We start from the raw sequence: 56,378 nt of genomic DNA on the forward strand, positions 1-56,378 counted from the left end.
GTGACGTCATGACCTGCGAATCTCAAGACCGTGTCACATCCGACTCTGATCCGACATCGGTCGTGAGATTCCGACATGAAATCTGAGACCCTACACTGGGCCTTGGCGAGGAGCTTGCCGCGGTACGTGATGAAGTCGCCGACGTGCCTGACGGTGTGGTGGACGCCGATGGTGCGGTGTGGGTTCTTCGCCTCGATCACCCAGAGCCGTCTGCGGGCGGGGTCGGCGACGAGGAGGTCGATCTCGCCGGTCAGGCCGGGTATGCCGGCAGCGGCGGCCGGTTTGGTGTCGAGGTTGGCGCGGTGGGCCAAGCCTGCGCCGGAGACGGCCTGCGCAAGGTCGGTCTCCAGTCGGTTGTTGTGCTGCTGGCGGTGGCGGTCCAGCAGGTTGGTGGCCTTCTTCGGAGTGTCGGGGCGGGGCAGGCGTCCGTCGGCGAGGGAGGTGGCGTAGAGCTGCCGGGCGGTGTGGATGAGCCAGGGCGCGATCAGGAGGTGGTCGCCGTGGCCTATGAGGGGGTGGGTGGTGGGCCGGGTGCGGCGTTCGACCTCTGTGTAGGGGTAGGGGTGGGTGCTGGTGGCGTTGCCGGGGTGGAGGACGAGGCGGTCGATGGCGGCGCGGATGTGGGGTTCGGGCAGTGCGGACCAGGTGGCGGCTTCGCGGGTGAGGTCGTCGTGGGAAGCCATGGCGACGCCGTCGGTGGGGGTGGGCCAGTCGGCGGCGGTGGCGAGGACGGCGGCCAGAGCGTCGAGCCCGCAGCCCCACGCCGTGTGGAGTTCGCGGTCGGCCTGGGCGAGGGTACTGCCCGTGGGCGGGTTGAGCGGGGTGAAGTCGAGGGCGACACGGCCCTGCGCGCGGGCGGTGAACAGTTCCTCCGGTTCCAGGGGCTGCGGCTCCAGGGTGCGGGCGTGGTCGAGCCACGCCCCGTCCCGGGCGCGATGGTAGGCCGCGGTGTCGAACCCGGCGGGCACCGGCCCGTTCCCGCCCGTGGGGGTGGGTGGTGGGGTGGTGTCGCGGAGAGTGAACAGGCCGATGGGCTCGACGGTGAGGGTCGCGCCGTGCAGGCGTCGGCTCGCGGGGACGGCGACCAGGGCGGTGCGCAAGACGAGTTCGGCCAGGGCGGTGAGGTCGGCGACGGCGATCTGGTCGGCGGGGCGGGTGCCGGTGGGCGTCGTGATGAGGGCTTGCTGGATCAGCAGTTGCAGCGGACCGGTGAGGTGGGCGCCGTCGTGCTCGCGGTTCAGGGCTTCGTTGGCCCAGTCGTCGGTGCCGGTGCGGGCGAGGCCGGTCGTCGTCTCCTGTCGGCCGTGGTGGCGGGTGGCGAGGGCGGCGTTCAGGTAGCGGACCAGGACGGGCAGCAGATCGGGGTGGTGGGCGCGGAGTTGGTCGGCGAGCGCCGCTTCCAGTGCGTGGAGGAGTTGCTGGGCAGGGCCGTGCCGGTGCAGGGCGTCTTGGTTGGTGAAGGTTCCGGTGGGGACGGCGGCGGTCCGTACGGCGTCGGCGGCCACGCGCAGGGCGCGGGCGCGGATGTGCGGTGTGCCGCTGAGAAAGAACGGTGCGGTGCCGACGGGGGGAGGGGTGTGGGGGTCGGTGGCGTACCAGGCCAGGACGGGGATGGCGGCGTTCCAGGCGGTGTCGAAATCCTCGGCGGTCGTACCGGGGGTGGTGCGGATGCGGTGGAGGGTGTGGTGGAGGACCAGGCCGAGGGCGCGGTGCAGCTCCTGCGGCGGCGCGGTCAGCAGGTCGGGGCCGAGGGCAAGGTCGACGCGGGCCCGCTCCTCGTCCACGGCGATCATCACCGGCAAGGCGCCGGACGGAGCGTCGGTCGGTGGCTGATGGGCGGTGATGGTCTCGGTGAGACGCAGCACGAGAGGCCGGCCGGCGGGCAGGGTCGCGTGATCGGCGGGATGCGGGTGTCCGGCGAGAGTTCCGCGGATACCGTCGGCCAAGCCGGCGAACGCCGCCTCGTCCAGCAGCGCCTTCTGGTCGGGGTTGACCTGGGCGACGATGACGAGCGAAGGCCAGGTCGCGGCGCACACGCGGATCCGCTGTCCGTCCTGGGTGCCGGCGAGGTCGGCCCACTGCCCGGAGCCGACGGGCGCCTCGGTGAGCCGGCCGTAGGGCCAGTCGATCGCCGGGGCGAGGCCGGCCGCGTCCAGCAGGTCATCCACCGGCGCCCACCATGCTGCCCGTTCCCAGGAGACGTCCCATCCACACGGCCCGACGACGACCACTCCCTCCTCTGGCGGCCCGGGCGGCAGCAGGAACGCCCGCCGGTGCCAGACGGTCCAGGCGTCCAGTACGTCCGTGTACGCGACAGCGTCGGCCCCGGGGTGGCCGGTGAGTTCCAGGGCCCACAGCGCCAGCAACGTCAGGTCGCCACCCGCGGCGCCGAGCATCTCGGCAAGCTCCTCCACGTGGACCATGAGGGTGTCGGTGACCACTTCGGGGCCGAGGAAGGCGGGCCCGCCGTAGACGACGAGCCGTGCCGTCCCGGGCGGGCTGTCCGCCAGCTCGGCGCGCGCCTTCTCCACCAAGGCGGGCAAGTCGCCGCCGAGGGTGGCGACGACCGCGATCTCCAACCGGAGCTGCGGTGAGCCGATCCGGCACACCTCCCCCACGGCATCGGGCGCGTGAGGGAGGCCAAGGAGGCGAGCGACACGGGCGATGGTGCTGCGGTGCAGCCGTTCACGGACCACGGGCGGCGGCGGGTGGGCCGCGAGGAGTCCGGCGGCCGCGACGCACGCCGCCTCCAGCGCGGTCGACCCGGGGACCGGGACACAGTGACCGTCGACGGTGACAAGCAGCACCGGCCCGAGCAGCGCGCGGCCAGGCTCGTAGACGAGGGGCAGGTCGGCGAGGTCGCGGGTGAGATGGGCGAGCGCGAGGGCCGACCGGTCCGGCTTGTGGGCCGGGCTGGTGGTGAGGTGGCCGGTCCCCAGCGAGGCGGCGGCCGTGACCTGGTCGTCGGTCACGGTGACCTCGGCCGGGTCCAGCGGAGGTGCGGGCTCTCCGTGCCAGGTGGGGGCGAGGCTCGTGACGGCGTGATCGGTGTGCCGGAGCGCCAGGTCGAGGACGTCCGCGATACCGAACCCGCGCACCGCCGTGAGGTACTCGTCGACGGCGGCCGCGGTCTCCCGCAGGCTGCGCAGGACGACGAGCGGGTGGTCGAGGTCACCAGGGTGCACCAGGAGCCGGTGCCCGTCGACAGTGAACCGCACCCGGGCAGCGGGGCTGTTCGGCTCCCGGCCCGTAGTGACCCCCCGCTCCGCGAAGCGCACGGCCGCGGACAGCACGGCGGGCAGGTCACCGGCGCCCGCGGTCCGGCCCTCCCGTCCGACGGCGGACAGGGCGCGCGTCCAGGCCAGGAGGAGGTGGTCATGGAAGCGGGCACCGACCGGGGAGTCGAGGGCGGCGCGCAGCAGGGTCAGCAGCGAGGTCCCGGAGAAGGGCTCCAAGACCCGGTCCAGCATGGTCAGGTCGTCGGGGGGCGAGGAGGGTTGGGGGGTCATGCAGGGGTGCCTCACTCTCGCGCTGCCGGTCGCGGACCAGCCTGCCAGGACCACGGTGCCAGCGCCCGGCGGTTCGGCGAACCCGAAGACGCCAGGGCGCCGCGGGCTTGGCGAGGGCGCGCTCCTGCGCCCGGCACCGGGGTTCCTTGGCCGCGCACTGTGCCGGGGTTCTTCACGTACTGGCCTCGTCGGCGACGGCCATCGAGGAGGTGTGGCCAGCCAGCCCTCCAGCAGGATTTTGCTGATACACCCAAAGCCCCACGCAACCACGCATAGGGTGGGAGGCACTTGCGAACTTCGGCCCACAGCAGGGGTGTTGACCATATGGATGAGCAATGCCCAAACCTCGATGACCAACACGACTCCGCCGGGTCACCTCCACAGCCGGCATCCACCCCTCCCCCAGTACCGCCTCGGCCCGCAGGACACCCGCCCGCCCCCACGCTCCCACCCCTCCCGGTGGGACCGCCCCTCCCGGTGGGCCACCCGCAGGCGACAGTTCTTCGTCGCAGAGCCGTCGGCCTGACCACCGGAATCCCACATGCCGTGGGCCTGACATTCATGCTGCTTGTCGAGCGCGCCGAGAACACGGACTCCGACAAGGAGATGGAAGGCATCGTGGACGTGCATCTCCGCCTCGGGGAGCACCGCTGGATGGATTTCGTCTCCGACCTCACCACCACCCTGACCTTCGGCCACCACTGGCCCTTCCTCTGGGTATCCGTCCTGATCGCCATCCTCATTCGCCTCAACCCGGCAGGCCCTCCCAAGCTTCAGCTCGCGCTGTCCGCGGCAGCCGCGTCCTACTGCGTACTGATCTCCATCGCCGGGCTGGCCTACCTGCTGCACCTGGAATGGTGGATCCTCCTCGCCGTAGGCGCGGCGGGCGCCTTCATCCGACTGGTCACCAGACACTGAGACGAAACCTCTCGGGGCCGGCTACCCGACTACGCAGACGGTAGCCGGCCTAGTACTGCAACGGTGCTTACCGTGACGGTTGTTGGGTTCGCTCGTTGGGTTGTTCATGGGTGGGGACGTATCTGAGGTCGATGTTCGTTGCTGGTCGGACGGGCTGGCTGGGCTGCATGAGCGGTTTGCTCACAGGTTCGCGCGGAGCGAGTCGCGGGAGTCGGCGCTGGCCTACATGCGTGGCCTGCTGGCGGTCTTGGAGCGCAAGAACGGCTGGACGGTGGCGGAGGAGGCCGGTCACGGTGGTCCGGACCGGATCCAGCGGCTGCTGAACCGCATCGATTGGGACGCGGACGGGGTGCTCGACGACATGCGCGAGTACGTCGTCGAGCGCTTGGGCGATCCGGGTGCGGTGCTGATCGTGGACGACACCGGGTTCCTGAAGAAGGGTGTGCGGTCGGCAGGCGTCCAGCGGCAATACTCTGGAACCGCTGGCCGGACCGAGAACTGCCAGGTCGGAGTCTTCCTCGCCTACTCCGGCGAGCGGGGTCGGACCTTGATCGACCGGGCCCTCTACCTGCCGAAGTCCTGGACGGATGATCGTGAGCGCTGTCGGGAGGCGGGGATCGGTGACGAGGTCGAGTTCGCCACCAAAGTCCAGCTCGCGAGGGCGATGGTCCGCCGCGCGATCGACGACCGGGTCCCGTTTCGCTGGGTGACCGCGGACGCGGGCTACGGCTACAGCAAGGGCTGGCGCTACGAGTTAGAGCAGGCCGACGTCTTCCACGTCGTGGCCACCACCCGACACGACACCGTCGTCAGGCAGCCACCGGCATACCGTCAACCAGCCGAACCCCCACCCCGCGTCCGTACCGGCCTCACCAACCTCGACGCCCTCCTCGGCGACGGACTGCGCCCCGGACAGCTCACGGTGATCGCCGCGCGCACCGCCATGGGGAAATCCACGCTGGCGCTCTCCATCGCCCGTGACTGCGCCCTTCGCCAGGGGCGCCCGGCCCGAGTCGTTTCTCTGGAGATGTCGAACGCGCATCTGCTGCACCGGGTGATCTCCGCAGAGACCGGGGTCCTCACCGAGAAGGTCCGGCAGCGCGAACTGGACGAGACCGAGCAGGAACTGGTCCGCAGCTTCGCAGCCCGTGATCGCGAACACGGCCGCCTGCTCTTCCTGTGCGGCGACAGTGACACGCCGACCGTCGCCGACATCGAGCGCTCCTGTGCCGCCGCGCTCCAACAGCACGGCCGCCTCGACCTCCTCGTGGTCGACTCCCTCGGGCTGATGGACGGGCCGCTGAAAGTTCCTCCCGTCCACCGGGAAGCGGAGGTGGCCAGCATCGTCGCAGACCTCCACCAGTTGGCCGACCGCCTGAAGGCGGCCGTCGTCGTCGTGGAACAGCTCAGCCACGCTCCCCTCGCGGGAGCGACGGGGCGACGCTGCGGCGCCGTGCGGATGAGCTCGAACGGTGGATGATCGGCTCCCGTTCGGCACTGGGGTACCGCATTCTCCCGTCCCCGGCCCGGGAGCTCGGTCGGCAGGTGGTCCGGGAGGCCGAGAGCACCGGCCTGACGCCCACGCCCCTGAATCAGGTCACGGCTCTCGTGCGCGCCGTCGCCCCCACCGTCCCGTAGCCCGGTGGCTTCATCGAAGGGCCGAGGCGGGCGGAGCTGTGGTTCAGTCCACGCCGCTTCGTTCGGCGAGGCCGCGTAGTTCCGTCGAGGTGGGTCCAGAAGCCAGCAGGTTGACGATCAGGGACTTGGTGGCTGGCCGGGCGTGCGTCTCCTGCGGAGCAAGGCGTTCTGCCCCGAGAAGGGCGTTCAGACAGTCAGTGCGACGGCCGAGGCTGTCGTAGGTGAGGGCGATGTCGCCGAGCGCGCGGGAGCGGCGTTCGAGGCTGGGCAGCGCGTCCAGGGGGATCGCGGAGGCTGCGGCGAGCGCGGTCAGGGGGTCTCCGGCATGAACTTCGGCGCTGACGCGGTGAAGTTGAACGGTGAGGGGGGTGAAGCCGCCGCCGTGGTCGCGCAGCAGGGCGGTGTCGCCGAGTTCGTGGGCGATGGCGGCGGCTTCGTCGGTCAGTGCTCGCATTCCGTCCCGGTCGCCCCGGCGCGCGAGCGTGTACGACGCATTCTGGATCAGGCGTCCCTTTGCGGCGGTCCCGGCGCGTCCTGCTGTGCGGAGGCCGGGGTGGTCCGCGGCCGTCAAGGCGATCGACAGGGCCTCGCGGTGCCAGCCGCTTTTCCTGGCGAGCACAGATGTCTGCCCGGCCGCCTCCGCGATAGTGAGGACGTTGCCGCCGGCCTCCGCGAACTGGCGGGCACGGTCTGCGGCCAGCCAACCCAGCTGGATCGAGTCCTGCTTCACCAGCGTACGGGTGACCAGCAGGTATGCCTCGGCGAGGAGGGTGCAGTGATCCGGGGTGGTGAGGGTGCTGAGTGCGCGGATGGTGTGGATGAGGCGGGGCAGCCGGACGGCGAGAGCGGCGTAGCGGCAGGAGTCGAAGTCGGCCCGTGCGCGGGTGAGGTCCGCGGCGAGTGCCGGTGCGGGCGGGCTCGTGGGGGCTGGGGCGGGTCCGAGGAGGGCGTCGCGGACGCGGGTGACGATCAGTTCCCCGAGCTGGGCCTCGCCGGCGTGGGCCGTTCCGGTACCGGTGAGAGGGGTACTCGTGGCTGTGGCGGCTAGGCCCGCGAGCAGCTTCCGTCGCCGCAAGGAATCTTCACCGTCCTCCCGTCCGATGCGGTCCAGCCTAGGGGTTGGTGTCCAGGTATGGGCGGGAACCGTTGTGGCCGATTGGAGCTGTGGTCTGCCCGGGGCGGATGTGGTGGGGGTGCGGGAGGCGCGGGCTCGTCGTGGGCTGAGGCCGAGGGCTGTGTCCGTGTTGGTGTCGAAGACGGCGCGCAGGGCTGCGCGGATGTCGGAGCGGGGCCAGCGGATGACGCCGCGTTCGAGGCGGGAGACGGTCTGGGCGTCGAAGCCGGGGGCGGCCGGACGGTCGTGGTCGGTGAGCCAGGTGCGGACCTTCCGGGCGGTCTGGTCCTGCGTCCAGCCTCGGATGGTCCGGGCGTGTCGTAAGGCGTCGTTGGCGTTCAACTCGTTCCTCTGATCAGTCATCGGATGGGGTTGCTCCGGCGGATCTCGGGGCGCGGGGGCGGGGGGCGGGGTGCGTAATCTGCCTACCCAATCTGCCGTTCCCACCGGGTTCGATCGGGTGGACTCTGGAAGCCGCGGCACTCGCCGCGACCAGCTCCCGAGGAGGACCACCATGTTCGCGCTCAGGCGCTCTGGGCCCTATCCGTTCGAGGACGGGCCGCTGCTCAGCGGCGTCACCTTCAACCCGGTGACGCAGCTGTCCGAGTTGGGCGGCGTGCCGCTGCTGGACACCAACGCGGAGGCCCTGGCGGCCACCGCGCACACCACGACCGCGATCAACACGGAAGACACCGACTAGATGATCCTGCTCCTCACCCGTGACCTGGACCCGACCGCCGACCTGGTGGTCCGGGCTCTGGGTGAGGCGGGAACCCCCGTGGTCCGCATGGACCCGGGGGACCTCCCGCATGGCGTCGAGATGAGCGGACGGTTCGAGCAGGGGAGATGGCGCGGCAGGTTGAGAGCCGCGCATCGGGAGGTGGATCTGGCCGAGGTGACGGCCGTCTACAACCGGCGCCCGAACCCGCCGCAGGCCGGCGCGCCGGGGATGCGGCCCGAGGATGCCGAGTGGGCGTCCAACGAATGCTACGAGGGCCTCTACGGCGTGCTGTACTCGCTGGACGCGCTGTGGCTCAACCGACCCGACCTCAATCGGACCGCGAGCCTCAAACCCCTCCAACTCTCCACCGCCCACTCCAGCGGCCTGCGCGTCCCCACCACCCTCATCACCAACTCCCCGGCCGAAGCGCGCGGGTTCGTCGCGGAGGAGAGGTCGGTGGTCAAGACCCTGCGGGGCGTGCCGCAGCGGGACGCGGACAATGCTCCGGGGCACCCCCTGATCGTCTATACCTGGGAGGTCCCACCGGACGAGGTGGACGACACCGTGGCGCAGGCCCTGTGCCAGTTCCAGCGGCTGATCGTGCCGCAGTACGAAGTGCGGCTGATCGTGGTTGGCACGCAGCTGTTCGGCGCTCGGATCGACTCCCCCTCGGGCCGCGACGGCGAGGTCGCGGACTGGCGGGCCTACCAGCGCACCAGCCGGATCGCCTACACCCCGATCGACGTGCCCGACGAAATCCGCGACGGTGTTCTCCGCTATCTCGCCGCCTTCGGCCTGCTCTATGGCGCCTTCGACTTCATGGTCGACGCGGACGGCGAGTGGCAGTTCTTGGAAGCGAATCCCAACGGTCAGTTCTCGTTCATCCAGTACGGGACTGGCTACCCGATCGCGCAGGCGGTCGCTGACCTGCTCACCAAGGGCACCGCCGAGCAGCACGTCACGACCCGTTCCCGGTGACCGGCAGCGGCCGGGGCAGCGACGCCCCGGCCGCCGCCGGCCGGTCCGTACGCAACATCAACATTTCTCGAAATACCCCCTCGGTTTCGGCGAGTTCGTCCCAGGTGCCGTGCTGGATCACCCGGCCGTGTTCCATGACGTAGATCCGGTCCGCGACCCGGGTGTTCTCCAGGTTGTGGGTCACCAGCACCACGGCGGCGCCGTCGGCGGCATCCCGCAGTCGCTGGAATGTGGTGTGTTCGCCGCGCGGGTCCATGTCGGACGTCGGCTCGTCCAGGACCAGCAGACCGCGGCCGCGGTGCAGGGCCCGCGCGAGTGCGATCCGCTGCCACTGCCCCGACGACAGAGCCTGGCCGCCCCACATCTCCTTCGCCAGCAGTGTGTCCAGACCGGACCGCAGTCGGGTGATGACCTCGTCCGCGCCGCTCGCCTTCGCTGCCCGCCACACCGCCGCGTCCCCATCCCCGTCCGGCTGGCCCAGGGTGATGTTCTCCCGGGCGGGCATCGGCCACCGCGCGAACTCCTGCGGGACCACCCCGCACAGCCGCCACAGCGCCTCCGCGTCGTACTCGTCCACCGGCACACCGTCCCAGCACACCGCGCCGCCGGTCGGCAGGTTCAGCCCGCACAGCAGCTTCATCAGCGTGGACTTCCCCGACCCGTTCTCACCGACCACCGCGACCACCTCCCCGGCGCGCACCTCGAAGTCGACCCCGCGCAAGGTGTCCTCCTCCGCCCCCGGATACCGGTACACCACCTCCTCCAGGCTGATCCTTCCGGGCCGCTGCGGCTCGCGCCGGCCCCGGGTACGATCCACCCGCTGCTCGTCCGCAGCCTTCACGAACCGGTCCCAGTCGTCCATGAAGAAGCCGGACAGCATCAGCGCGCTGCCCTGCGTCACCAGGCTCTGCACCGCAAAGCCCGCCTCCCGCAGGGCCAGGACCGCCGTCCCGGCCACCGCCGTACTGACCCGGCCGGTGACCACCAGGCCCAGCAGCGCCGCCCACAGCACCCCGGTCCCCACCCCCGACACCAGCGCCCCCACCACGCCGACCCGCAGCCGCGCCGCCACCGCCCGGTCCGTCGTCGCCCGCACCCGCAGCCCAGCCCGCCGGTACTGCTCCAGCAGCACAGGCGCCACCGTGTCCGTCCGCACCTGATCCGCCCGCTCCTGCCCCACCAGCCACCACCGCAGCACGTACAGCACCCGCCGGTCCCTCGACATGTCCGCCATCGACGTATACGTGATTCGCTCCGCACGCAGCGCCGCCCACACCCTCGGCACCGCCCCCGCCGCCAGCAGCACCAGCAACAACGGATACAGCGCCCCCACCACGACCGCCGCCGCCACCAGCCCCGCCACCGCCGACACGACATGCTGCGCCTGCCCGAGCGCGGCCTGCGCCTCTTCCACCCCCCGCTCAGCCTGCTCGTACCGGTCTGCGAAGCCCGGATCGTCGTAGACGGCCATCTCCGTCCGCGAACCGGCACGCATCAGCCTCAGTCCGGCCTCCTGGTAGACCCTCGGCTCCAGACGCTGCACAAGCCCCGCAATCACCAGGGACAGCAGCGCCCGCGCTCCGGCCGCCACGGCGAGTACCAGGACCGCCGGCACCGCGCGGGACATCCGGGAGGGGTCCGACGCCGCCGCCATCACCGCGGTGAGCGCGGATGCGGTCGCCAGCAGCCCCAGCGCCGCCAGCAGCCCGGACGTCACCTGGCACACCAGCAGCGCTAGAGTCCCGCGCCGGTCGACCTTCCATGCCAGGACGAACACCCGCACCACCAGAAGCGGCAGTCGGCGCCGCATCCGCCGCGGCGTCATCGCCCCGACTGCGTCGGCCCTGTCAGCCGTTGGATGAACGAAGTGCATCTCCTCCGAGCTATCCGCGTCCGCTCCGGCCCGCGCGCTCTGTCCTGCGTCCACAACGACTCCTCCTCCAGCACGGCCCTGAAGGCCGGTTCCGAACCTTGGAAGGCTACGACCCAGCGCACCAGTTGGTGCACGGAACGTGATGTTCGTGGTGCCCGTCCCTGGTCGGATGCCGGTCCAGCACCACGGCGCCGCCGGCGGTCCAGAACCAGCAGACCGCGGTCGCGATGCAGGGCCGGCGCGAGCGCGATCCGCTGCCACTGCCCTGACGACAGAGCCTGGCCGCCCCACGTCTCCTTCGCCAGCAGTGTGTCCAAACCTGACCGCAGCCGAGTGATCACCTCGCCCGCGCCGCTCGCCTTCGCCGCACGCCACACTGCGGCGTCTCCGCGTGCCCTTGCCGCTGGAGTCGATCTCCTCGATCGGCTCATTACGGTCTTGCTCGCCGATTCTCCGTGTCTGCGTCGCGTCTCCGCTGTCCAGATGCTTCGTCCGCCGATGGCTGTACGCGGGACGGACTCACGGGGGCGCTCGGTTGGGTCCTACAGCAGGTGGTCCGCCTTGCCGGCCTTGATGTCGGTGATGAGGGCGCGCAGGGCTTCGAGGGAGTCGGTGAGGGGGTGGTCCTCCTGTCCGGCAACGGCTAGGTAGCCGTTGCCCTCGTTGTCGGTGCCGAGGCGGAAGCAGTTGTTGCCATCTGCGCAGTAGGGGGCTTCCCACGTAATGGCGGGCATGAGGGCTCCTTAGACGTTGCTCCGGTTGATGAGTCTGCGGTGACAGGTGAGGGTTGCGGCCATGCGGCGGCGGAAGACTCTCGTGATCCACCGATCGTGCCATGAGACCTCCACGCCGGACGGCCCACCGCCGCGATGCGAAGGTGATCGCTGGAGAGCGTGATGACGGGAAGGTCGGTACGCCCCGTTCGGGAAGGGCCGTCGAAAAGGATCCCCACCACGGGCACCTCGCTGGCGGCCTTCACTCTGAGGGGGCCGGGGATCAGCAACGGTCTCCGGCTCCCCGACCACACGACGCTGGTTCGAGGTCCTGCTGGCTGACCGAGCCTGCCGTGATGGGCTCGCTCTCACCAGACAGTCACGGGCGGGTTGTCTTTGTTCGTCCGCCGGATCCGCGGACGATCGAGCCGTTAGGCTCGGCCAATGAGCCATGCCCGTCCCGTTCTCCTGCCGTCCAGCCTTGAATGGAGCGAGGAGACGCGGTCGGTGGCCAGGGCTCTACGCGCCATTCAGGCAGCCGCTTCGGCGACCGGTGACGATACGCGCTATGTCCTGCCACCTCTGCGCTGGCATATCGCGGCCGACTGGGTCGAAGACTGCCCCACGAGCGATCACGGTGTGGAGAATCTCCGGATCATGATGCTGCCGGAGTACGCCCTGGGCGCGGTGTGGGACTGCCACGGGGCCCTTGTACGGGCGCGCGATGGCGACGACGAAGCGGAGCGGCTGGCCGACCTGCTCTCCCTCTATCTCCACTACGACACCGATCTGCATGGCCTCGTAGCGCGTCTGGAGCGCGTGGTCGCTGTCCTCTGCCTCGACATCCCCGCGGTCGGTACGCTCGCCACACACCTCGCCCTCCAGCAGGGCAGCACTCCGGGAGCGGTCCAGGCGGTGACCGAGATCCTCACCGCGTGGCGCAAGGCCGGCGTCGCTCCCTGACAACGAGGCCGCGCCGCAGGCTCGCCCGGCAGGATCAAACCGCATGGTCCCTGGCAGAGCGACGAAGCGAGCCCGAGAACTGGATGACGCTCTTTCGCGGAGCGGCATGTCAGGCGGCCACAACTACTTCCCCGAGACGTGTGGCGCACGGTGACACGGACGGCGGATCTGGGCCACGCCGCCAGTCTGCGGCGGACGGCGGCCGCGGTCCGCCGCGGCGGACCCGGCGCGTTCACGGCACCGTCGGCGGTGTGGCAATGGACCCGTACCGCCCCGTTCTCCGGGTGGCTCACCCCGGCGGGACGGGACCGGGTGGCCGCCCTGCTGGAGGAAGCCGCGGACACCACGGTCGGGGAACGGGCAGATGTCGCGGCCCAGTGGAACGGGCTGCGGATGGTCGGCGCCGATTGCCGGGACACCCTGCGGCTGGCCGTGGACTGGGGCATCCGGCCGGTCCACCCCTACTTGGCAACCGCGTCGTGCGGGCGGCGTTCGCGATCGATCCCCTGGAGCGGCGCAGCGTCACCTCGTTCAAACCGCTCCTCGCGGCGGCGATCCCGGAGCTCCCGGTGTGGCTGGCCAGCCACACGTCGAAGGGGTCCTTCACCCGTCAGCTCATCGCGGGCGTCCGCCAGCAGCAGCGGGAGCTCGCCGCCGGCCTGATCACCACCGGCCCGTTCGTCACCTCCGGTCTGGTCGGGCGCAAGCCGCACCCGCGCACGCAGAGGTAGCTCGGCCCAGGCGTACGCCGCCCGGGGCATCGTGGGCGACGGCCCCGCCAGCGGGGGGGGGTGTTTCTGGCTGGTGCTTAGAGATCTTCATCGTCGATGGGTTCGGGTTCGCGGAGGTAGGCAAGGTCGAAGACGTAGCGCTCGGTGACCGGGCAGTTCTTCCACGCTTGAGTGAGGTAGCCGTCGGGGGTGTCGTCGGTGAGGTGATGGAGCGTGGTCGCGTAGTACGCGGCTGTCGCTTCCCGGTCTTCCCACCAGGCGTAGCCCTCGTAGACGCCGGGGCGGGGAAGTGAGATGTCGCCTGCCGGGCCAGCGTCGAGTTGTCCGATGACGAGGCTGCCCGTTTCTGATTCGATACTGACGCTGACGTGGCCTTCTGCGTTGGAGGGGGGCGGGGGTGGGGTGTCCCAGACGCGGATGATGACCTGGACGGCGATGTCTGGTTGGAGGCTGACGAGGTAGAGGTGGTAGCCGTTGCCGGCGACGACTTCTACCTCTGCGGCGTCCAGGGCTGCTACATCGCCTTCGTAGGCTTCAGCGTCGTACACCTCGACAACTCCGCGGCTGGGAGTGGCCGTCACTTTGTGGTCGGCAAGAAGCATCATGAGCGAGGCCACCGGGGCGGAATGGGCTGTTTCACGTGTTTTCACCGGGGTTTGCTCGGCTGTGAGAGGTGAAGGAAGTGAGGGTGAGGTACGACTCGCCGGGGCCCGGCGGACGGATCCACGAACGGGTGACGAAGCTGTGCAGTGGGCCTTCTGTCAGGGCGGTGCGTGGGAGGGTCAGCCCCAGGGCCCGTTCCAGGACTCCTAGCGCGGTCCGTGTCCCCGGCAGTCCCCGGGTCGGGGTGTTCAGGTCGTGCGTGTCCTTCCCCTGGTCCTCGTCGCCCCGCCACTGTCCGGTCGTTGCCGGGAAGCCATCGAGGGCCAGCCACGGCGGTGTCGTCCCGGTCCAGTGGGGCTCGATGTCTCCGGCCGTCACCGAGAACGTGCACACCTCCTCTCCGTCGACGCCGACGGAGAGGTGAAAACGAGACCGGGTCTGATCGAACGCGTCGATGCTGTGCCAGAGGACCACCGCTCTGGTCCCCTCCGACGCGGCAGCGGCCGGGGAGACGAAGCGCTCCTGGTCGAAGCCCGTGGGGGCGCCGTCGAAGGCGAAGCTCCATCCGGGGGCGGCCTGCCCGATCCAGGCCAGGGCGCGGTCGTCGTACGACGTACTGCCGAGCGCCAGGCCCAGCCGGTGGTCGGCGTCCCATCTGCTGAGGGGTGGATGCAACCCGTCCTGCCCGGGCGTCACGTCCCGCTGTTGCCGGCCGGCGGGGCCGGGGCCGCCCCCGCCGGGGTCCTTCAGACGGGCTGGTAGTCCCGCCGGATCGGGGTCCGCGACGAATACGACCCGATAGCCCTCGTGGAACTGGTCTGGCGCCTCGTCCTCCAGCCAGGACAGGCCCACCGGATCGTCCCCCAGCACGTCCCCGGCGGGCCCGGGGGCTGTGTCGGGCAGTTCGCGCTCCTCTCGCGCGAACTCGCCCCGGGGCAGGGCCAGCAACAGCCGTCCGCGCTCCGGGGTGATCACCGGCCCCAGTACCGGATCCGCGAGCAGTCCCAGCGGCGCCACATGGTCGGGGCCCAGCGGTCGCCAGTGAGGCAGCGCGGCCCGCAGCAGCCGCCACGCTTCGTTCCACCGGCCCCAGCGGGCCAACGCCCGCGCCTCGTCGGCCGCCTCCCCGAGCGGCCCGTCCGCCGTGAAACGGTACGTTCCCTCCCGCGCCGCCCGCAGCGCCTTCTCAGCCCTCTCCAGCGCCTCGGGCGTCGTGCACCGGGCCAGCAGCGCCCACCGCGGGCCGGTGTTGCTGTCGTGCCGCTCGGTGGTGGCGAAGCCCGCCGCGGCCACCGGCAGCAGATCAGCCGCGTACACCGGGTCCACCGCGAGGGCGTCGACAGAGAACGCCTGGACCCTTGCCGAGAGCAGACATTCCAACTGCCCCCACAGCAGCCCGGCCCTCGGCCTGCCGTACGTCTCGGCTCCCCGCAACAGGGTCAGGGCCTCCTCGTACTCCCCACTCAGTGCCGCCCGCCGGGCCCTCTCCACCACGACGTCCTGCGCCCGGGTGGTGTCGTTGGCGAACAGCGGCCCTTCGCCGTCCACGGCCTTGGACGCGGCCGAACGGTGGAAGCACCGGTAGCGGTACAGCATGTACTCCCGGAACGACGGAAAACGCTCGGGCGGCATGCCCCGCCAGGACGCCCACTCGTACACCGCCCACTCACCGTCCGCGTCCCGGTCCAGCGGGTCGATCAGGACCATCGTCGCGTCCGTCTCCGCGTCAAGGTGCAGCGCCCGGTGCCACATCCCGGCCTCCAGAAGTGCCTGCGGCGACGCGTCCTCGTCCAGGTGCTCCCCGAAGATCTCGGCGAGCCCATAGGCATCTCGGTGCGGATGGAAGCCCTGGGTCCCGGCCAGCCGGTAGACGGGGTGGTCCGCCGGCCGCCAGCCATCGCTGATCCGCAGAAAGGTTTCGAGCGACGGCGGCAGCCGATAGCCGATCCGCTCCTCCAGGGCGGCGATGCCCACGTCCGACGCACCCGAGTAGCCGAGCCACCGCGCCACGACCAGCTCCCGATCCGACTCGTCCCGCGCATCAGGCTGGGCGTCCGCCCACTCCGCGCTCCAGCGAGTCAGGAACTCCCGCCAATCGAAGGGGTCTAAGGGGATCACGGTCGTCGTCTCATCCATCGAGGTCATACGGCGATGGTGGCACCCACCGCTGACAGCCAGTCCAGTCGCCCTTCTCGCGAGCATCCGGGCGAGGATCGCCGCAGGGAGTTCGGTCGCGAGAGTGAACAGTGCGGTGGAGCGATCGGCCCCGGCGGTGGAGCGGCTGACGGACAGTGCGGACAGACACGCCATCTGCGGCCTCGACCTCTTCGTGTGGGAGGGGTGGGCATCGCTGTGCGGGCTGCTGACCCGGGAGCGGGTCGCGCACTTCAGTGTGTCCCCCAAGACCGGTGCCATGGGTGCGGCCGACCCGGCCGGGCGCCGGATCCGGCCGTCAGTGCTCGACGACTTCGCCCACCTCGCCGAACACGGGATTTGTGGAGAGCCCATTGTCGAGTCGACCGAGACCCTCCAGTCGATGCCGTCGGTCGAGTCCGCTTGGGCGGTCAGCTGCGCCAGAACCGTGTCCCAGGTGCCGTCAGCAGCCCACCTACGATGGCGCTTCCATACTGTCTGCCAGGGGCCAAACTCTTGACGGGGCAGGTCTCTCCAGGGGATGCCGGTGCGGTACCGGAAGATGATCCCTTCGATGATGCGATGGTGGTCGGCGAACGGGCGACCTGCCTTCCCAGCGTTGTGGGGAAGGCAGGTCGCCAGGTGTGCCCACTGCTCGTCGGTCAGCAGGCGGATGCGCCCGCTCATGGTCACCGGGGCTGGTAGGCAGTGGCCAGCACGGAGACGGTTACTTGATCGGGCAGGAGGCCGTCACCGTTCAGATCTGCGCGGCTCATGTGGCGTGCGCTTGGCGTCATCGCCACCAGGTCCAGGGCATCCGGCCTACTCAGGGTCGCGCAATACTCCACCTGTTCGGTGACGGCGGCCTCGAAGAAGGGGTCCAGCGCCCGGTGTAGGCGCTGTTCCTTGGCCGGGTCGATCGTGACCATTGCGGGCAGCCGACCGCGCAGCTCGGCCAGGTGTTGCCCGGTGGGACGGACCACGATCAGCTGGCCGGCGGGGCGTAGTACGCGGTGGAACTCGGCCGGGTTGCGTGGGGCGAAGACGTCTAGCACGACATCGGCCACCGCATCGGCCAGTGGGACGGGACGGAAGACGTCCCAGGCCACCGCGGCGGCTCGGTCGTGGGCACGGGCTGCCGAGCGCAGCGCGCGCACTGATGTGTCCAGGCCCAGACCACGGGCGCCGGGCAACTGGTCGAGTACGTCGGCCAGGTAGTAGCCCGTGCCGCATCCCACGTCCACCACCGCGGCCTGATCGGATACGACATCGGCGGCCAGGCAGGCCGCGGCGTTGCGGACGGGCGCGTAGGCGCCGGTGGACAGGAATCGGTGCCGGGCCTGGACCATGGCTGCATCGTCGCCGCTGGTGGCGCGGGTGCCCGTCAGTAGACCGGCGTAGCCGTGGCGCGCGATGTCGAAGGTGTGGCCCGCCGAGCAGCGCAGTACGCCGCGGCCGGGATGCAGGTGACGTGCGCGGCACGTTGGGCAGCGCAGCAGGGCGAGGGACAGTTCGAGGGCAGGGGGAAGCGACTTGAGCACGAGGCACTCCTGGCAAGGGTGAAGGGAAGAGACCGTGCCTGTACGCGCGCTCAGAGCGTCACTGCCTCAGCGAGGACAGGAGGCAGCATTGGAAACGCGGTTCACACAGAAGGCACGCCAAGGAGGGCGACGCCGTCCGGCATCGCCCTCATCGTCTTCCGGTCACAGGAAGCAGTAGTGCGGGGTGCTCATGAATGCCACGTCATGAGTCTACGAGCATCGGCGACGTGCCTCATGCCCACCGGAGTTGGGAGACACGGCCTAGCTCTTGGAGGGTTTCGCGGATGGGGGCAGGGCGATGTCGAGGAGTGCGTCGACTGTCTCCACGGCCAGCTCAGTCTGGAGACGGAGCGACCGGTGGATGACGTTGCCGACGGTCTCCGGGGAGAGGTCTAGCCTTGTCCGGGCAACCAGGCAGATCTCGCTCAGGAGGCCTGCGGTGCGGTCCGGCTTCCGCTGGATGTACCAGACGAACATCTTGACCACGTCGGGGCGCAGAGGGGAGCGCCATACTCCGCTCTTGCCCTTCTCTACGTCTTGAGCGAGGTGGGAGAGTACAGCGTCGATCAGCGTCGTGCGTAGTGCCGACATGGGGAAGAGGCTGTTGGGGCCCACCGTGAGGGCGGCTGCGGGCCACCAGGCGAGGCTTTTGGCTGCTTCCTCGCTCTGTTCTCCGTCCACGTGGATGACCTTGGTGAGGCGGTTGTGGTCGGCGACGAGTCCTTGGGGCTGCGGGGTGCCGTAGGAGGTGGTGGCGGAGAGGAGGGTGCCTGGGCCGTGGGCGCGGTGATGCTCTTCGGCCCAGTCCTGTGCCACGGGCTGTGACCACAGGGGTCCGTTGGCGCCATGTGCCTGTGGTGCGGGCAGTTTGTCGCTCGCGTACCGCGGGTCGGGGAGGTCGTCCTCGGCGATGTTCGCGGTCTTGGCTAGTCTGGCGCGGTTCACCAGTCGGCCCGGCTGTAGCTCGGGAGCGCTCAGGTCGACGACGCACTCCTCCAGCGGCCTTGCGTCCGGTGCGCCACGGCGGTGCTCCGCCCACAGCGCCAGGTGGTCTCGCCAGTTGGGCAAGGCAGTCGTGGGCGCGGTGAACCCGGCGATCGTGGTGACCTGTGCTTTGCGCGGGTCGGCGGGGTGGATCAGGAGGTCCGCAGCTGTGATGGTGAGCGCGTCCTGGACGGGGCGGGCGTCGTAGCGTTCGTAAGCGCCGTCGAAGACCAAGCTGGGACGGTGCCATGCGGTACCGTCCCACCAGTAGCCGCCGTGCCGGTAGAGGAAGCCGTTGCCCCCGTACACCCAGTCATGGTGGAGCCCGCTCCAGTGTTTGTCGCTGACCAGCAGGACGGTGCGGCCGTGGTCGGGATGGTAGTGGACGGCCCACGCGTAGGCCCGGTTCTTCGGCTCGGTGGTAAACGCCACCCAGCCTTCTCCCGATACTGGGTCGGTGCGGCCCCACAATCCCTCGCCCTGGTCGCGGCCGATGCGCTCGATCGCGTCCGGGTTGTCGAGCGGCAGCCGCTCGTCGTTGATGAACGGCAGGCCGGGAACGGGATAGTCAGTGCGGAGTCCGTTGGCCACCGGACGGAACTCACCCAAGGTCTTCTTCTCCTTCACGGCGAATGCCCCCACACAGCGGGGGGTAGATCCCCTCATCCTGCGTCAGCACCAGCTGCGCTAAACCGGACCGGGGCCGGCTGTAGCGCATGAGGCCGTCCCCTGTTGCTCCTGTTTCTGGGCCTTCCACTCGACCCACCTGGCGGTGAACTGCCAGCAGACCCGGGGCGGGTACGGGAAGGCGGACCGGCTGCGTCATGCGTCAGGCCGCCGCGTAGGACTAACGCGGGGCGGCCCTGCCCGTACCGCTCGACGACTCGACGAGCTTCACCAAGCCGCCGCCCGCTCCGTCGCCCCGGCCCGGGATCCGGCCAGGCCCTCGCGGGCCCGGCATGTTGCCTCCGGACAGTGATCCCGCTCCCGATCTGAGACCTCAGGAGGGCTTCTGCTTCTCGTCGTTCCCGCCGAGCCTGGGCTCGGCCCCACGTCTCGGTCGCGTGGTCTGACGCTGCCAGGAACGCTCGCGCACCGGAATCCGGAGGTCGCCATGTCCGATGAACCCTGGGCCACGTCCCGGGGGTCATCGATCGGCCCCGCACCTTCGGCACGGCCTGTACGCGTGGACGGCGGACGGCTCGTTAGGGGCCAGGCTCACCACCGAGGATCAGCGGTTCAAGGCGCTGACCCGGTTCACACCGAGGAGGTCGCGCCAGACGGCACCCTCGTCATGGCCCACCGGACCCAGCGCCTCATGCTGCGCATACCGGTACCCGAAGACCTGACCGAACTCGGTCAGATCGTGGCGGAGGCCCTCGAGATCCACACGAAACAGCGGACCGCGTTGCAGAAGGCGTGGGCGAAGGGGTGGGGCCCGGTCGTCAACCGGCACTGGGCGACACGTGGGATACGGACGCACCGGCTCTGAACGGGGCGTGGGAGCTTGAGAGGTGGCATGAACCCCGTACCGGGCAGAAGCATGGTTCGGTCCAGGCCGCTCCGCTTGGCGAGGCCACTCTGCCAGGGCGTGGGGCGGCAGGCCGGAGCGCAGAACCTCGGTGTTCGGGCCGAGCATCATGTTGCTGCCGACCGTGAGGACCGCGTCGCGGCCGTCCGGCCGGGCGGTGCGAAATTCGTGGCTGAGAGGCACACCCAAGTAGATGGTGGCGCAGCCGTCGGGGAGCGCCGGATCGGCGACGTTCCCGTTGTCGGTGAGGCACCAGGCGTGCTCGATCGCGGCGGTGGGCCAGGTGCCGGGGACCAGTGCGTAGCCCTCGACGTACGTCCAGCCCGTGCGGTCGGCCCAGGTGTGGGCGGCTTCGACGCAGCGGCCCAGGGTGTGCCTCCACGGGTGTGCGCTGGGCCAGGGGGCGGGCGCGTACCAGCGGCCGTGCTCAAGGACCAGGTCGGCGAAGGTGGGATACCGCCAGGTGGCGTCCAGAGCCAGCTGGCGGAACAGTACGAGGCCGTCGCGCAGTTGGCTCTGCGCCCGGTGGGCGGGGTGCCGAGGCGGGGTTCGCTGCCAGGGAGCGGGGGATGGCCCGCTTGCTGCCTACGGTGCACGCTCGTGGTGTGGGCGCGCAAGGCGGCTGCGGCGGGATCGGCGGCGTCGCGCAGCGCACGGGCGCAGGCCGGGCAGGGGGTGCCGCACAGAAGCCGCTCGAAGTCGGCCGCGCTGACGGGCAAGGCGTCACAGAGCATGCGCCACCTGTCGCGTTTCACTTGGGCGGTGTGGTCGACCCTGCCGCTGCGGATGCGGACGGGCTTCATCGTGGCTGCGGTCGTCCGGCGAGATAGCCCGGTCTCGTCTGTCATCTTCTCCCCCGGTGTTCTCGGAATCTCTCGCGAAGGTGGCTTTCGGGGCTCTTGAAGCCTGATGCCGACAACATAGCGCGTGCTCGGCTTAGCCTGACAAACCTGCTCTGACAGAGAGCCCAGACTTGCCGTGCCTCATCTCCGGATTTCCAGTGTGACTGGCAGGAGAGTTAACTGTTCGGTCCGGCTGCACTTGGGCTATGCGGTTGTTGGTGGGGAGTCGGCGCTCCATACGGCTGAATATCGGACGGCTGCCAACATGGGCGCCCACTAAGGCTTGGACAAGCCCGGCAAGAACCTAAATTCACGCTGGAAGAAGTGGAATAATGAGGCAGAAAGCGAACGTCGCACCAAAGCGCAGTCGCAGATTTCGCAGCGAAGTAAAACGCGCCGTACGCTGCGTGCCTGGGGGGACGGGGCGCGTGCTCGTCTGACCGGTTGGTATCGGCGCTCCAGAACCCTGCTCCTCACCCACGTCGTGTTCCGCCCTTCCCTGTTTCCTTTCGGCCCCGGTCCCGCGCTTCCGGGGAGGAAGCTCCTGCCGGGGCGAGCCATCCGCTACCCGCGGGCTTCCAGCCCCCTCTTTCGGGCGCGGCTACCGTGAACTCCTGGGCAGCCGACAATGAAAGGGAGCCCCTGGGTGGTCGAGGGAAGGAGAGGGGTGGTAGCCCGATAGGTCGTCGTCTGGGTGCGTGGCGCGTGCGCGGGGCTTCGTAGGTGCGGACCTCACCGGGCCTTCGGAGATGGGCGTGGGAGAGCTGGCGGTGACGGAGGAGGGGTCCGGCTGGTGGCACCGGCGTGGTCTTCTCCATGTGGCGGCGCGGCTGTTGCGGGTGGGGTGTTCGATCCGGTCGGCCAGGTGCTGGGGTGTGCGGACCTGGTGCGTGTGCGTCAGCCGCCCGGCGGGGTCGGCAGCGGCCCCGGGGGCGGGGGAGGCGGCGGGCGCGTCCTCCTTATTGGCGGTGTGGTCGGGCAGGAGGTCGGCGACGGCCGTGCGGATGGCGCCGCGGCTGACCCGGTGGTCGCGGGCGAGGGCGGCGATGGAGCGCCCTTCCAGGTACGCGGTGCGTACGTCGTCGGTCTTCGTGGCCGCAACCGCGGGGCGGCGCCCGCCCTTGCTGCCCTTGGCCTCGGCGGCGCGCAGCCCGCCATACGTCAGCTCGCGCTGGAGGTCGCGCTGAAGCTCGCCGGCGGCCGCGAGGGTCTGCACCATGAACTTCACGGTGGACAGCAGCTCGCCGGTGCGCGGGTGGCGGGCGGTGAGGTCCATCGCGGAGAATGCGCCGTCGTGGATGCGCAGCGCCACCTGGTCGCGGTGGAGAACATCGAGCACGTCGAGGATGTGGCCGGTGCCGCGCACGAGGCGGAACATCTCGGAGATGTGCAGGGTGTCGCCCGGCCGCGCGTACGTCAGCAGCTCGCGGAACTTCGGGCGCTGGAGGGGGTGGAGGCGGCTGGAGGTGCCCGGGTCCTCCTCGAAGACGACTGGGTCCTCGATGCCGGCCTCGTCCAGGACGAGGTTCTGCCGGGCGGTGGACTGCTGGTCGGTCGAGACCCGCTTGTAGACCAGGTTCGCCACCGAGGTCCCTTTCCGTACGGAGGATCGGACCCTATCTGTCGTCAAACCCTGTCAGCAATCACCATCGGATCTGATTGGATTCGGGCCGCCGCGAACCCCCGGATTTCCCGGGTTCATTGGACGCGTCGGTCACCTGTCGGCAAACGATGGCGACCTCAAGCGGTCAACGCATCACCGCTGGTCAGGAGCTGAGCATAGACCTCTGACGGGCTCTGGTAGTTGTGGGTCTTGCGGGGGCGGTTGTTCAGTTCCTCGGCGATGACGTCCAGGTCGGCCTGGCTGAGCTTGCGGAGGTCCGAGCCCTTGGGGAGGTACTGGCGGAGGAGCCGGTTCGTGTTCTCGTTGGTGCCGCGCTGCCAGGGGCTGCGGGGCTTGCAGAGGTAGACCGGCATACCGGTCGCGGCCGTGATCGCCCGGTGCTCCGCCATCTCCCGCCCGCGGTCCCAGGTCAGAGTGCGTCGCATCAGAGGAGGAATGCCGAGCAGGCTGCTGGTCAGGTACGGGGTGACCTGCTCGGCCTTGATGCCCTCCGGCAGCGCCACCAGGGCCGTGTACCGGCTCGTGCGCTCGACGAGCGTGGCAATCGCCGACGGGCGTGTTCCCATCACGAGATCCCCCTCCCAGTGTCCCGGAACGGCGCGGTTCTCCACCTCGGCTGGCCGCTCGCTGATGGACACCATGTCCCGGATGATCCCTCAGCCGGAGGGTCGCCGGGCCTTCTTCGGCTGGCGCATCGGGCGCGCGGTCCGCAGCCGCTGGGTGAGCTTGCGGTTGATGGTCTGGCGGCGGCGCGGATCGTAGAGCGAGAGGTAGATCGCTTCGTGCGAGATCCGCATGGCGGGCACGTCGGGGAAGCATCGTCGCAGCCAGCCGGAGATCTGCTCCGGCGACCAGCTCAGCGCGAGCTTCTCCTCGACGAGGGCCCGCAGCACGGGCAGATGGGCCAGCTTGGCGGCCTTCGGCCGACGGGCACGCCGGTACGCGTCCTGGTCCGCAGCGGTGGCCCGGTACAGCTGCCGGCCGCCGTTGCGCGCGATCTCCCGGGAGACGGTCGACGGCGGCCTCCCCAGGCGGGCAGCGATGTGCCGGGCGGACTCGCCCGCCGCTATGCCGCGTGAGATCTCCTCGCGGTCGCCCGGGGTCAGGTGCCGGGCCGAGCGCCTCGGCGGCGCCTGGCGCACGCCGCCCGTCTGGGCGAGGAAGCTGCGGACGTGGTGCATCGGGACACCGAGGACTCGCCCCATGGAGTTGAATGACTCGCCCTCCCGCCACCGCCGCCATACCTCGTCCTGCTGGATCGCCGAAAGCCCGTAGTCACGCACCTGTACCTCCACGATCACATGATCATCTAGAGGGTGGTGCATTGATCATTTGAGGTCGCCATCGTTTGACGACAGGCAGGCAAGGTTCGATCCTCGGTCGCAGGGTTGAACCCTGGTGAGGGTGCCCAGCCTGCCCTTTTCCCGCCGCCCCGTTCGGCCTTACGCCCTCACGGCCGCCAGAGGCCGGCGACGGCGCCCGTTCTTCGCCCCGAGGCAGTGCTGTCCGTGAGTGTGAACAACGGCGGCCATGGCTGGGCCTCGGCTCTGCCAGTCGTTGGGGACCATGTAGGGGTGAGAACCGAATACGCCAGGAAGGGGCCGCATCGCCGGTGCTGGCGTGCTTGCCGACGGCACCGGCGTCTGGATCGCACGCCACCTCAGCGCGGTAGTTGGCATCCATCTGGCTGCGGCTCCGGAACCAGCTACGCGTTCTGGGTCAGGAGACCGGCGTCGATGACCTCAGCGATCAGGGTGGCGCCGCGGCTGTTCTGGTGGATGTGGTCGGTCGTGAGCACGAGGTTTCGGCGCCGCGAGATCGTGTCGAGGTTGCGGCGAAGCACGGCGTGTTGGACGAGGACGCCGAGGCCCGCTGCGGGGGTCACCTCCTGGTAGGGAATCGGCGGTGGGTCCGCTTGGCACAGTTCCTCGATCTGGCGTTCGTGGAGTGGAAGGTAAGTCACCTCGTTGGTGGTGGCGACTTCGGCAATCATCCGGCTGTACCGCTGCGATGCCTGCGCCGCTGCTCCGTCGAGTTGTTGGCCGAGAACCGGGAGCGACAGCAGACCGATCGTCGCGTCGGTTTCCGCTCGCAGTCGTTCGACGACGGCTCCCAGGCACTGCTGGAACCAGCCGGCTGACGGGCGTTCGGGGAGCTGTTTGCGCTTCATGGCCTTATCTACGCGGTAGCCGGCAAGGCTCGCTCGGGCGTCGTTGGTCCCGATCAACACGGTGATGACGTCGGGCGGGTTCGCGATGACGGCGTCGAGGCTCCGCAAGAGGTTGTAGGCGAAGTCACCGTTGGCGCCGAAGCGGGCAAGCTGCAGATCACCGGGGGGGGGTGGCGTCGTCCGAGGAGGTCCAGGTAGTCGACGCTGATCAGCGCGCGGGTGAGGCTGTCGCCGAGGCAGGCGATGCGTGTCGTCATGGTGCTTCCGGCCCCGGCACGCCGACGCGTTCGGTCGGGTGGGTGTCGGTGCGAGGACGGTGGTCGGTGCCGAGGCCGGCGGTGATGGTCAGGATGGACGTCGGCCCGGTCATGTCGACCGCGTGCCATACCCCGGCCGGGTTGATGGTGGCCTCGCCGGGCCCGAGCAGAACGCGGTCGGGCACTCCGTCCAGGTCGCGGGTGACCGTCACCGACCCGCTGAGGCAGACGACCAGTTCGTCTCCGGCGGGGTGGCTCTCACAATGGTCGCCGGGGCCGTCGCCGTCGAAGATCATCACCATCCGGCCCTCGGCGCCGTCTGCCGCAACCGCGGCGCTGTAGGCCTGGAGCGCCTCCGGGTCCCAGGCGAAGCCCTCGACGGGTTTCGCTGTCGATCCCAGTCCGAGGTGCACGGGGACGGTCCGCAGGTCGATGGCGTTGTGTTCGTTGACGAGTCTCATACCGACGATCGTCACACCGCAGCGATCGGGTGGTCTTGAAAGAATGGGAACACAAGCCGACGCGACGGGCGGTCGGTCGGCGACTACCCGGTCTCGAGGAGGACCTCGCTGCGACGCCAGGCCGTCGGCGTTCGGCACGTGAACTCGCTCCAGTCCCGCACGAGGTGGGCCTGGTCGGCGTAGCCGGAAATGGTCGCCACATCGGCCCACGGGAGCGGGTCCCGCGCCGTCGCCAGGTCGTGCGCGTGCTCGAAGCGGAGAACGCGGGCGAAGGTTTTCGGCGACAGGCCCAGCTCGCCGCGGAACCGTTCGGTGAGGTGCCGGCGGCTCCAGCCCAGTTCCGCGGCGACTGCACCGACCTGGACGCAGCCCCGCGCGGCGACGAGGCGGCGCCAGGCCTCGGCCACCTCGGGGCGCATCCCGCGCACACGGTCGCTGCAGGCGCCACGACCGACAGCTCGCAGGAGCAACTCGTCCAGTACGGTGAACCGCGCCGCCCATGTCGATGCCGCTCGGAGCCGGTCGGCCAGTTCGACGCCAAGCGCTCCGAGAAGCTCGCCCAGTGGGACCAGTCGGTGGGCGAGCACAGCGGCGGGCATGCCGTAGATGGCCCGAGCCCCGAGCGGTGTCAGCGCCACCTTCACACCTTGCTGGCGTCCGTCGTGGTGGATCGCGACGGACCGGCACATCAGACCGCCGGCCACACTGCCGAATCGGGTGACCGGTGACCCGTCGCCAACGCCCGCCGCCACCTCCAAAGGGTCTGACAGGCTGATCACCGCAGTGAGAACGCGACTCGGCGGGCCGCAGTGCACCCCCGCCGCGAGCCCGCGGAGGTCGAAACCGACATAGGAGTCGACGTACCGCCGCAAGGCGGGCGCCGGACGTGCACCGATCCCGGTGGCCATGCGACCCTCCACCCTCCTCGGAGTACGAGCCAGCGAGCCCGGCAAGATCATCACCCGGACCGCCGTGCCGCTTACCAGTCCAGGGCAGGCCAGCGACATCTACCGTACGGCCATGACGGAGTTGAACGGGACGACGGCCGCTTTCGGCGCCGCGAGCCGGCGCGGCGAGAAGAACCACTACTGCGACGCCCCCAGCGTGTTCCAGAGCGCGACCGGGTCGGTGGGCGCGGTCGTGGTCGACGGGGTGGGCGACGCGGAGGAGATCGGCCAGGACATGGGCCGTCTCGCCTGGGCGATGTCCCGGACGGCCGCGCAGCGGGGTGCGAGTGCGAGGATCCTCGCCGGCCATCATTTGCTTGTGGACCGGGGTGCCGACGGGGGCGGGCCCAGCGCTGTGGCGGTTGCCGCGGACATCCGCCCGGGAATGCCCACCGGGTGTCCTGGGTCGGGGACTGTGCCGCCTTCGGGTGGGACGGAGATGGTTGACCCGGGACACCGACGAGCAGACCGTCGGTGAGCAGCTGGCCCGCAGCAGCGGAGTGCCGGTGGAGGTGTCCGACTCCCACAGGAACTGGATTGCCCAGGGGCTGCCCGAGGCATCCGTGCGGACGGTCTACCAGGTAGAGATCCCCATGAAGGACACGGTGATCCTCGTCACCGGGGCGCCGCGCGCCTATCGGGCCCGGCTGCTTCCGCGATGGCCTGTTCGGGATCGGAAATCCGGCGCCGACGCAGGAGCACCCATCGCCTGGCGTCCCCAGCAGATGGGGAACTCGGCGTCGACGCCGCCGAGTGATCGCACCCACCCGGCACGAGGTTGGGCGTTGAGCGTCCTCAAAGACCGCGTGTGGCCTGCCGCGGCGCCCGCCCCGGTGCGACCCACCGCGAAGGAGGTCGCCGCGGCAATCCAGGCGCACCCGCACATGGCCAGCGCGGCAGCCGCCGTCCTGTCAGAGACCGCCTGATCAGAGCTGTCGGGGGTGGGGTGTTGAGGAGGGTGACGTCCCCGGCGGGGACGCGCCAGCCGCGTTCGGCGAGGGTGAGTGCGGTCAGGGACTTGCCCGCGCCGTGCCCGCCGAGCAGCAGCACCTCCGCCTTGGTCCGTTCGATGGTCACGGTGTGCAGGGCCAGGCACCCGGCGGACAGGTGGAGGAGGTGGAGATGGGCGTTTCACCAGCCGCCGTACGTCGCCGATGCCAGCTCCTTCGGGCAGACGTGCCACCGGGCCCGTACCCCGTCCGGTGTGCACGGCCAGCGGGCGGACCGCGCTTACCAGCCCCGATCGCTCGGTCTCGGTGCCGGGCGGCCCGGCGGCCAGCGGGTACCGGATCATCGCCGGCCCTCCGATCGCCGGGAGGAACGGGGCCAGCACGTCCCAGACCTCGGCTGTTGCCAGCGCCTGGGCGGGGACCACCAGCCGGACCACCGGTCGGCCATAGGTCAGATGCTCCGGCGGCGGCGAGGCGCGGACCGCCCATCAGCCTGGCGGATCGTTCACGTACATCTGCTGGCGGGTCACCGACTCCGGGAATGGCGGGACCTGACACAGGGGTGACGTCAGTTCTCCCGGCCTTCCTGCAGCCGGTGGAGCTCCTGGTACAGGCCGCCGTCCTCATTGAGGAGCTGGGTGTATGTGCCGGACTGGACGACGCGGCCGTGGTCGAGGACGAGGATGCGGTCGGCCGTGCGGGTGCTGGCGAGGCGGTGGGTGATGAAGATCGCGGTCCGGCCTGCCGCGAGTTCGCGGAGGCGGGTGAGGATCTGGTGTTCGGCGCGGGCGTCGAGAGCCGCGGTCGGCTCGTCGAGGATGATGAGGGGTGCGTCGCGGTGGAAGCCGCGGGCGAGAGCGAGGCGTTGCCATTGTCCTCCGGAGAGGTCGTGGCCGCCCCAGAAGGAACGGGCGAGACTGGTGTCGAGGCCGTGGGGGAGGTCAGTGATGACGGTGTCGGCTCCGGCTTGGCGGGCGGCTTCGTGGACGGCGTGGTCGCCGGTGGGGTGGGGCTGGCCGAGGGTGATGTTCTCGCGGGCGGCGAGTTGCCAGCGGGTGTAGTCCTGGGGCACGACGCTGGTCGTGCGCCACAGGTGGTGGGGGTCGAGGTCGGTGAGGGGGGTGTTGTCCCAGGTGATGGTGCCGGTGGTGGGGAGGTAGAGGCCGGTGAGGAGGCGGGCGAGGGTGGTCTTGCCGGAGCCGTTCTCGCCGACGAGGGCGATGACTTCGCCGCGCTCGATGTTGAGGTCGACGTCGTTGACGGCGGGGGTGGTGGCGCCGGGGTAGGTGTAGGTGAGCCGGCGGGCGGTGAGCTGGCGGGGGCCGTTCGTGGGGGCGGGGGTGGTGCCGCGGCGCATGGCCCACTGGCCGGCTTGGTCGAGGAAGGCGGCCCAGTCGGTGATGTAGAGGCTGGTGGTGAACAGGTGCGCGGCGGCGCGGACGCTGCCGGTGAGGGCGGCGGAGGCGGTGCGGACGACCAGGGCCGTGCTTGCGGCGGTGGCCGCGGTCATCCGGCCGGTGAGAACGAGGTGGGCGATGCCGCCCCAGAGCGCGGCCATCGCGAGGGTGGCCAGGAGGTCGCCGGTTCCCTGGGTGAGAGCGGCTCGGCGGGCCGCTCGGTGTTGCTCGGTTTCCAGGCGGCGGGAGACGAGGCGGTACTGGCCGGTGAGGAAGTCGGCCATGGTGCCCGCGCGGATCTCGGCGGCGGTGGCGCTGTCGGTCGCGTACTGGGCGAGGGAGCGGCGCAGGCGGCCGTCGGCGAGGGTGCGGTGTGCGGCGGTGTGGTCGATGCGGGCGGCGCGGACGGCTCCCCAGATCCGGGGTGCGGCGGCGAGGAGGAGCAGGGGTAGGAGGAGGGGGTTGAGGGTGGTGGTGATGGCGGTGGCGGCGGTGAACTGGGCGCAGGTGAGGGTGAGGTGTTGGGTTTGGGTGATGAGTTCGGGGGTTTTCTCTGCGCCGGTGGTGGCGGCGAAGCGTGTGTCTTCGAAGGCGGGGTCGTGGTAGGCGCTGAGTTCGGCGTGGGTAGCGGCGGTGATGACGGCGAGGTCGGCTTCGCGGTGGACTTGGGGGGCGAGGCGGGTGGCGGTGAGGCGGGCGGCGGCGTCGGTGAGATAGGCCAGGCTGGCGGTGGTGGTGACGAGGAGGAGGGCGGGCAGGGCGTCGGTGAGGCGGTCGCCGGCCTTGCCGGGGGTGAGGAGGGCGGTGAGGATGGTGTTGGTGCTGTGGAGGGCGGTGGCGGTGAGGAGGGCGTAGGCGAGGGTGCAGGCGGTGAGGGTGAGGACGGCGCGGCGGTCGGCGTGCCAGCCCAGGTGCCAGGCGCGGCGCAGGGTGGCGGGGAGGCGGGCGGCGATGGCGCGGGTGGTGACCGTGGTGGTCTGGGTGGTGTGGGCGTCGGTCTGGAAGCGGTAGGCGGGCGGCGGCCCGGGAGCGGGAGTGCGGGTTTCGGGGGTGGTCGTGTCTGTGGGGTCGGCTTCGGTGCCGGGGGTGGTGAGGGTCACGGTTCCCATTGGCGGGGGCGGTGGTGGGGTGACTCAACCGGCTTTCGGAGGGTTCGTTGGGTGGTTGTGCTGGTCAGGGTTGGTGTCGACTGCGGGTGTGGAGCGGCGGGTTCGCGCGTTCGGGTGAATGACGGAGAAGTTCACCCTGAGTCCGGTCCTGCCGTGCATGGAGGCTTGTGGGGGTTCAGGGGGTGGTGTGGACGGGAGTCCAGGGATGGTCGGTGCCTCCGGCTTCGTCGGCGCCGGCTGGTGTGCCGTCGGCGGCGACCGCCCAGGCGTGGAACGCGGTCGGGATGGTGCGGGCGCCGAGGACCAGATGGCAGTGGTGGCCGGTGAACGCGGTCGCTAGGACGGTGGCGAGGGCGCGTTCCTTGCAGTCGATCTGTCCGGGCCACCAGCGGGGCTGGGAGGCTGTGACCGCTGCGTGGACGCGGACGACTCGGTCACCGGGCGCGGGCGGGAGGAATCGGGTCGCGCGGGCGAGCGCGGTCCGGGTCTGCATCCGGTGGTGGGCGGGCAGGGCCCGGACGGTGAGCGCGATACCCAGGGCGAGGACGGCGGGGATCCTCAAGACCTTGGTGGGGGCTGCGGGAGGAGCGGTCATCTGGGTCATCGCCGTCTCCTCCACCAACGACGTCGGGAGCGGGTGTTGGGGGTGAGCAGGCCGAGGGTGCGTAAATGGTCCAGATAGTCGGTGACCGCCGCCTGGGCCCGTTCCGGGGTGGCCCCGGTCCGGTCGGCGATGTCCTGGACGAGTGTGTTCAGGTCCTCGTGGGTGGTGAGAGTGTGCCAGATGTGGTGGCCGTCGCCGTCGAGGACGGTCCAGTCGCCGCGCAGGTTGAGGACCGCCGTGGTGGTGGGGCCGCATACGGCCCAGTGGACGTGCGCGGGTGGGGTCAGCACGCTTTCTCCATCAGCCGGTCGTTGCTGTGGGCGGTGAGCCACTGGCAGGTCATCGCGAGGCGGTGGAGGTCGTACAGGTCCTCGGCTCGGGTGCCGGCCCGGGCGAGTGCCGCGAGGGCCGGTCCGGGATCGAGGAGGCCGGCCGTCACGAGAGGGCCGGTGGCGATCAACTCGGCTACCTGACGCTGGTGGTGGAGCAGGCCGGTCAGGAGCTGGCGGGTGAAGCTGCCCTTCGTCGTCCGCCCGGTCAGCCAGTGCGGGAGCCGGGGCAGCGCGGCGCCCAGCAGCGGTTTGAAGACGGTGGTGCCGTGCCGTTCGGCAGGGGTGATGGCGAACGCGGCGCGGACGACGGCGTTGTCGAGGTAGGGGTGGACGAGGCGTACGTTCCAGGACGCTTCCAGCGGGATCGTGTCGCGGGCGTCGGCGGCGATCAGACGGAGTGAGGACCGCTGCTCGACGAGGTCCGCCCGGGCGGTGGGCTCGGCTGCGCGGGCGGATTCGCGCAGCAGTGCCGCGACCTGGTGGCGCGCTCCTGGTGTGAGCCACTGGGCTGTGTGCCCGAGATGGCACCAGGTCCATACCCCCGGCCGCCTTGGGTCAGTGACACCCGTCTCCAGTCGGTCGGCGGCCTCCAGGAGCGCCCCGGGGTATCCGGTCGCGGCGGCGCGGGTGACGGCGGACCACAGTTCGCGCGGGGACCGGTTGCGGGTCCGGGCCCACCCGGTCACCTCCCGCCGCGCGACGCGGCGCCGGCCGTCCTGGACCATGGCGGTCCACACCGCGCTGGACCCGTCAAGGACGACGTCTCCGCCGTGCCCGGTGAAGTGAAGCGGCAGTCCGGCAGCAGGCCGCAGGTGGAGGGCGTGCTGGGCGGTGTCCAGACTCGCGGCGGCAGGCTGCTCGGTCACCGGCTGCCCGGCCGACCAGGCGAACGGCAGCTCACCCGGGCCGCCCGTTCCCTCGTGGAGGGGGGTGCGGATGTGGCCGGCAACGCGGCGCGCGTGGCGGAGATCTTCAGCACTCGTGTGGGGGTCGGTGTACGTGACGGCGCGGACGGTGCCCTTCTCGGCGGCGAGGATGGCCAGCGTGGAGGAGTCCAGCCCTCCCGAGACATCGGCCCCCGCCGTCCCGGCCGCTTCCATCCGGCTGTGCACGGCGCGCTCCAAGGCGGTAGCGAACGCGGGCGCGCCGGCGGTGAGGGTGCGGTGCGGGTGGATGCCGCTCACGTCGATCAGCCGTTGTGAGCCGTCTGCTGTCAGCAGGAGCCCGAAGCCGCCCGGCACGGCCTGGATGTTCTGGTAGGCAGTGTGGTGGGGCCAGTGTTCCGCACCGGCGGCCAGCCTCGCGGCCAGTGTCATCAGGTCGGGCTGCGCCCCGTAGCGGGCGGCGAGGCGGCGGGCGCTGGTGGACCACACAAACGCCCCCACCCCGTCGCCGCCTGGGCGGTAGAAGACGCTGCGGAATCCGGACACGTCCCCGCACACGAACCGCGCCCGCGGGTTCTGTGCGACAACCCAGTACGAGCCGTCCAGGTCGGTCAGCTCCGCCCAGCGTCCGCGCCAGGCCGCGTCCAGCAGAGCCCGGGCCCTGTTCCCGGGACTACGGAAGTCGCCCGCCATGACGACCTGGGCCTCCTCGTCGGCCAGTATCTGCACGCGGCAGCCGGGGCCGACCGTGATGCCCCGCAGCGCGTCCACCGCACCGCCCGGATCCCGGGTGGCCGGGCCGCAGCCGCTGATCCACTCCTCGCTCACGAACCGCTCCCTCTTCAGCGCCGTGACGGACCACGGGGGCCGACGCTGCCGGCCCCCGTGGAGGATTCATCTGCTGGTGGGGCTCACGTGAAGTACATGGCTCCCGACTTGTCCGAGTCGTCGTTCGGCTGCCGTCCGAGGGTCGCTCCCTCGACGGGGAAGGACTCGGGCAGTGCGATGAGCGGAGTGGGACCGCCGGTGCCAGGCACCGAGGTCTGCGTGTCCGCGCCGTCGGGCGTGAGAGTGCGGGTGAACTGCTCGGCCATGACCGGTCTCCCCTTTGTCTTGGGTGGATGCTTCCGGTGGTGCTGTCTCCATGTCACCGCGGACGGCGCCCGGCCGCCAGAGACGCAAGTGGGCCGTTACTGGGAGTGGATCTGGGGCAAATCTGGGACGCGTATGGGACATCAGCTGCCCAGGAGGCCGAGGACGGCCCGGTGGTAGACGGCGTACACCGTGGGGAGTTCAGCAAGGTGGGCCCGCTCGTCGATGCCGTGCAGCCCTTCGTAGGGCACCCCGAACCCGGAGATCGCGGGGATGCCTTCGCCGGCGAGGAGGTTGCCGATGTTCGACGGACCCGCAGTCTTCGCTCTCACCGTGAGACCCGTTTCGGCGGCCGCGGTCAGGAGGGCGGCGGCGGGCTGCTCGTCCTCGCCGAGGCGGAACGGGGGCCAGGCCACGACCGGGGTGACTTCGGTGGGCCGCGGGCCGGGCAAGGCGGCGTCCAGGTCGGCGGCGATCTTGCGGACCAGTGTCTCGGCGTCGTGCGCGCCGAAACCGGGGGTGGTGCGGACGTCGATGTTGAGATCACACCGGTCGGAGACGACAGAGAAGCCCTCGCCGCCGTGGAGGGCGGTGACCGACAGTTTCGGCGGAAGCGGAAAACCCGACGCGGCGTCGACGCCCGGAAGTTCGGCGGCGTCGAGAAGCCGCACCAGGTGCGCAGCGCGGGAGATGGCACCGACGACGGTCCGGCTCGACCCGGAGTGCCCGGACGGGGCGTGGACGGTGAGGGTGGCGCGCCACAGGCCCCGGCCGCCGACCACGACCTCGTCCATACCGGGGTAGCCGATCATCACCCCCGCCGGCCGGGCCGCGGCCGGGTCGGCGAGGTAGGCGCGGGCGCCACCGAAGCCCCCGGTGTGCTCATCCACGTCCAGCAGCACCGCGAGACCGCCGCGCAGCGACGCGGCATGGGGGGCGAGGTCGGCGGCGATGTGGCAGAACATCGCCGCGGCCAGTTTGGAATCGGCCGACCCCCGCCCCCGCAGCCAGCCGTCCACCACGTCCCCGCAGTCCGGGGGAAACGACCACGCGGACTCATCGCCGTAGGAGGCGGTGTCCACGCAGGCGTCCAGTGTCCACCACGGCCCGGGCCGGCCGCCCGGGATCTCCACCAGCAGCCCGACAAGCTGCCCGGTGTCATCGTGCAGACGGCGGTGCGGGAGTTCGCGGGCGGACAACCATTCCTCCAGCACGCCGAGCACCGGCCCGTACGCGTCGATCCCTCCCCGGCTCGGACGCCGGATCAGCTCGGACGCCAGCCCGACCACGGACGCCGCCCGGACCCGGGCCGCCAGTTGAAGGTCCTCGATCATGTTTCTCCCCACCACAATTCAGGTGTGCCGTACCGGCAGTGCGCGGACGGCCTCGATCGTCTCCACCGGCCGCGCGGACGCGCACGCCTCCCGACCATGGTGGACCAGCCCCATCGCTCCTTCCCTGCTGAGCAGGACCCCGGAGTCGAAGGCGTCCTGCCCGTGCAGGCTCGGCAAGGGAACCACCGCGGCGCTCTCAGAGGCGACGAAGAACCTTTCCAGTGCCTCGGCCGGCTCCACCAACCCGATGTGCAGCGTCTTCACCCCGTTGCGGCGCGCGAACGGATCCCGCAGCTCCAGCAGCCGCACCAGATGATCCGTGAGCGCCCGGTGCCGCGGCGGCCCGTACAGCACCCGGTAGTGCACCAAGTCCGGACGCCCGGCCACCGCCGACTCGATCGACCCCAGATACGCCCGCTCCCGCGACCGGGAACCGGTCACGACCAGTTGTTCCCGTGCGCCCTCCACCACCGAGATCATCGCCTCGACCAGATCCGCCCATCGGGTCAGGACCCTGGCCGCGGCCGCCGAACCGGTGTCCAGCACACCGGAGGCCGCGCCGTCCTGATGCGCGAACAGCACCTCCGGCCGCCCCCGGTACAGCTCACACAACCCCGCTCGATTCCGCATCCCCGTACGGCGGCGGCCGGACTCCCACGCACTCAACAGGCTCGCGTCCGTCGCCCCGCCCGTGATCGCGTTCAGCGCCTCAGCCGCCTCGTCCAGCGTCATGTTCCGCGCCAGGCGCGCCCGCCTCAACGCCGAATCCGTCCTACTGGTCACCGACCACCGCCCCCTCCTCCATCAGCCGAACTCTCACCCACTCCCGCTGAGTGCTCTTGAGCGCTCAGCGGCGACACTCCGGGCCCCGCCCGGAATCGTGCGACGCGAGCCTCGTCCTCCCAGCGAACACTGCAATCTACGGTGGGTAGTTGACAAGTCGCACAACGTGGTACCGCCAGAAGCGACGGCCGACCGCTGTATGGGGGAGGGTCATCCTGCGCCGATGGTTGCCGACCAGCCGCTGCGGGCGATGTGGCAGGTGCCGTCCGGGGTGATGGTGACCGCGGCTCCGGCGACGGGCAGGTCACCGTCGATGACGAGCCAGGTGCGGATCTTGTCCAGCAGGTCCCACAGGCGGCGCTGACCGCTCTGGTGGACGGTGGGCAGTTCCCGGGGACCGGTTGCCGTGGCGCGTGCCCAGGAACCGTCCGGGTGCAGCATGTAGGCGGTGCGGGCGCCGTCTTCGCCTTCGTCGAAGTGGTGCTCGATACCCGGCACGGTCAGTTCGAGGGTGGAGCGCACGTCCCACGTGCGGTCCACCTGCATCACCGGGTAGCGGCCGGTGGTGATGCTCTCGCCCTTGACCGTCTTCGCGGTGTTCCACTGGGCGGTGGTGTCGGGGGCGGCGGGGTAGTCGTCGCCGTGGCGTACGGACATGAAGGAGGCGCCTTGGTGGGCGATGTATCCGGCTGCTCCTCCGTCCTCGGTCTTGTCGGCGACCAGGAGCAGGCCGGTGTTGGTGATGGTGGTGACCAGGCGTCCGCCGGGCCGCAGGGCAGTGAGCCAGGAAGCGGGGATCGCGCGTACCGACACGGTCGAGACGATGCGGTCGAACTCGTCCGGCAGGGGTCCGGTGATGTCGTGGACGGCTGTGCGCGGGTGGAGCCCGGTGGCGTTGAGCCGGTCGGTGGCGGTGGCCACCAGGTGGGGGTCGATGTCGATGCTCGTGACCCTGCCGTCTCCCAGGCAGTGGCAGGCGAGGGCCGTGCCGTATCCGGAGCCGGTGGTGACCAGGGTGCGGGAGGCGTCGCCGAAACAGGCATGCCGGTACATGGTGATGACGAGGGTGGGCAAGGTAGATGAGGACGTGGGCCACTGGCCATAGGGGGCGATGGTGCCCGGTTCAGCCTTATCGGCGTGCAGGTTTCCGATCTGGGTGACCAGTGTGGTGTCGGAGTACGCGGCGTCCAGCCACGCCTGGGTGTCGTGGGCGCCGTGGCGGACGATCCGGCCGTTGTCGGTCCGCTCGAACCAGGCGGGGACGAAGAGGTGGCGGGGGGTGCTGGCGAGCGGGGTCCACCAGCGTGATTCCGGCCGCAGGTGGGTGTCAGCCAGGCGGCGGGCGTGAGTGCGCCAGTCCACGTCGTACGTCCTCGCTTCTGTTGCTTGTGGTTCGGGTCAGTCCTGTGCCGGGCCGCAGGGTCCGGGTTTGTCCGGCGCGCACTTGCTGTCGTCGTTGGGGGCACAGTCCGGCGTGCAGATGGCGCCGGTGCGGCGCGAAATCCCCGCGGTCGCCCTGGCCCACTGGTCGCTGCTCAGTACGGATGCCAGGCTCGTACCGTCGGCGACGGTGCCGCCCTTGAGGAAGCGGCCGAGCTCGCACGGGGCGACGGTCCCGTCCGGCAGGACCGCCGCCTTCTCGTCCCCGCACCGCCCGCACAGGGCGGAGACCGACGGCAGCACCCCGCCGGCGGCGTTGCCGACGGGACGGACTCGATCGACTCGGACCCGGTGGACGCCGATCGCCTCCATCTCGGCCTGTGCCTGGGCAACTCGCTGGCCGCCGCCCAGGTCGATGATGCCCACGGACACGCGAATGCCCCGACGGACCGCTTGGAGAACGTTTGCGCGTGTCGCTGTGTGTGATCCGGGCCGGCCGGTCGCGGAATCGTGCTGGACGGGGTCGTCGCTGTAGTACGAGGTCGCCAGTTCGAGGCGCGGATGTCCGAGCAGCTCCCAATGCTCGGCCCGCACCCGGTACAGATTCGAGTAGATGCGGACTCGTATCCCCAAGTCGAGTGCGTGGCGGGCGAGTTCGGTGATGTGCGGGTGGAGCAGCGTTTCCCCGCCGATGAGCTGCACTGTCGTTGTGCCGAGGGTGGCGGCTTCGGAGATGACCCGGCGCCAGTCGGTGAGGGACATGCTGCCGTGGCTGCCAGTGGGGCCGGCCTGGGCGTAGCAGTGGCTCGGGCAGCTGAGCTGGCAGCGGGTGGTCAGCTCCAGCGACAGGAAGCGTAACGGTACCGGGGCCTCCGGTGCGGTCGTCATGGGAACCAGCGTAGAGGCCGTGGGGCGCGGACGAGTTGGCTTTGAGGGACTGCGCGGGCCGCTGCTGGGGGCAGGTCGGCCGTCCGTTTCAGCGGCGGACGATCTTCACAGCAGTGACCGCCCGCGGGCCTTGGGCCACGTAGTAGCAGACGAAGCTGTCGTACACGGTCGCCAGCCGACGGTCGGGCTCGTCCTTGGTGCCGGCTGGGCTGGAACCCTGGCCGTAGGGGTCCTTGCCGATCGTGGAGGCCATGGCCCGGTCGAAGGCGGCCCGGACGCTTGAACTCATCGCCCGGCGCGCCCGTTCGGCCTGGTCGACGTACGCGATGTGGTAGGTCACGATCCCGCCTCCGTCCTGGAGGATCGGCACGCGGCGTGTTCCTGGTCCGCGAGACGGTCGAAGGCGGCAGTATCCAGGGCCTTCTGCTCCGCCGGATAGGACCAGCGAAACAGGGCAGTCGCGAGATCCTGCCCGGCGACGCGGCCGGTCTCCTGCTCGAACTCGGCGAGCTTCTCTCCGGCCAGGGTCCGCCGGATGCCGGCGATGGTCGCCGGGAACTCCGTGGGGGGCTCGCCGTTGTACTCGTCGACCGTCCACACCGCCGGAACGGCCTCGCCGGTGGCCGGGGGCGGGTCGAGCACCGTGACCGGGGTGTTGTCCTGGTCGAGGACTCCGGTGAAGTCCCCGGCCCGCAGCCGTGCCACAGAGGCAGGATCACTGTTTTCGGCCCCGGTGGGTAGCACGTGTTCGAGTAGGACGTAGACGAGGTGCTTGGCGGGGGTCTGGTCCACTACGGCGTCGAAGGCGGCAAGGCGTTTCCCGTCGAGGCGAGCTCGCACGCCGTCGATGGATGCCGGGATCTCCGCCCGCTTCCCGGCGAGGGGGATGCTCCACACCGGGCCTGCTGGCAGCATCGCCCCGGCGGCTTCTCGTACGCTGTCGGCCATCCGCCTACCGTACGGCCGGGCACGGTCCCCCGGGGGATCCTTGAGCCGGTATCCCACGATTGAGTGACCCCGGGCGCGAAGCGCGAATCAGCCCAAGGCCGCGCCGCGATTTCGGTACGCGGTGCTGGGCAGCGGCGGGCTTCATCCCTATTCCTGAGCCGCCAGGGCTGGTGAGCGCGATGTGGCGCCGCACGGGAGAGGTAGGTGACGCCAGCGAGCCACATCCGCGGCAGCGGGACCGAGCGTGCGGCTGCCAACGCGGGGCGAAGGCCGGCCCTGGGCTCCGGTGGGTCAGTGGATTCCCCAGCGGACGGTGCGGCGCCCGGTCTGCAGGGTGTGGAGACGGTGGTCGAGTTCAAGGGCGGCCTGGGTGTCACCGCGGTCGGCTCGGCGGATGAAGGAACCGAGGGTGTGCAGGTCCCTCATCCCGATCAGGATTTGGAGGCCGGGCCAGGTGCGGGGGTCATGGCTGTAGGCGCGGGTGAAGGCGTTGATCTCCTGTTCGCTTCGGCCGAAACGATGAGCGCCTTGGATGGTGTTGGCGAGATCGAGTTCCCGGGGGCCGGTCGCGGCTTCGTCCCAGTCGCCCAGCCGGACGAGGCCGTCGTCCCAGAGGGTGTTGCCGGGGTAGGCGTCGCCGTGAATCAACCCGTGGCCGAGAGGGGAAGGACCGAGGGAGCGGTAGGCGTGGACGGTCTCCTCGGCAGCGGCAGCGAGCCACCTCCGCCGGCTCTCAGTAAGAGTGGTGCTCCGGGCGAGCGTGTCGGTCAGGTTGACGAGGGGCTGGTAATCGGGGAGTTTCACCGGAGGGTCGGGCAGGGCGTGGAGTTCGCGGAGGAGTGCTCCGAGGGCACTCGCCGGAGGCGGGGCCGGGGGTTGGGGGTAGTGGACCCAGAAGGTGACGATGTAGCCGGATTCGGGTTCCTGGACGGGCTCGCCGACAGGCTGAGCGGCGGGGAACCCGTGGTCGTGGAGCCAGCGCAGGAGGGCCCAGGTCTGTATGGTCTCGTCGGCCCGGGCCAGGGGGCGTACCCGGGCGACGATGTGCTGGTCGGGGAGCAGGTACACGTCGGTGGCGTGGTTGCGGAGGGGGATCACCTCGCCTGTGGGCAGACCGAGTTGGCGTCGGGCGTCGTGGACGGCGGTGTGGGGGGAGGTGCGCATCGTAGTCATCGGGGTGACGGTAGCGCGGGGGTGGCGCCGTCGAGGACCTGGAACGAGGTGATCGCCTTGGTGAGCTCCCGGGCGGTGGGGTGGGACTGCAGCGGAGCGTGGCGAAGGGCGTGGGTGATGCGTTGCATGCCGTCGCCGAGCTGCTGGATGCGCTGTGCGGGAGGGAGTGCGAGGAGGGGTTGGAGGGCGGTGGCGGCTGCGTCGACGTCGCCCTGGGCGAGGCGTGCGGTGATGATGTCGACGGTGGCGAGGGCTTCGTCGCCGTAGGAGCGCTCCTCGCGGGGGCCGCGGATGTATTGCTCGATCGCGTGGGTGGCGTGGTGTTCGGCCTGGGTGTGGTTGCCGAGCAGGGAGTGGGTCGCACCGGTGTAGTAGTCCTGCTTGGGAGCGGGGAAAGTGAGTATGCCGCCGAAGTCGGCGAGGCTGTCCGGTGCGGGGGTCTCGTCGCGGGCGGTGTTCATCCGTCGCAGCGCGCCGACGGCGCGGTGGTGATCGCCGATGCGGGCGGCGGTGCGGGCTTCGATGGCGGCAAGCCGGATGCGAGATTCGCCGGCGGGGGCGAGCGTGGTGGCCTGGTCGATGTGCTGGAGGGCGCGGCGGGGCCTCGGGGACCATTCGGCGATCAGGGCGGCGGTCCCCGCGGTCCAGGCCAGCAGCCCGTGATGGTCGGCCTGGCGGGCGCAGGTGTCGGCAGTGTGCACCTGGGCGAGGGCCGCTCGGTGGTCGCCCAGGTTCTGCGAGGCGTGGGCCAGCAGAAGGCAGGTGGTTCCGGCCAAATAGAAAAGGTCGCGGGTGTGGCGGGGCTTCTGCCGGCCGTTCAGGAACTGGAAGAGGTCGTCGCGGACCTCGATGAGCTCGTCGAAGAGCGGCCGAATCGGAGCGTGGACGTAGGCGGTGGCGATGCGGGCAAGGTCGTCCGACAAGTAGGTGAGCGTCTCGTCGGTGACGTTGGTGGTGATCGAGTTCGCGAACCCGAGCGATTCCCGGGCGGCTCGTCCTACGTGCCCGGACGCGGTGTCGTCCGCCGGCGCTTCGGAATCGGGAGCCGGGGGGTTCTTCCCGCAGGAGGACGCCTCCTGGGCGAATCCGAGGTCGGTGAGGGTGACCGGGCGACGGAGGAGGGAGCTCATGATCTCGCAGAGCAGGACGGCGGTGTCCGGGCGGATCCCTCCGCCGTCCCGCCAGCGCTGGACGGAGACATGGGTCGTGCCCAGCAGGGCGCCCCGCTGGGTGCCGAGGTCCCGAAGCCGTCTGGCGAGGCCCTTGCTCGACGCGCCCGCCTCGTCCATGAGGGTGATCAGCTTGTGGTTCGGTTCCCGGTCCATGTTTCCCCGCCGTTCCGCCGTGAACGACCTCATCGTGACACACGCCACATCCTGCGGGGTGTTCACTTCTGAGCCCCAGGGCAGCCGCTTCGCGGTCGCGCGAACCCCCTGGTGAACCTTCCGGCACCGCACAGGTGTGCTGTTGGCTGATCACACCGGGCACGGTCGCACCAGCGGGCTCCGAGCGGAGCCGTCGAGCCATGCCCACGAGCGCTCGGGCCTGAGTTCCCTGTACCGGCGTGGGTACCGTCGGTGTGGTGGAGGCGAGTCCGCCCTGGATCGTCCATGCGAGAGGAGTTGACCGGGATGACGAGCGATGTCGACGGGGCGCGCCGGGGGCTCACGCCCACGACCGCTTCACGACTGATGGAGCGGGCGTGCGGGATCGCGGGTCTGGACAGCCGGGGCGCGGCCTTGATCCGTCTCGGTGAGAACGCCCTGTTCCGGCTGGCCCGCGCTCCGGTGGTCGTACGGATCGCCCGCTCGCCGGAGTACCTGCCCCAGGTCGTCAACGAGGTCGCGGTCTCCCGCTGGCTGACCGGCGTGGGCTTCCCGGTGGCCCGGGTGTTCGAGGAGGTCGAGCAGCCGGTCGTGGTCGCGGGCCATCCGGTGACCTTCTGGCACCTGATCACCGAGGGCGTCCGGAAGGCGTCGTACGGGGAGCTGGGAAGAACGCTGAAGGCCCTGCACGCGCTGACGCCGCCGGACACCATCCGACTGCCCCGGTTCGACGTGTTCGGGCGAACGGACCTGCGGATCGAGCGCGCACCGATCCCGTGCGGTGACCGGGCGTTTCTGCGCCGCCAACTCCGGCAGCTGGCGGACGGGGTAGAGGCGCTGAGCTTCAACTCGGTGCGGACGCCGGTTCATGGGGACGCCCATGTCCAGAACCTCATGGTCGATGCCGACGGGCGGGTGATCCTGATCGACTTCGAGAACTTCTGCTTCGATCACCCGGAGTGGGACCTGATGGTCACGGCCGTGGAGCACCACAGCCTCGGATGGCAGACCCCGGCGCAGTACGCGGACTTCGTGGCCGCATACGGACGCGATCTTCACGACTGGCCCGGCTACAGGGTGCTGCGGGGGATCCAGGAGCTGCGGATGACGACGTGGCTCATGCAGAACGTGAGCGAGAGCGAAGGAGCGGCAGCGGAGTACCGGCGTCGGATCGCCGCGCTGCGGGACGACAGCGCGCGCCGGAACTGGCAGCCTGCCTAGTCCTCGTCGTTCGTCCGCACCAGGGCGCTGCGGACCCGGTCGTGGAAGTCCGCCGTGCGGGCGTGGCCGGCATGGGCGCTGACCTCGTGCTGGAAGTCGGTGACGTAGCCCAGGAACCGGGCGGACTGGAGCGAGTCCCCTTCCTCGACGGCCTGGGTCGCCGTGCTGAGGGCCTCGTCCAGTTCGCCGTGCAGGAGCAGGCTCTGGGCGAGGACCATCCGGCAGAAGCCGAGCGTGCGGGCGTACTTGGGGGCGGTCTGGGCGACGGCGCGCTGGGCGTGGTGCACGGCGCTGCGGTGCTGTCTGAGATCCCGGAAGCAGTGCGCCAGCTCGCCCTGCAGCTCGGCGGCGTTGAAGTAGGTGAGCCAGCCGGGATCGTCGCCGGTGTCCGCCTTCTCGAAGTGCCGCTCGGCTTCGTTCATCGCCCTCGCCGCGCCGACGGCGTCCTGGGCGCAGCCCAGTGCCCGGGCTTCCATCGCGTTGTAGAGGGCCATGGCCCGGGGCGTGGCGTGGTGGCGGGCGCCTTCGGTCGCGGCCCGGGCTAGCCGGACGGCCTGGTCGTGGTGGCCCAGGTAGTTGGCCTGGTGGCTCAGGTTGGACAGGATCCGGGAGCCCGCCATCCGGTCGCCGGTCACCTGGGTCAGCCGGAGGGTCGAGACCAGGTAGTGGTGGGCCAGTTCGTGCTTTCCGGTGTCGTAGGCGGTCCAGGCCAAGAGCTGCGCGAGCTCGGTGGCCGCGCTGAACAGGGAAGTGCCGACCTTCTCGCTGTGGCTCCCGGACAGGAGGGGCAGGACCTCGTGCCGGAAGTAGTGCCGCAGGGCCCGGTGCCCGTGACCGCCTCCGTAGAGGAAATCGAGCCTCATGAACATCTCGCCGGCCGTCCGGATCGCGTGGACGTCCCTCATGCCGATGCGGCGGTCCGAAGCCGCCCCGGCGGGGATCCCGTCCGGCCGGGCGAGGAGCCACGTCAGCACAACGGAGTCAAGCCCGATGGCGTTCACGTTCAGCGGGCCGGTGACCATCGTGCCGGGGTCGGTCGCCGCCAGGCCGTCCAGGGCGGCGAGCGCTTCCCGGGGTGACGGCGGATATCCCCGGACCGGCGGGGCGGTCGGCTCCGGCTCGTGGGCGAAACCCAGTTCGATTAGGGTGAGCCGGCGGTTCAGCAGTCCGCTGAGCACGTCGCGGAGCAGCGCCGCAGCGCGCGGCTGGATCCCCGAGCCGCCCCGCCACCGCTGCACGGAGACATGGGTCGTGCCCAGAGATGTTCCCCGCTGATGGCCTAAATCCCGCATCCGCTTGGCCAGGCCCTTGTTCGACGTTCCGGCCTCCGCCATCAGGGAGATCAGCAACTCGTTCGGCATGCATACCCCCAGGGACCAACCGGAACGCGACGATGCAGGCACACATGGTGACACACGCCCAACAGAGGGGGGTTCATGAGTGAACCCCCTTCCAGGGAGACCGTGTTCATGTGAACCCCCCGGTGAACACTCCCGAACAGAACACCACCGTCGTTGACTCTGCGGAACAGGAACGGCGGCCACCGACCGCCGCTCGCAGTCGCTGCGCGAATGGGGTGAACGATGGCCGACCTCCCGACCAGCCCTCCCTCAACGGCGAGCCGCGCCCTCGTACTGGACCTCCAACACACCCCCGACCCCCACCAGGGTGGATCAGGCCAGCAGACGGCTGGTGAACCCGGACGCGACCAGCTCGGCGTACGCCGCCCCGACGTCGCCGGGCATGTCCTGCTCGACCGCGAACCCGAGCCGCGGGTATTCGACGACCCGCTGGAGGTCGCCAACCAGCATGTCCACCACCAGCGTCTCGTCGCCGATGCTCGCGACGTAGTCCTCGAAGGCCAAGTCCTCCGAAGCGCACACCACCTCCACCTCCGGCCACACCTTCCGGACGGTCGCGTACGACCGCCGCTGCATGTAGGGCTTCGTCACGAGGAGCACGGTGTCGGGTTGGATGCCGGCCTGGTCCAGGAGGGCGCGGCTGAAGAGGATGTTCTCCCCCGTGTTGGCCGCCTTCGGTTCGACGAGGATGGCGTGGTCGGGGACGCCGAGGGCGATGGCGTGCTCGGCGTAGTGGACTGCCTCGCCGCGGGGGAAGACCTTCGCGGTGGTGGGGCTGTTGCCGCCGGTGAAGACCACGACCTTGGCCAGACCCTGGTGGTAGAGGCCAGCGGCGGTGGTGGCGACGCCGAGGTCGTGGCTGCCCAGACCGATGGCCACGTCCGCAGGGCGGAGCCGGTGGCCCATCTGGTGGTAGTCCCAGATCTGGCGGGCCTGCTCGCGCTGGGCGTCGGTGATCGCCGGTGGGGTGCTGGTCACGGGTGTCCTTCTTCTCGGGGGTCAGGCCCGGCCGGGTTCGGCGTGGGCCCGGGTGCGGATGCTGTCGATCGCGGCGAGCTGGTGGCGCAGCCCGACGCGGGCGGCGGTGTGCGCGGCGGTGTCGAGGACGCGCAGGCCCTCGTCGCGGGTGGCCGGATCGCTGATGAGGATGTGGCCGTAGGCGGTGTCGAGCCGGACCTGCGGCAGGGGGGCGCCGGGTCGGGTGGTGGTGCGGGCGATGCCGATGCAGGCGAGGGCGGCGGTCAGGTCGCCGGCGCCACGGTGGGCGAGGGCGATCTTCTGGTGGGCGACCGACCAGTCCTCCGGCTCCTCCAGGGCTTCGAAGTCGCGGGCGGCGGCGGTCATGACCTCGGCGGCGTAGGCGTGGTTGCCGTCCTTGCTGAGGGCGGTGCCCACCCACAGGCGGGCGCGGGCCCGATCCCGGGGCGAGAGCCGCGGGTCGTCGGCGAGGTTCTCGTACCGGCGCGCGGCCGTGACCAGTTGTCCGGACATCTCCACGGTGACGGCGAGCGACAGGTCGATCTGGGCGATCCGGCGGGGGATACCGAGTTGCCCGTACAGGTCTCTGGCGGTGGTGTAGTCGCTGGTCGCGGAGAGCGGTCCCAGTACCGCGCCCTGGTCCCGTTTGAGGTCGCCGAGCAGCGTGGTCGCGCGGGCCAGCAGGTACAGGCCGCGATTGTCCAGGACCGTGGCGGGGAAGCGGTGGGTCCAGCGGCGGATCAGCGAGTCGGCGAAGGTGAAGTCCTGCCGGGCCAGCGCCACGGTGGTGCGGTCGAGGTCGTCCGCCCAGGCTTCCAGGTCCGCGCCGGACGCTCGGCCGACCGTCACCCGACCGCCACCGTCCCGCCCCTGCCCGGTCCCGGGTCCGGTCTCGTCGTTGAGGAAGGTCTCGAACCGCTCGTGGACGGCGGCGTCCGCGCGGGAGAGCGCGGTGTCCAGGATCGCCTGGGTGTCCGGCCGTGGCCGGGTGCGGGCGCGCAGCTGCTCCCACTTCGACACCGTCCGGATGCCGACCCCGAGGTGCTCGGCGAAGGCCCGGACGCTCATCCGCAGCGCGAGCCGCAGCGCGCGGGCCTCCTGCCCGCTCCAGTGGTGCACGGTCGCCACAGGCCACTCCCCACGCGCTCGTTCCGTGGTCATCGAACCACGAGGCCGGGCCCGGGGGGTGCGCAAGTGCCACGGAAGTGCCACACCGGTTCCTTGGACGGCGCACCCGCGCGGGCCAGGCTGAGCCTCCCGATCCGCTTCCGACACCGTGGGGCCGCCGTCGTGGAACCGCTCACCGAACAGCGCCCGGTCGTCCGGCCGGCCGTCTACGGATTCCTCCGCCCCGGTAGGGCCTCGGCGGCCCGGCGCACCGCCCTGCGGCAGGCGCTCGCGGTGTACTGCTCCACCCGGGAGCTGGAACTCGTGGACGTCTTCACCGAACACGACAACGACCAGGGCTCGGAAGGCGCGTTCGCCAGGCTGCTCAACGCCCTGGCCGCCGGCGCGTACGGAGTCGTACTCCCCACGCCCGCACACCTGGGACCCCGCGCACACGCCACCGTCCGGCGCACCCAGGTCACTGGGACCGGTGCCCGCATACTCGCCCTCCGCGACCACGACCACCCGCGCCCCTCACGGGTAGGGCCGGTGCCCGCCCCGCGCCAGTGCGAGCTCCTTCCGGTGCTCCCCGTCTTCGGGAGCCGTTCCCAGGAGGGCTCGTGGTGACAACCGCCGACCTCTATGTCTGCGACCCGGACCCGGTAGCGGCGATGTCCGCCTTGGACTCGCTGTCCCGCGCGGCCGCCGACCGGGGCTGTACGGTCCGGGCCGCGGTGGCCGATGTCACCGGGCGGGACACGACGCCGACGGACCGTCCCGGCTGGTCCCGGCTGTCCTCCGCCGCTGGTCCCAGCGATGTCCTTCTCGTCCGCTCGCGGGCGGAGCTCGGGCACACCGCCGCGCGCCGCGCCCCGGTGGCCGCCGCCCTGAAGGGGAACGGTGTCACGGTCACCGCGGTGGAGCCGTTGCCGTGGGAGACTGCGGACTGGGTTCGCGCTTGGGGACGGCCGGACCGACCCGGGCCCGGCGCGGGCGGTACGCCGCCGGTGGGCGGGTGCTGCTGTGTGGCGTTCCCGGCGTTGGAGGCGCACACCTCGGTGATCCGGAGGCTGGCGCGCCGGGTGCTGAGCGGGTGGGGGCCCCTGCTGGCCGGACTGGATCCGGACGTGGACGCGGACTTGCTGCTGCTGGTGGTGAACGAGTTGGTCACCAACGCGGTCACCCATGGGTCCGACCCCGGTGACCCGGTTGTTCTGACGCTGGAGTGCGACCGCCGACGGCTGTGCGTGGGGGTGGAGGACTGGTCCTCCGACCCGCCGCGCCCGCGCCGCTCCGGGGACGGCGATGTGCACGGGCGGGGCCTCGGCCTGGTCGAGCACGTCGCACAGACCTGGGGACACGTCCCCTCCGTCAGCCGGCCCGGCAAGAAGGTCTGGATGAGCGTCCCCCTCGACCGGGCTCGCAGTTCGCGAGCCCCCGCGGGCGTGCCGTAACCCTCGCCTCCACCCGCTCTCTTCTGCCCAGCCTTTCCTTCTGGAGCTCCGCATGACCTCGTCCACGCTGGCACCGACCCGGGTGTTACCCCCCGCCGGGCCCGCACCCGCAGGGCCGCGCCCAGGGGGGCTGCGGAGGGCCGACCGTGTGCTCGGCTCGCTCCGGCGCCTCCCGGGGCACGGTGCCCTGCTGCCGTCGGCCGCCCGCGTACGACAGCAGAGGCGGGGTCGGATTCCCGTACCGCTGTTGTCCTGCCGGGTCCTGAGCGTTACCGGCCGCCTGCTGGACGCCGACCGGCCGTTTCCGGTCGGGGAGCCCTCGATGGCCGGTGATTCCGACGCGCATGGGCGGGTCCTCTCTCAACAGACGGGGGACGTACGGCGGCTCTTGCACGGTGGGCCGCTCTGCCCGGTCACGGATGTGCCGGGCGACGGATTGCGCTGGTCAGAGGATGTTCCACAGCAGTCCGGGATCGTCCTCGCGCAGTCCCTTGATACGGCGCTGGACCTCGCTGATGGTTCCCGGTGTGTGGGCGGCTTTGCGGGCGTTGGTTGTGATCATGCGGAGCTCGCGGATGTCGCGGAGGGTCTCGTAGCCGGGCCAGGTGGTGATGTCGAGGCCGTACGCGGCGGTGAAGTCGGACCAGTGCCGGGCTCCGTGTCCGAAGCGCCGGCAATGAACCTCCACCGTGGCCAGGTCCCATTCGGGCTGGCCGTGGGCGATCGTGTCCCAGTCGCAGAGCACGGTGCGGCCTCCGGCAGTGTCGTGGAGGGCGTTGCGGTGCTGGGGATCGCCCTGGACGACGCCGGGCGCGAGGGCGTACTTCACCTGTTGCAGCTGGTGTTCGAGGCGGTCGGCGCGGGTGGTGAGGAAGGCCAGGTCTGCGGCGTCGAGGGCGCTGATGGCGGCCAGGGAGCGGTGGATCGCGGCGAGGTTGTCGAGGGGTCGTACGGGGATCGGCGGGGCGGGCAGCCGGTGCAGGGCGGCGAGCGGGGCGGCGAGGTCGGCCGCGGTGACCGGTTCGGGGGGCTGGGGGTAGTGGATCCAGACCGTGGCGAGGGCCCCGTGGTCAAGGTCAAGGGGCTGCGGGCCGGGGTGGAGGGGCACGGTGGGGAAGTCGTGGCTTTGGAGCCAGCGGACGAGGGCGACGGTGCGCTCGACCGTTGCGGCGGGGGTCCCCTTGCGGGCGATCTTGAGGACGATGGGGCCGATGCGGACGACGGCGTTGGTGTGGCCGCGAAGGAGCTGGGGCGGTTCGTGGTCGCCGAGGTCCAGCTCGTTGCGTGCCTGGGCGACCAGGGTGGTCAGTTCGGCGCTGGTGTAGCCGCCCGGGAGAGGTTCCGTCATGGTCCCCAGGCTGGAGCAGAGGGGGCGGTGTTGTCATCCCGCTCAGGCCGGGAGCGCGAGCGCCTCTCCGAGTTCCCGGGCCGCCGGCGCGGTGCGCATCCGGGCGGGGACGGCGGCCAGGACGTCGTGGGCGCGGGCGCCGACGATGTCCGTGCGCTGGGCGGGCGGGAGTTCGAGGTAGGCGCTGGTGGCGAGGCGGCACGCCTCGGACAGATGGCGCTCCTGGGCGAGGCAGATGGCCTGTTCGATGTGGAGCAGGGCGGGGTCGATTCCCGGGTGGTCGCCGTACAGGGTGAGAGCGCGGCTCTGGACGCGGTCGGCTTCGCGGATGTCGCCGAGGTGGGTGAGGGCGCCGCTGAGGTAGAGCAGGAGTCGGCGTTCGGGAAATCCGAAGGCGTCGTCCGGGTCGCCGGATCCGGCGCGGTCGAAGGCGTCGCGGGCGCGGTGGATCGCCTCCCGGGCGTGGGCGGTGTCGCCCTGGCGGGCGAGCGCGCGGGCCTCAGCCGCGGCGGCGAACGCCGCGGTCGGGGTGGGCCGGTGACGGGCGAGTATCCGGGCCTCGCGGGAGAGCGCGACCGCGGTGGTCAGGGGCCCGTAGTAGTAGGGGAGCATCGCGGCCTGGGCGCGGACGCGGGCGCGCAGGTCGGTGTCGGTGGTGTCGTCGGCGGCCGTGCGGGCGGTGGCGTACCAGGCGCGGGACTGCCGCAGGCGGCCGAGTTTCATGAGGGCGTCGGCGATCAGTGTGGTGAGGACGGCGGTCAGTTCCGACAGGCGCATCTGCACCAGGGCGGGCTGCCGGTCGGCGGCCAGGGTCTGGAGTTCGCCGAGTTCGGGCAGGAGCTGTCCGAGCATGGGCGCCGGCGGGATGACGAGGTACTGGCGGCGCAGGTCGAGCAGGCGTTCCTCCAGCAGGTCGAGCTGGACGGGGCTGACGGTGGCGCTCGCGAGGGTGCGGTCCACCCCATACCGGGCGCGGTCCAGCACCTCGTCGAGCGCGTCCGAGGCTGCGGGCGTGGCGGGCGGGGAGTGGGGGTCCCGCGAGGCTTCCGGCAGCCGGTCCGTGTCCTTGGCAAGGGCGGCCGGGGTGTAGTCGCCGCTCAGGCCCAACCCTTCGGCGCTCGTCTCATACAGGCGGCACAGCCGGTCGATGGTCTGGGCGCGGGGGCGGCGCTGGGGGTTCGTTTCCCAGATACGCAGCTGGTCGGGGTCCATGCGGGCTGCCCCCGGGTCGCCCTGGTTCATGGCCCGGTAGGCGTCCACCGCTTCCTGGAGTGTCCAGCCGCGGGCCAGCCGGTGGGCGCGCAACAGCGTCACCGAGCAGCACCGGGCGATGGCTGCGGCCGTCCGGCCGAAGGGCCAGTTCTCCGCGCGTGCCTGCTCGCGTACGCGGGCGGAACAGGAGGGCGGGTGCCGGTCTGCCATGTCGTCGCCTCCGCGAACGGTCCGGGCACCGAGTGTAGTGAAACGGTGGCGAACGGCCCGCGCGTTTCCGTGACTTCTCACGGAAACAGCCTCCGTGACCGTGGAATGTCACGGGCACGGAGGCGGCCCGTGAAACGTCACGGTTGTCCTCTCTCGTGCCGCTTGGCGACTATGGCGTCCCTCTCCCGCCGCCTCGGCGCACTCTCCGCGCTCTGCGGCTCCCCCGCCACCCCGCCGTTGGAGGCGTCGATGCTGCCGGATCCCCGCTCAGCCGCGATCGCGGGTGTCGTTCCAGTAGTCGGGGAGCATCTCGTCGACCCAGGCCGGGGTGCGGATCGGCCCGCGGGGGCCCATGACCGGGAACCAGGGCGCGAGGTCATAGACGGGCGTGCCGTCGACGGCGTCGAAGTCGGTGACGTGGAGGTCGAGTCCGTCCACGCGCAGCAGGCGGGGGTGGGAGACGGCGAGCTGGTTGGGGCGCCGGTGGTTGCGGTGGACGAAGGTGCCCGTCGCGGGCCAGGCGGGGTTGTTCCGCGGGCTGCGGGCGTGCAGGGCGACGTCGTCCGGCGTGCCGCGGTGGAAGTGCCACAGCACCTGGAGGTGGCTGAATTCCTCCAGCCCGGCGAGGGTGTCGAGCGGGTAGCCGGCGTGGAGCCGGATGATCGCCTCGACTCCGCCCTGGTAGTCGTCGGCAACCGTGGTGTGGCCGCCGACGACGGTGGCGACGGGCACGATCTCCAGCCTGGTCACGGCAGGTCCTTCTCGATGATCCGGATCCCGGGACGGTGGTCCGGGATGTGTGGTGGCGGGGCGGGGTCAGGCTACGGAACTCAGCAGGGTGCGGGCGCGGGTGTCGAGGTCGGTGGCGGCTCGGTTGCCCCTGTTGCGGTAAGGGCTGAGCGAGCGGCGCATCTGGATGACCGTTTCCTTCGCCCGGCCGGAGTGGATGCCTGCCATGGCGTCGAGAGCACTTCCCCAGGTGCCGATGGCGGCGTCCAGGTGTCCTTGGCGGGCCTGGACGGAGCCGAGGTATCCGAGGGTGACGGAGTGGGTGCGGGCGAAGGCTTTGGTCCGGCGGGTGTTGACGCTGCGGGTGAACTGTTCGGCGGCGCCCTTGAGATCACCGAGGGCAGTGAGGGTGTGCGCGGTCTGGGAGGCGAGGGATGCCTCGCCGAAGAAGAAGACCCGGCTCGGTTCTGCCCCCGGGTCGGGGTCTGCGGCGCTGAGGTCATCCTCGGCGCGGCGCAGCGCGGCGAGCGCTTCGCGGCGTTGCCCGTCGGCGGCCAGGGCACGGGCGTGGACGACGCCGATGAGGGCGCGTTCGCGGGGTCCGGCGCTGGTGTAGCGCTTGCGTTCGATGGAGGCGGTGGCGAGGTTGACGGCCTGGTGGCCGTGGCCGAGGTCGGCGGCCTGGTGGGCCATGGCGCGGAGGATGTGTCCGGCCAGGGCCGGGTCGTCGGCTTCGGCTGCGAGCCGGACTCCGAGGGTGAACCAGTGCTGTGCGATGTGGTGTTCGCGGGTGTCGAAGGCGGTCCAGCCGCACAGGTAGGCCATCTCGCCGGCGGCGGAGTACAGGCCGCGGCGGACGGGCTCGCTGATGGCGTGGCGGTTGAGGTGGGCTGCGACCTCGTTTCGGAGGTAGGCCACGAGGGCCGTGCGGCCGTCCGCGCCGCCTCGCTTCTGCTCTCGCTGGGAGAAGAACGCGGACATCTCACGGACGCTGTCGACGTCGGCGGCTGTGACGGTCGAGTTGGTGCGGGAGCGGCGCTGTTCGGCTCGTTCGGCGGCCGTGTCCCACCAGGCGCTGATCGGGAGGCCGAGCGCGGCGACGGAGTACGCGGAGGTCGCCAGTGCCGTGCGGCGTCCTATGTCCATCTCGATGTCCCCCAGTTCGAGCAGTGTGCTCGTGGTGTCGGAGCTCCAGTCGGGCTCTGCCTGGCCAGCGTCTTCGAGGCCGATCTCCGCCAGGGTAAGGCCGCGCCGGAGCCCTCGCGAGAGCGTCTCGCGCAGGATGCTGGCGGCTTTCGGCTGGGGCTGGGAGCCGAGGATCCACTGCGAGATGTTCGAGCGCGTGACGCTCGTCAGTTCGATGGCCCCGGATTCGGTTGCCACCACGCGGAAGTGAGCGGCCGTCTGCTCCTGGGACCAGCCGATCTCCCGGATCACGGCCGCCAGCAGCTCATTGCGTGTACGTGTGCGTGCCACGGTTCACCCCCGTGCAGAAAACGATCTTCAGCCGCGTTAGCAGCGTTAGCAGGGTCCGCGGCCCCGCGGGGGTACCCGGCGACCCCCGGCCACGGTTTGCTCACCGTAGCGGCGCCACACGATTCCCGTGACGCCCATGGCGGAAATCCATCGTCCGGCAACCGCGCCTTGAGTGGCGGCACTTCACCCCTTCCCTTGAGGAACCGCATGGAAACGATGACCACCATCCTCTGGCCCCCACGCTCGTCCGACGCCTCCGGCCTCCTGGCCGCGTACACCGGCGTGCTGGGCTGGCCGCTGCTCGCCGGCCGCGTGCCGGTGGAGCCGCGGGACGTCCCGGCCGTGCACGCGAGGTCGCGGCGCACGCCGTGGAGCACGGTGTGCGGGACGCGGTTCGACGCCATGAGCGTTCCCGCGGCCGCGGGCCGCGGGGCGGTGCTGGCCCTGAAGCGGGCCGAGGAGCACGAGCGCGACGGCGTTGTGGTCCCGTGCCTGCTCGCCGGCGCGAAGAGGATCTTCCTGGTCGCACCCGGTACCGGCTCCGCGGTCCCCGGTGCCGAGGTGCTGTCCGGGGAGCATCTGATGCCGGTGCCGCCGACGGGCGGGCTCCGCTGGGAGACACCGCCCTGGGACGTCTGTGCGCGGCGTCCGGTGGACCTGCCGGACGGCCGGGTGCTCGCGGAGCACCTCGACCTCGCCGCCGGTTCGGCCATCCGTCACTAGCCCCGCCCCGGGACGCCCCCGGGCCCTTGTGACCCGCGCCGTTCGGCTTCCCGGACTTCGCCCGCTTTCCGGAGGGATCGTCATGACCACCACGTCTTCGAACGCGATCGTCTATGTCTGTGAGCCGGACGCCGCGGCGTCAATAGCGGCCGCCGATGACCTGGTCGGTGCTGCGGAGGCCCGGGGGATGTCGGTCAGGGCGGTAGTCGCCGACACGGCCGCCCGGGACAGCGCGCTCGATATCCGCCGGGGCTGGGCCGTCGTATCGCCGCTGCTGGCGGCCGGCGACAGTACGCTCGTCGTCCGTTCCCGCGCCGACCTCGGCCGCAGCGAGGGCCACCAGGCCATGGCTGGGGGGCCGCTGTGCGACGGCAGGGTGACGGCGCTGATGCCCGAGCCGTGGGAGGACCAGGACTGGATCCGGGCGTGGCGCGCTCCCGAACGGGGCGCGGCCCGGGCCGTTGCGACGGATTGCGGACAGTTCCCGGGGATGTGCTGCGCGGTGTTCCCGGCGCGGGACGTTCACGTCGCCCACGCCCGGCGGATGACCCGGCGGTTCCTCCAGCCGCTGGAGGAGGTACTGGGCGAGGAGCTGCACTATCTGCTGCTGGTCGCCGTGACGGAGCTGGTAACCAACGCCGTCGTCCACGGCAGCCAGCCCGGCGACCTGGTGACGCTGAGGCTCGAACGCGAGCCCCGTGTGCTGTGTGTGGCGGTGGAGGACGCCTCCGCGAAGCCGCCCTGTCTGCGGACTGCGGATCACCACGACAGCGGCGGCCGGGGGATGCGCCTGGTCGCCGGCCTGACCAAGTCCTGGGGCTACACCCGATTCGCCTCCCGTCCCGGAAAACAGGTCTGGATGCGGATCCCCCACCGGGGCGAGGCCCCCGCCCCCAGCACCACCCCGCCCACGCCGCTCGCGCGAGCCGCGGCGAATCACTGAATCACGGTCCTCTGCAGGGAGCCCTCCCGATGCCCACCCCCGCCCTCCTTCCCGCCCGCATACCTGACGCCCCTGCGCCGGACCTCGTGCGGACGGCCGTCCGCCCGGCCCGGCCGCTGCCCGCGACGCCCGGCGCCGCGCCGAAGGGGACGTCCCCCGCCATCAATCCGGCCGCCGAGCAGGCACTGGTCCGCACTGCGCTGATCCTCGACCCCGGCCGCCGTCTGTCCTGCACCCGGTGGGGTATCGCGCGGCGTCGCCGCGAGCTCGCGCGCCATGTGCGCCGGCTGCTCCCGATCGCGGAGCAGGGCCGGTTCGCCGGGCGGGCGCGGGAGATCGTCGGGCGGGCGGATCTCCTGCTCGCGCAGTGCCGGCGCGGCCGGGGCCTGGGGGCGCTGATCGCCGTGGTGCAGGCCGCCGAGAAGGTCCGTGAGCTCGCGGTGCTGACGCATCCGGAGCCCGACGTCCTGCGGGCGGCGTGCCGTCCGGCGGTCGCGGGGCGTGCCCGGTGACTGGGCGAAGGTGCGGGCACGAGCCCCGGTGTCCTTCGGCGGCGGCCACGGACGGGGCGACCGCGCGGACGGTCACCGCCCAGGAGTCCCAGGGCTGGGCGGTCCTGTGCAACGGGCTCATCGTTTTTGACGACGGCGGGTGCGTGCTCCCGGGTGGCCGGGCCGGAGACGCGCTGCGCGTCCTTCCCCGGGCGGGGGCTGCGGCATGAGGCGCCTGCCCTTGCCGCTCGCCCGGCCCTCCTCCGGCCATGGGGGCCGTCCGCCGTAGAAGCCATGGGCCCTGACCGGAGCGGGGCCCGGACCCCTCACGGTCCGGAGCCGTTGCCGCCGTCACCGGTAGGACCCCTTCGCAGGGATCCGCCAGCCGTTCTGTTCCGCGCCTCCTTGAGGGTGGGGGCCGGGGCGGGGCGTTTGGCGGAGGAGCGTCCGCTCCCGGTGCTTGCGCGCGAGGCCCGCACACCCCGACGTGCAAGCACCGGCCCTCCCCTCTTCCGATCTCCCGCGCGGCCGGCAGCGGCCGCGTGGCTCAACTTTCCCATTCGACGCACCTTTCGCACCAGTTTGGAGTGGTTCATGTCTGCGGACTTCGGAAGGTGTCCGGGACCGTGCGGCAAGGGATGGATCCGCCGTCTCCTGGTCCGGTCCGCCCGTACGGTCACCGGCCCGGTGTGCGGCGGCGAACCCGTCGGCCGGGGCGCCGCCCCCGCCGCGCGCGCGGTCGAGCCCCGGGGACCGGAGCCGGCCGTGGCGACGGGAGACCTGTGGGAGGTGCGCCCGGACGACTGGGCGGCAGCGCGCGCCGCGTGCCGCCGCCTGCCGGACCGGCAGCCGCTGAATCCGGCGCTCGTGACGGATCTGACCGGCCGGGCGCAGTCCGCGAGGGCCTGGCGGGTCACCGCCAAGGACGATGACGGGACGACGTCCGCGCGGGCCGCTCTGGACGCCTCCCACCTGCTGGCACTGCGGCGGATCGTCCAGGTCCATGGGTGGCCGGGATACCGACTGGTCGGGAGCGAGGGGTCGCTGGCGGCCCTGGAGCTCGCGCTGCTGTGCGGGACTGGCCCGTTCCTGCGGCGGCTGTTGCGGCTCATAGAGGTCCCGTTGCGGACCGGGGACGTGGCGCCGCTGTTCCGGACGCTGCTGCACGACCGCGCGTGCGTGCTCGATGGGCAGCGCCAGTGGTCCGGGACTCAGCAGCATGCCGGGGCCGCCCGGCGGGGCGCACTGTGGCCGGTGGAGGAACCCGACCTGGTGGATCTGCGCCGCGGAGCAGCGGGGTTGAGGCCCCTGCCCCGCCTGACGCCGACGCCGGCGGAGCTCACCCCCTTCTGAGCCCGGACCCCGGTTGCTCACGTTCGCGCCCGCCCCCCTGCCCGGTATGTCTGTTCGATTCGTGATTGCTCCCGTTCGGGGAGAGAGAGGAAGCGCCTGCTCATGTCCGTGGAGCCGACGGGTGCGCCGACGCTGCTGCATGTGCTGCTGGAGAAGTACGGCTGGCTGCCCCACAAGGTTTTCATCACCCGGTTCCGCGAGGCGGGGAACGAGGCCGCGCGGAAGTTCGGTGACGACGAACTCCGCGGTCTGGACGTCGACGAGACAACGTACCGGCGGTGGCGCCAGGGAACGCAGCTGCCGAACCGGCAGTACGCGACGGTGCTGGAGCATCTCTTCGGGACCGACGTGGCTTTGCTGTGCCGGCCGGAGAGCGGAGGCCGGCACTTCCCCGAGGCGCGGCGTCTGCACGCGCGTTCGCTGGGCGCCGCGCACCGGGTGGACCGGGCGATACCGGCCTCGTCGCTGTTCCTCGGCGCGCCGCCGCCGGGAAACGGGGGGATGTGGTTCCTCAACGCCGCGGGTGACGCGGTGTTCGACGGGACCCAGGTGGCGACGGCGCCGGCCGAGGCGGCACCCGCTGTCGACGCGGTTGTCGTCGGGGCGGAGGACTTGGTCCATGTCCGCGCCTTCGCCCGGGCGGCGCGGCGCGGGATGCTGGTCGGCTGCCTCGGGCGGCGCGGCGGGGACGACCTGTTCCTGATGGACTCGGTGGCCGCGCGCCGGGCGGCACGCCCGGCGTTCGTGCGTGAGCTGGTGATTCCGCGGGCGTTCCGGCTCGATGCGCTGACGTTCGCGCTGGTGTGGGCGGTCGTCAACCTCGACGACTGGCTGCAGGCCGACGCCGCGGCGCTGACGCACGAGCGGGAGCGGCTTCAGCAGCGGCCCGGGCAGGAGGCGGGGCTGGCTAGGTGGGCGGTTCCGGATCTGTCGTCGCCGGCTGCGGTGTGGCTGGGCTCGCACGTGTGCGCCGGGCACGCGATGCGGCACCTTGAGGACGCGGGCGGGGCGGCGCAGGTGTGGTCGCAGGTCAGCGGCGGGTCGGAGGCGGCGGGGTGGCTGCTGTTCAGGGACCGGCACCGGCTCCTGGACCGGATCCTGCCCGGCGGGCCGGGGACGGACGGGGCGCTAGGGCATCTGGCGCTGTGTCTGCCGGAGACGGCGGTGAAGGCCGCCGAGGTGTACAAGCGGATACTGCTGCTGCTGTTCGCCGCGATGCTGGAATCCCGGGGGATGGCCGTGGCGGTGTCGGACGACACCTCGTACGCGGCGGTGGACGAGGTTGTCGTGGTGCCCGGTGAGCGGGCGATCGTGGGGAACTG

The 56,378-nt window shown here is 71.1% G+C and carries 51 protein-coding genes and 3 pseudogenes (1 of these 54 running past the window's edge); 19 read left to right on the forward strand and 35 right to left on the reverse strand.

The genetic code is table 11. From position 1 onward, the window contains the following. On the reverse strand, positions 1-3,509 hold a 3,509-nt coding region (locus ACFV88_RS32135), incomplete at its 3' end, for a hypothetical protein (RefSeq protein ID WP_385495632.1). Between the two features lie 561 nt (positions 3,510-4,070). Between ACFV88_RS32135 and ACFV88_RS32140 the strand changes: the two genes are divergently transcribed. The 3 genes and pseudogenes from ACFV88_RS32140 (at position 4,071) to ACFV88_RS32150 (ending at position 5,907) form a co-directional block, all read left to right on the forward strand. Next, the gene (locus ACFV88_RS32140; protein WP_385495633.1) at positions 4,071-4,427 is read left to right on the forward strand and encodes a hypothetical protein; all 357 of its coding nucleotides are present in this window, start codon (positions 4,071-4,073) and stop codon (positions 4,425-4,427) included. Between the two features lie 106 nt (positions 4,428-4,533). Next, positions 4,534-5,235 (forward strand): annotated as a pseudogene (locus ACFV88_RS32145) (IS701 family transposase); the annotation flags it as partial. Further along, a complete protein-coding gene (locus tag ACFV88_RS32150; RefSeq protein ID WP_385495706.1) occupies positions 5,209-5,907 on the forward strand; it encodes a DnaB-like helicase C-terminal domain-containing protein in 699 nt (232 codons plus the stop codon). The pseudogene ACFV88_RS32145 and the gene ACFV88_RS32150, both read left to right, overlap by 27 nt. 201 nt (positions 5,908-6,108) lie before the next feature. Here the strand turns inward: ACFV88_RS32150 and ACFV88_RS32155 are convergent, their stop codons facing one another. Then, positions 6,109-7,542 (reverse strand): helix-turn-helix domain-containing protein, encoded by a 1,434-nt coding sequence (locus ACFV88_RS32155; RefSeq protein ID WP_385495634.1) that lies wholly within the window; start codon positions 7,540-7,542, stop codon positions 6,109-6,111. Between the two features lie 151 nt (positions 7,543-7,693). On the opposite strand from ACFV88_RS32155, the gene ACFV88_RS32160 reads away from it, so the two are divergent. Beyond that, positions 7,694-7,879, forward strand: coding sequence for a hypothetical protein (locus ACFV88_RS32160; protein ID WP_385495635.1), 186 nt, complete (start codon positions 7,694-7,696; stop codon positions 7,877-7,879). Beyond that, a complete protein-coding gene (locus ACFV88_RS32165; RefSeq protein WP_385495637.1) occupies positions 7,880-8,878 on the forward strand; it encodes an MvdC/MvdD family ATP grasp protein in 999 nt (332 codons plus the stop codon). Here ACFV88_RS32165 and ACFV88_RS32170 read toward each other — a convergent pair. Further along, positions 8,859-10,703, reverse strand: coding sequence for an ATP-binding cassette domain-containing protein (locus ACFV88_RS32170; RefSeq protein WP_385495638.1), 1,845 nt, complete (start codon positions 10,701-10,703; stop codon positions 8,859-8,861). The two genes, ACFV88_RS32165 and ACFV88_RS32170, sit on opposite strands and share 20 nt — an antisense overlap. A 590-nt stretch (positions 10,704-11,293) precedes the next feature. After that, the gene (locus ACFV88_RS32175; protein ID WP_385495639.1) at positions 11,294-11,485 is read right to left on the reverse strand and encodes a hypothetical protein; all 192 of its coding nucleotides are present in this window, start codon (positions 11,483-11,485) and stop codon (positions 11,294-11,296) included. A gap of 423 nt (positions 11,486-11,908) precedes the next feature. Between ACFV88_RS32175 and ACFV88_RS32180 the strand changes: the two genes are divergently transcribed. Together ACFV88_RS32180 and ACFV88_RS32185 are read left to right on the forward strand one after the other, a co-directional pair. After that, positions 11,909-12,427 (forward strand): hypothetical protein, encoded by a 519-nt coding sequence (locus ACFV88_RS32180; protein ID WP_385495640.1) that lies wholly within the window; start codon positions 11,909-11,911, stop codon positions 12,425-12,427. 479 nt (positions 12,428-12,906) lie between these two features. Next, positions 12,907-13,158, forward strand: a complete 252-nt coding sequence (locus tag ACFV88_RS32185) for a hypothetical protein (protein ID WP_385495641.1) — start codon at positions 12,907-12,909, stop codon at positions 13,156-13,158. A gap of 77 nt (positions 13,159-13,235) precedes the next feature. Here ACFV88_RS32185 and ACFV88_RS32190 read toward each other — a convergent pair whose 3' ends face one another. The 5 genes and pseudogenes from ACFV88_RS32190 to ACFV88_RS32210 all read right to left on the reverse strand — a co-directional run bounded on the left by ACFV88_RS32190 (position 13,236) and on the right by ACFV88_RS32210 (position 19,061). After that, positions 13,236-13,763 (reverse strand): hypothetical protein, encoded by a 528-nt coding sequence (locus ACFV88_RS32190; RefSeq protein ID WP_385495642.1) that lies wholly within the window; start codon positions 13,761-13,763, stop codon positions 13,236-13,238. Positions 13,764-13,794: 31 nt separating this feature from the next. Continuing rightward, positions 13,795-15,906: an SMI1/KNR4 family protein gene (locus ACFV88_RS32195; RefSeq protein WP_385495708.1), complete on the reverse strand. Its 2,112-nt coding sequence runs from the start codon at positions 15,904-15,906 to the stop codon at positions 13,795-13,797. A gap of 360 nt (positions 15,907-16,266) precedes the next feature. Next, positions 16,267-16,587: pseudogene (locus tag ACFV88_RS32200) on the reverse strand (transposase); the annotation flags it as partial. Beyond that, positions 16,584-17,435, reverse strand: a complete 852-nt coding sequence (locus ACFV88_RS32205; RefSeq protein WP_385495643.1) for a methyltransferase domain-containing protein — start codon at positions 17,433-17,435, stop codon at positions 16,584-16,586. The pseudogene ACFV88_RS32200 and the gene ACFV88_RS32205, both read right to left, overlap by 4 nt. A 261-nt stretch (positions 17,436-17,696) precedes the next feature. Next, positions 17,697-19,061 (reverse strand): hypothetical protein, encoded by a 1,365-nt coding sequence (locus ACFV88_RS32210; protein WP_385495644.1) that lies wholly within the window; start codon positions 19,059-19,061, stop codon positions 17,697-17,699. A gap of 676 nt (positions 19,062-19,737) precedes the next feature. Here ACFV88_RS32210 and ACFV88_RS32215 point away from each other — a divergent pair. After that, positions 19,738-19,911, forward strand: coding sequence for a hypothetical protein (locus ACFV88_RS32215; protein WP_385495645.1), 174 nt, complete (start codon positions 19,738-19,740; stop codon positions 19,909-19,911). 1,482 nt (positions 19,912-21,393) lie between these two features. Here the strand turns inward: ACFV88_RS32215 and ACFV88_RS32220 are convergent. From ACFV88_RS32220 to ACFV88_RS32245, 6 genes and pseudogenes are all read right to left on the reverse strand, one after another. Continuing rightward, positions 21,394-22,377, reverse strand: a complete 984-nt coding sequence (locus ACFV88_RS32220; RefSeq protein ID WP_385495646.1) for a recombinase family protein — start codon at positions 22,375-22,377, stop codon at positions 21,394-21,396. A 155-nt stretch (positions 22,378-22,532) separates the two neighbouring features. Then, entirely contained in the window at positions 22,533-23,057 is a 525-nt protein-coding gene (locus ACFV88_RS32225; RefSeq protein WP_385495647.1) for an IS30 family transposase, read from the reverse strand. 15 nt (positions 23,058-23,072) lie between these two features. Further along, entirely contained in the window at positions 23,073-23,711 is a 639-nt protein-coding gene (locus ACFV88_RS32230) for a transposase (RefSeq protein ID WP_385495648.1), read from the reverse strand. A gap of 410 nt (positions 23,712-24,121) precedes the next feature. Further along, positions 24,122-24,843 (reverse strand): annotated as a pseudogene (locus tag ACFV88_RS32235) (SGNH/GDSL hydrolase family protein). Then, positions 24,840-25,304, reverse strand: a complete 465-nt coding sequence (locus tag ACFV88_RS32240) for a cupin domain-containing protein (protein WP_385495649.1) — start codon at positions 25,302-25,304, stop codon at positions 24,840-24,842. The pseudogene ACFV88_RS32235 and the gene ACFV88_RS32240 overlap by 4 nt, the downstream one beginning before the upstream one ends. A gap of 83 nt (positions 25,305-25,387) precedes the next feature. Next, positions 25,388-26,212 carry a helix-turn-helix domain-containing protein gene (locus ACFV88_RS32245; protein WP_385495650.1) on the reverse strand — a complete coding sequence of 275 codons (825 nt, stop codon included), beginning with the start codon at positions 26,210-26,212 and terminating at the stop codon, positions 25,388-25,390. On the opposite strand from ACFV88_RS32245, the gene ACFV88_RS32250 reads away from it, so the two are divergent. Both ACFV88_RS32250 and ACFV88_RS32255 read left to right on the forward strand, forming a co-directional pair. After that, complete coding sequence (locus ACFV88_RS32250) at positions 26,211-26,729, forward strand: hypothetical protein (RefSeq protein WP_385495651.1); 519 nt, start codon at positions 26,211-26,213, stop codon at positions 26,727-26,729. The two genes, ACFV88_RS32245 and ACFV88_RS32250, sit on opposite strands and share 2 nt — an antisense overlap. After that, a complete protein-coding gene (locus ACFV88_RS32255; protein WP_385495652.1) occupies positions 26,695-27,177 on the forward strand; it encodes a hypothetical protein in 483 nt (160 codons plus the stop codon). Before ACFV88_RS32250 ends, ACFV88_RS32255 begins: the two co-directional genes overlap by 35 nt. A 592-nt stretch (positions 27,178-27,769) precedes the next feature. Here the strand turns inward: ACFV88_RS32255 and ACFV88_RS32260 are convergent. The 13 genes from ACFV88_RS32260 to ACFV88_RS32320 form a co-directional block, all read right to left on the reverse strand. Beyond that, positions 27,770-29,707, reverse strand: a complete 1,938-nt coding sequence (locus ACFV88_RS32260) for an ABC transporter ATP-binding protein (protein WP_385495653.1) — start codon at positions 29,705-29,707, stop codon at positions 27,770-27,772. 175 nt (positions 29,708-29,882) lie between these two features. Beyond that, positions 29,883-30,311 (reverse strand): lasso peptide biosynthesis B2 protein, encoded by a 429-nt coding sequence (locus ACFV88_RS32265; protein WP_385495654.1) that lies wholly within the window; start codon positions 30,309-30,311, stop codon positions 29,883-29,885. Next, the gene (locus ACFV88_RS32270) at positions 30,308-30,601 is read right to left on the reverse strand and encodes a PqqD family peptide modification chaperone (RefSeq protein ID WP_385495655.1); all 294 of its coding nucleotides are present in this window, start codon (positions 30,599-30,601) and stop codon (positions 30,308-30,310) included. The genes ACFV88_RS32265 and ACFV88_RS32270 overlap by 4 nt, the downstream gene beginning before the upstream one ends. Next, positions 30,595-32,355: an asparagine synthase-related protein gene (locus ACFV88_RS32275; RefSeq protein WP_385495656.1), complete on the reverse strand. Its 1,761-nt coding sequence runs from the start codon at positions 32,353-32,355 to the stop codon at positions 30,595-30,597. Before ACFV88_RS32275 ends, ACFV88_RS32270 begins: the two co-directional genes overlap by 7 nt. Before the next feature lie 83 nt (positions 32,356-32,438). After that, entirely contained in the window at positions 32,439-32,621 is a 183-nt protein-coding gene (locus tag ACFV88_RS32280) for a hypothetical protein (RefSeq protein ID WP_385495657.1), read from the reverse strand. 141 nt (positions 32,622-32,762) lie between these two features. Further along, complete coding sequence (locus ACFV88_RS32285) at positions 32,763-33,953, reverse strand: M20 family metallopeptidase (RefSeq protein WP_385495658.1); 1,191 nt, start codon at positions 33,951-33,953, stop codon at positions 32,763-32,765. Positions 33,954-33,971: 18 nt separating this feature from the next. Next, positions 33,972-34,736: an XRE family transcriptional regulator gene (locus tag ACFV88_RS32290; protein ID WP_385495659.1), complete on the reverse strand. Its 765-nt coding sequence runs from the start codon at positions 34,734-34,736 to the stop codon at positions 33,972-33,974. Positions 34,737-34,946: 210 nt separating this feature from the next. Beyond that, complete coding sequence (locus tag ACFV88_RS32295; protein WP_385495660.1) at positions 34,947-36,098, reverse strand: protein-L-isoaspartate O-methyltransferase; 1,152 nt, start codon at positions 36,096-36,098, stop codon at positions 34,947-34,949. Positions 36,099-36,134: 36 nt separating this feature from the next. Then, positions 36,135-37,004, reverse strand: coding sequence for a radical SAM protein (locus tag ACFV88_RS32300; RefSeq protein ID WP_385495661.1), 870 nt, complete (start codon positions 37,002-37,004; stop codon positions 36,135-36,137). A gap of 88 nt (positions 37,005-37,092) precedes the next feature. Continuing rightward, positions 37,093-37,293, reverse strand: coding sequence for a hypothetical protein (locus tag ACFV88_RS32305; RefSeq protein WP_385495662.1), 201 nt, complete (start codon positions 37,291-37,293; stop codon positions 37,093-37,095). 47 nt (positions 37,294-37,340) lie between these two features. Continuing rightward, on the reverse strand, positions 37,341-37,952 hold the full coding sequence (locus tag ACFV88_RS32310) for a hypothetical protein (protein WP_385495663.1): 612 nt from the start codon (positions 37,950-37,952) through the stop codon (positions 37,341-37,343). A 291-nt stretch (positions 37,953-38,243) separates the two neighbouring features. After that, positions 38,244-39,125, reverse strand: coding sequence for a phosphotransferase enzyme family protein (locus ACFV88_RS32315; protein ID WP_385495664.1), 882 nt, complete (start codon positions 39,123-39,125; stop codon positions 38,244-38,246). After that, positions 39,122-40,450, reverse strand: a complete 1,329-nt coding sequence (locus tag ACFV88_RS32320) for an XRE family transcriptional regulator (protein WP_385495665.1) — start codon at positions 40,448-40,450, stop codon at positions 39,122-39,124. Before ACFV88_RS32320 ends, ACFV88_RS32315 begins: the two co-directional genes overlap by 4 nt. Positions 40,451-40,756: 306 nt before the next feature. Here ACFV88_RS32320 and ACFV88_RS32325 point away from each other — a divergent pair, with 306 nt between their 5' ends. Continuing rightward, a complete protein-coding gene (locus tag ACFV88_RS32325) occupies positions 40,757-41,671 on the forward strand; it encodes a phosphotransferase family protein (protein ID WP_385495666.1) in 915 nt (304 codons plus the stop codon). Here the strand turns inward: ACFV88_RS32325 and ACFV88_RS32330 are convergent. The 3 genes from ACFV88_RS32330 to ACFV88_RS32340 all read right to left on the reverse strand — a co-directional run bounded on the left by ACFV88_RS32330 (position 41,668) and on the right by ACFV88_RS32340 (position 45,138). Beyond that, the gene (locus tag ACFV88_RS32330; RefSeq protein ID WP_385495668.1) at positions 41,668-43,032 is read right to left on the reverse strand and encodes a sporulation protein; all 1,365 of its coding nucleotides are present in this window, start codon (positions 43,030-43,032) and stop codon (positions 41,668-41,670) included. The genes ACFV88_RS32325 and ACFV88_RS32330 overlap by 4 nt on opposite strands. A gap of 312 nt (positions 43,033-43,344) precedes the next feature. Beyond that, positions 43,345-44,010: a YdcF family protein gene (locus tag ACFV88_RS32335; RefSeq protein WP_385495669.1), complete on the reverse strand. Its 666-nt coding sequence runs from the start codon at positions 44,008-44,010 to the stop codon at positions 43,345-43,347. A gap of 21 nt (positions 44,011-44,031) precedes the next feature. Further along, on the reverse strand, positions 44,032-45,138 hold the full coding sequence (locus ACFV88_RS32340) for a helix-turn-helix domain-containing protein (protein ID WP_385495670.1): 1,107 nt from the start codon (positions 45,136-45,138) through the stop codon (positions 44,032-44,034). Positions 45,139-45,300: 162 nt separating this feature from the next. On the opposite strand from ACFV88_RS32340, the gene ACFV88_RS32345 reads away from it, so the two are divergent. After that, positions 45,301-45,744: a hypothetical protein gene (locus ACFV88_RS32345; RefSeq protein ID WP_385495671.1), complete on the forward strand. Its 444-nt coding sequence runs from the start codon at positions 45,301-45,303 to the stop codon at positions 45,742-45,744. After that, entirely contained in the window at positions 45,738-46,571 is an 834-nt protein-coding gene (locus tag ACFV88_RS32350) for an ATP-binding protein (RefSeq protein ID WP_385495672.1), read from the forward strand. The genes ACFV88_RS32345 and ACFV88_RS32350 overlap by 7 nt, the downstream gene beginning before the upstream one ends. Before the next feature lie 445 nt (positions 46,572-47,016). On the opposite strand, the gene ACFV88_RS32355 is transcribed toward ACFV88_RS32350, so the two are convergent. From ACFV88_RS32355 to ACFV88_RS32370, 4 genes are all read right to left on the reverse strand, one after another. Then, complete coding sequence (locus tag ACFV88_RS32355) at positions 47,017-47,919, reverse strand: phosphotransferase family protein (protein ID WP_385495673.1); 903 nt, start codon at positions 47,917-47,919, stop codon at positions 47,017-47,019. A 42-nt stretch (positions 47,920-47,961) separates the two neighbouring features. Beyond that, positions 47,962-49,341, reverse strand: coding sequence for a hypothetical protein (locus ACFV88_RS32360; protein ID WP_385495674.1), 1,380 nt, complete (start codon positions 49,339-49,341; stop codon positions 47,962-47,964). Between the two features lie 267 nt (positions 49,342-49,608). After that, a complete protein-coding gene (locus ACFV88_RS32365; protein WP_385495675.1) occupies positions 49,609-50,091 on the reverse strand; it encodes an SAM-dependent methyltransferase in 483 nt (160 codons plus the stop codon). A gap of 66 nt (positions 50,092-50,157) precedes the next feature. Then, on the reverse strand, positions 50,158-51,546 hold the full coding sequence (locus ACFV88_RS32370; RefSeq protein ID WP_385495676.1) for a Tat pathway signal protein: 1,389 nt from the start codon (positions 51,544-51,546) through the stop codon (positions 50,158-50,160). A 207-nt stretch (positions 51,547-51,753) separates the two neighbouring features. Between ACFV88_RS32370 and ACFV88_RS32375 the strand changes: the two genes are divergently transcribed. From ACFV88_RS32375 to ACFV88_RS32400, 6 genes are all read left to right on the forward strand, one after another. After that, complete coding sequence (locus ACFV88_RS32375) at positions 51,754-52,269, forward strand: hypothetical protein (protein WP_385495677.1); 516 nt, start codon at positions 51,754-51,756, stop codon at positions 52,267-52,269. An 82-nt stretch (positions 52,270-52,351) separates the two neighbouring features. After that, on the forward strand, positions 52,352-53,212 hold the full coding sequence (locus ACFV88_RS32380; protein ID WP_385495678.1) for an ATP-binding protein: 861 nt from the start codon (positions 52,352-52,354) through the stop codon (positions 53,210-53,212). A gap of 29 nt (positions 53,213-53,241) precedes the next feature. Continuing rightward, positions 53,242-53,724, forward strand: a complete 483-nt coding sequence (locus tag ACFV88_RS32385) for a hypothetical protein (RefSeq protein ID WP_385495679.1) — start codon at positions 53,242-53,244, stop codon at positions 53,722-53,724. Further along, positions 53,721-53,933, forward strand: a complete 213-nt coding sequence (locus ACFV88_RS32390; protein WP_385495680.1) for a DUF5999 family protein — start codon at positions 53,721-53,723, stop codon at positions 53,931-53,933. The genes ACFV88_RS32385 and ACFV88_RS32390 overlap by 4 nt, the downstream gene beginning before the upstream one ends. A gap of 364 nt (positions 53,934-54,297) precedes the next feature. Continuing rightward, complete coding sequence (locus tag ACFV88_RS32395; protein WP_385495681.1) at positions 54,298-55,056, forward strand: hypothetical protein; 759 nt, start codon at positions 54,298-54,300, stop codon at positions 55,054-55,056. Between the two features lie 102 nt (positions 55,057-55,158). Then, positions 55,159-56,378 carry the 5' portion of a hypothetical protein gene (locus tag ACFV88_RS32400; protein ID WP_385495682.1) on the forward strand. Its footprint extends 301 nt past the window's final position, so only the first 1,220 of its 1,521 coding nucleotides appear in the window; it begins with the start codon at positions 55,159-55,161; its stop codon lies off the right edge, out of view.

The organism is Streptomyces sp. NPDC059816 (assembly GCF_042732055.1).
GTDB lineage: Bacteria > Actinomycetota > Actinomycetes > Streptomycetales > Streptomycetaceae > Streptomyces.

Excerpts from the sequence above, each read along its gene's own strand:
- ACFV88_RS32225 (WP_385495647.1), bottom strand. The coding sequence starts at position 23,057 with ATGGTGTCCATCAGCGAGCGGCCAGCCGAGGTGGAGAACCGCGCCGTT.
- ACFV88_RS32155 (WP_385495634.1), bottom strand. The coding sequence starts at position 7,542 with ATGACTGATCAGAGGAACGAGTTGAACGCCAACGACGCCTTACGACAC.
- ACFV88_RS32215 (WP_385495645.1), top strand. The coding sequence starts at position 19,738 with ATGCTGCGCATACCGGTACCCGAAGACCTGACCGAACTCGGTCAGATC.
- ACFV88_RS32190 (WP_385495642.1), bottom strand. The coding sequence starts at position 13,763 with ATGATGCTTCTTGCCGACCACAAAGTGACGGCCACTCCCAGCCGCGGA.
- ACFV88_RS32395 (WP_385495681.1), top strand. The coding sequence starts at position 54,298 with ATGTCTGCGGACTTCGGAAGGTGTCCGGGACCGTGCGGCAAGGGATGG.
- ACFV88_RS32250 (WP_385495651.1), top strand. The coding sequence starts at position 26,211 with ATGCGACCCTCCACCCTCCTCGGAGTACGAGCCAGCGAGCCCGGCAAG.
- ACFV88_RS32360 (WP_385495674.1), bottom strand. The coding sequence starts at position 49,341 with ATGGCAGACCGGCACCCGCCCTCCTGTTCCGCCCGCGTACGCGAGCAG.
- ACFV88_RS32245 (WP_385495650.1), bottom strand. The coding sequence starts at position 26,212 with ATGGCCACCGGGATCGGTGCACGTCCGGCGCCCGCCTTGCGGCGGTAC.
- ACFV88_RS32285 (WP_385495658.1), bottom strand. The coding sequence starts at position 33,953 with ATGATCGAGGACCTTCAACTGGCGGCCCGGGTCCGGGCGGCGTCCGTG.
- ACFV88_RS32385 (WP_385495679.1), top strand. The coding sequence starts at position 53,242 with ATGCCCACCCCCGCCCTCCTTCCCGCCCGCATACCTGACGCCCCTGCG.
- ACFV88_RS32180 (WP_385495640.1), top strand. The coding sequence starts at position 11,909 with ATGAGCCATGCCCGTCCCGTTCTCCTGCCGTCCAGCCTTGAATGGAGC.
- ACFV88_RS32240 (WP_385495649.1), bottom strand. The coding sequence starts at position 25,304 with ATGAGACTCGTCAACGAACACAACGCCATCGACCTGCGGACCGTCCCC.
- ACFV88_RS32195 (WP_385495708.1), bottom strand. The coding sequence starts at position 15,906 with ATGACCTCGATGGATGAGACGACGACCGTGATCCCCTTAGACCCCTTC.
- ACFV88_RS32375 (WP_385495677.1), top strand. The coding sequence starts at position 51,754 with ATGGAAACGATGACCACCATCCTCTGGCCCCCACGCTCGTCCGACGCC.
- ACFV88_RS32300 (WP_385495661.1), bottom strand. The coding sequence starts at position 37,004 with ATGACGACCGCACCGGAGGCCCCGGTACCGTTACGCTTCCTGTCGCTG.
- ACFV88_RS32160 (WP_385495635.1), top strand. The coding sequence starts at position 7,694 with ATGTTCGCGCTCAGGCGCTCTGGGCCCTATCCGTTCGAGGACGGGCCG.
- ACFV88_RS32320 (WP_385495665.1), bottom strand. The coding sequence starts at position 40,450 with ATGGACCGGGAACCGAACCACAAGCTGATCACCCTCATGGACGAGGCG.
- ACFV88_RS32260 (WP_385495653.1), bottom strand. The coding sequence starts at position 29,707 with ATGGGAACCGTGACCCTCACCACCCCCGGCACCGAAGCCGACCCCACA.
- ACFV88_RS32280 (WP_385495657.1), bottom strand. The coding sequence starts at position 32,621 with ATGGCCGAGCAGTTCACCCGCACTCTCACGCCCGACGGCGCGGACACG.
- ACFV88_RS32315 (WP_385495664.1), bottom strand. The coding sequence starts at position 39,125 with ATGACTACGATGCGCACCTCCCCCCACACCGCCGTCCACGACGCCCGA.
- ACFV88_RS32165 (WP_385495637.1), top strand. The coding sequence starts at position 7,880 with ATGATCCTGCTCCTCACCCGTGACCTGGACCCGACCGCCGACCTGGTG.
- ACFV88_RS32310 (WP_385495663.1), bottom strand. The coding sequence starts at position 37,952 with ATGGCCGACAGCGTACGAGAAGCCGCCGGGGCGATGCTGCCAGCAGGC.
- ACFV88_RS32140 (WP_385495633.1), top strand. The coding sequence starts at position 4,071 with ATGCTGCTTGTCGAGCGCGCCGAGAACACGGACTCCGACAAGGAGATG.
- ACFV88_RS32305 (WP_385495662.1), bottom strand. The coding sequence starts at position 37,293 with ATGAGTTCAAGCGTCCGGGCCGCCTTCGACCGGGCCATGGCCTCCACG.
- ACFV88_RS32325 (WP_385495666.1), top strand. The coding sequence starts at position 40,757 with ATGACGAGCGATGTCGACGGGGCGCGCCGGGGGCTCACGCCCACGACC.
- ACFV88_RS32265 (WP_385495654.1), bottom strand. The coding sequence starts at position 30,311 with ATGACCCAGATGACCGCTCCTCCCGCAGCCCCCACCAAGGTCTTGAGG.
- ACFV88_RS32380 (WP_385495678.1), top strand. The coding sequence starts at position 52,352 with ATGACCACCACGTCTTCGAACGCGATCGTCTATGTCTGTGAGCCGGAC.
- ACFV88_RS32175 (WP_385495639.1), bottom strand. The coding sequence starts at position 11,485 with ATGCCCGCCATTACGTGGGAAGCCCCCTACTGCGCAGATGGCAACAAC.
- ACFV88_RS32330 (WP_385495668.1), bottom strand. The coding sequence starts at position 43,032 with ATGCCGAACGAGTTGCTGATCTCCCTGATGGCGGAGGCCGGAACGTCG.
- ACFV88_RS32355 (WP_385495673.1), bottom strand. The coding sequence starts at position 47,919 with ATGACGGAACCTCTCCCGGGCGGCTACACCAGCGCCGAACTGACCACC.
- ACFV88_RS32170 (WP_385495638.1), bottom strand. The coding sequence starts at position 10,703 with ATGACGCCGCGGCGGATGCGGCGCCGACTGCCGCTTCTGGTGGTGCGG.